At 62.5% G+C, this 50,610-nt stretch carries 54 protein-coding genes and 1 tRNA gene (1 of these 55 only partly in view); 30 read left to right on the top strand and 25 right to left on the bottom strand.

Features of this window, described 5'->3' with window-relative positions:
• Positions 1-207 precede the first annotated feature (207 nt).
• Positions 208-882 (bottom strand): polysaccharide lyase family 7 protein, encoded by a 675-nt coding sequence (locus tag ACIPZC_RS10980; protein WP_400626856.1) that lies wholly within the window; start codon positions 880-882, stop codon positions 208-210.
• Positions 883-1,133: 251 nt separating this feature from the next.
• On the opposite strand from ACIPZC_RS10980, the gene ACIPZC_RS10975 reads away from it, so the two are divergent.
• On the top strand, positions 1,134-1,337 hold the full coding sequence (locus ACIPZC_RS10975; RefSeq protein WP_400626854.1) for a hypothetical protein: 204 nt from the start codon (positions 1,134-1,136) through the stop codon (positions 1,335-1,337).
• A gap of 1 nt (position 1,338) precedes the next feature.
• Here the strand turns inward: ACIPZC_RS10975 and ACIPZC_RS10970 are convergent, their stop codons facing one another.
• Both ACIPZC_RS10970 and ACIPZC_RS10965 read right to left on the bottom strand, forming a co-directional pair.
• Positions 1,339-1,752, bottom strand: coding sequence for a DoxX family protein (locus ACIPZC_RS10970; protein WP_241805345.1), 414 nt, complete (start codon positions 1,750-1,752; stop codon positions 1,339-1,341).
• 176 nt (positions 1,753-1,928) lie between these two features.
• Positions 1,929-2,013: transfer RNA gene (locus ACIPZC_RS10965), tRNA-Leu, on the bottom strand.
• Positions 2,014-2,312: 299 nt separating this feature from the next.
• Here ACIPZC_RS10965 and ACIPZC_RS10960 point away from each other — a divergent pair.
• The 3 genes from ACIPZC_RS10960 to ACIPZC_RS10950 are packed head-to-tail and all read left to right on the top strand — an operon-like array spanning position 2,313 to position 5,288.
• Complete coding sequence (locus tag ACIPZC_RS10960) at positions 2,313-3,473, top strand: nitrogen regulation protein NR(II) (protein WP_400626852.1); 1,161 nt, start codon at positions 2,313-2,315, stop codon at positions 3,471-3,473.
• A gap of 5 nt (positions 3,474-3,478) precedes the next feature.
• Positions 3,479-4,924: an ATPase domain-containing protein gene (locus tag ACIPZC_RS10955; protein WP_400626850.1), complete on the top strand. Its 1,446-nt coding sequence runs from the start codon at positions 3,479-3,481 to the stop codon at positions 4,922-4,924.
• A gap of 10 nt (positions 4,925-4,934) precedes the next feature.
• Complete coding sequence (locus ACIPZC_RS10950) at positions 4,935-5,288, top strand: response regulator (RefSeq protein WP_012315048.1); 354 nt, start codon at positions 4,935-4,937, stop codon at positions 5,286-5,288.
• 62 nt (positions 5,289-5,350) lie between these two features.
• Here the strand turns inward: ACIPZC_RS10950 and csrA are convergent, their stop codons facing one another.
• The 8 genes from csrA to ACIPZC_RS10910 form a co-directional block, all read right to left on the bottom strand.
• Positions 5,351-5,548 carry a carbon storage regulator CsrA gene (gene csrA, locus ACIPZC_RS10945; RefSeq protein ID WP_012315047.1) on the bottom strand — a complete coding sequence of 66 codons (198 nt, stop codon included), beginning with the start codon at positions 5,546-5,548 and terminating at the stop codon, positions 5,351-5,353.
• Between the two features lie 252 nt (positions 5,549-5,800).
• A complete protein-coding gene (locus tag ACIPZC_RS10940) occupies positions 5,801-6,823 on the bottom strand; it encodes a DNA topoisomerase IB (RefSeq protein WP_241805341.1) in 1,023 nt (340 codons plus the stop codon).
• A gap of 57 nt (positions 6,824-6,880) precedes the next feature.
• Positions 6,881-7,972, bottom strand: a complete 1,092-nt coding sequence (gene modC / locus ACIPZC_RS10935) for a molybdenum ABC transporter ATP-binding protein (RefSeq protein WP_400626847.1) — start codon at positions 7,970-7,972, stop codon at positions 6,881-6,883.
• A 1-nt stretch (position 7,973) separates the two neighbouring features.
• Positions 7,974-8,654 carry a molybdate ABC transporter permease subunit gene (gene modB, locus ACIPZC_RS10930; RefSeq protein ID WP_400626845.1) on the bottom strand — a complete coding sequence of 227 codons (681 nt, stop codon included), beginning with the start codon at positions 8,652-8,654 and terminating at the stop codon, positions 7,974-7,976.
• A complete protein-coding gene (gene modA, locus ACIPZC_RS10925; RefSeq protein ID WP_267816945.1) occupies positions 8,654-9,412 on the bottom strand; it encodes a molybdate ABC transporter substrate-binding protein in 759 nt (252 codons plus the stop codon). Before modA ends, modB begins: the two co-directional genes overlap by 1 nt.
• A gap of 137 nt (positions 9,413-9,549) precedes the next feature.
• Complete coding sequence (locus ACIPZC_RS10920) at positions 9,550-10,626, bottom strand: NAD(P)H-dependent flavin oxidoreductase (protein ID WP_400626843.1); 1,077 nt, start codon at positions 10,624-10,626, stop codon at positions 9,550-9,552.
• A 32-nt stretch (positions 10,627-10,658) separates the two neighbouring features.
• Complete coding sequence (locus ACIPZC_RS10915; RefSeq protein WP_241805336.1) at positions 10,659-10,829, bottom strand: hypothetical protein; 171 nt, start codon at positions 10,827-10,829, stop codon at positions 10,659-10,661.
• A gap of 7 nt (positions 10,830-10,836) precedes the next feature.
• Positions 10,837-11,139 carry a DUF1883 domain-containing protein gene (locus ACIPZC_RS10910; protein ID WP_241805335.1) on the bottom strand — a complete coding sequence of 101 codons (303 nt, stop codon included), beginning with the start codon at positions 11,137-11,139 and terminating at the stop codon, positions 10,837-10,839.
• A 160-nt stretch (positions 11,140-11,299) separates the two neighbouring features.
• Between ACIPZC_RS10910 and ACIPZC_RS10905 the strand changes: the two genes are divergently transcribed.
• The 9 genes from ACIPZC_RS10905 (at position 11,300) to ACIPZC_RS10865 (ending at position 20,015) form a co-directional block, all read left to right on the top strand.
• Positions 11,300-11,659, top strand: coding sequence for a hypothetical protein (locus tag ACIPZC_RS10905; protein ID WP_400626841.1), 360 nt, complete (start codon positions 11,300-11,302; stop codon positions 11,657-11,659).
• 145 nt (positions 11,660-11,804) lie between these two features.
• On the top strand, positions 11,805-12,455 hold the full coding sequence (locus ACIPZC_RS10900; RefSeq protein ID WP_400626839.1) for a c-type cytochrome: 651 nt from the start codon (positions 11,805-11,807) through the stop codon (positions 12,453-12,455).
• Positions 12,452-13,375 carry a c-type cytochrome gene (locus ACIPZC_RS10895; protein WP_400626837.1) on the top strand — a complete coding sequence of 308 codons (924 nt, stop codon included), beginning with the start codon at positions 12,452-12,454 and terminating at the stop codon, positions 13,373-13,375. Before ACIPZC_RS10900 ends, ACIPZC_RS10895 begins: the two co-directional genes overlap by 4 nt.
• Positions 13,376-13,475: 100 nt before the next feature.
• Positions 13,476-14,837 (top strand): UDP-glucose dehydrogenase family protein, encoded by a 1,362-nt coding sequence (locus ACIPZC_RS10890; RefSeq protein WP_400626835.1) that lies wholly within the window; start codon positions 13,476-13,478, stop codon positions 14,835-14,837.
• A 47-nt stretch (positions 14,838-14,884) separates the two neighbouring features.
• Complete coding sequence (galU, locus tag ACIPZC_RS10885; RefSeq protein ID WP_012315035.1) at positions 14,885-15,724, top strand: UTP--glucose-1-phosphate uridylyltransferase GalU; 840 nt, start codon at positions 14,885-14,887, stop codon at positions 15,722-15,724.
• A gap of 175 nt (positions 15,725-15,899) precedes the next feature.
• The gene (gene gorA, locus ACIPZC_RS10880; RefSeq protein ID WP_241805330.1) at positions 15,900-17,255 is read left to right on the top strand and encodes a glutathione-disulfide reductase; all 1,356 of its coding nucleotides are present in this window, start codon (positions 15,900-15,902) and stop codon (positions 17,253-17,255) included.
• Between the two features lie 263 nt (positions 17,256-17,518).
• The gene (gene ahpC, locus ACIPZC_RS10875; protein ID WP_012315033.1) at positions 17,519-18,082 is read left to right on the top strand and encodes an alkyl hydroperoxide reductase subunit C; all 564 of its coding nucleotides are present in this window, start codon (positions 17,519-17,521) and stop codon (positions 18,080-18,082) included.
• A 124-nt stretch (positions 18,083-18,206) separates the two neighbouring features.
• A complete protein-coding gene (gene ahpF / locus ACIPZC_RS10870; protein WP_400626832.1) occupies positions 18,207-19,769 on the top strand; it encodes an alkyl hydroperoxide reductase subunit F in 1,563 nt (520 codons plus the stop codon).
• Between the two features lie 57 nt (positions 19,770-19,826).
• On the top strand, positions 19,827-20,015 hold the full coding sequence (locus ACIPZC_RS10865) for a hypothetical protein (RefSeq protein ID WP_012315031.1): 189 nt from the start codon (positions 19,827-19,829) through the stop codon (positions 20,013-20,015).
• A 5-nt stretch (positions 20,016-20,020) separates the two neighbouring features.
• Here ACIPZC_RS10865 and ACIPZC_RS10860 read toward each other — a convergent pair whose 3' ends face one another.
• The 3 genes from ACIPZC_RS10860 to nhaR all read right to left on the bottom strand — a co-directional run bounded on the left by ACIPZC_RS10860 (position 20,021) and on the right by nhaR (position 22,975).
• Positions 20,021-20,668, bottom strand: coding sequence for a DUF480 domain-containing protein (locus tag ACIPZC_RS10860; RefSeq protein WP_349974892.1), 648 nt, complete (start codon positions 20,666-20,668; stop codon positions 20,021-20,023).
• A 125-nt stretch (positions 20,669-20,793) separates the two neighbouring features.
• Positions 20,794-22,005, bottom strand: coding sequence for a serine/threonine transporter SstT (sstT, locus tag ACIPZC_RS10855; protein WP_400626829.1), 1,212 nt, complete (start codon positions 22,003-22,005; stop codon positions 20,794-20,796).
• Between the two features lie 76 nt (positions 22,006-22,081).
• Positions 22,082-22,975, bottom strand: coding sequence for a transcriptional activator NhaR (gene nhaR, locus ACIPZC_RS10850; protein ID WP_400626827.1), 894 nt, complete (start codon positions 22,973-22,975; stop codon positions 22,082-22,084).
• A gap of 134 nt (positions 22,976-23,109) precedes the next feature.
• Here nhaR and ACIPZC_RS10845 point away from each other — a divergent pair, with 134 nt between their 5' ends.
• Both ACIPZC_RS10845 and ACIPZC_RS10840 read left to right on the top strand, forming a co-directional pair.
• Positions 23,110-23,349 (top strand): hypothetical protein, encoded by a 240-nt coding sequence (locus ACIPZC_RS10845; protein WP_400626825.1) that lies wholly within the window; start codon positions 23,110-23,112, stop codon positions 23,347-23,349.
• Between the two features lie 25 nt (positions 23,350-23,374).
• Positions 23,375-24,127 carry a TerC family protein gene (locus ACIPZC_RS10840; protein WP_400626824.1) on the top strand — a complete coding sequence of 251 codons (753 nt, stop codon included), beginning with the start codon at positions 23,375-23,377 and terminating at the stop codon, positions 24,125-24,127.
• A 105-nt stretch (positions 24,128-24,232) separates the two neighbouring features.
• Here ACIPZC_RS10840 and ACIPZC_RS10835 read toward each other — a convergent pair whose 3' ends face one another.
• Positions 24,233-25,531, bottom strand: a complete 1,299-nt coding sequence (locus ACIPZC_RS10835) for an MFS transporter (protein WP_400626822.1) — start codon at positions 25,529-25,531, stop codon at positions 24,233-24,235.
• 262 nt (positions 25,532-25,793) lie between these two features.
• On the opposite strand from ACIPZC_RS10835, the gene ACIPZC_RS10830 reads away from it, so the two are divergent.
• Both ACIPZC_RS10830 and ACIPZC_RS10825 read left to right on the top strand, forming a co-directional pair.
• On the top strand, positions 25,794-26,348 hold the full coding sequence (locus ACIPZC_RS10830) for a chalcone isomerase family protein (RefSeq protein ID WP_400626820.1): 555 nt from the start codon (positions 25,794-25,796) through the stop codon (positions 26,346-26,348).
• Between the two features lie 2 nt (positions 26,349-26,350).
• Positions 26,351-26,887, top strand: coding sequence for a DUF3833 domain-containing protein (locus ACIPZC_RS10825; protein ID WP_400626818.1), 537 nt, complete (start codon positions 26,351-26,353; stop codon positions 26,885-26,887).
• Between the two features lies 1 nt (position 26,888).
• On the opposite strand, the gene ACIPZC_RS10820 is transcribed toward ACIPZC_RS10825, so the two are convergent.
• The 7 genes from ACIPZC_RS10820 to ACIPZC_RS10790 form a co-directional block, all read right to left on the bottom strand.
• On the bottom strand, positions 26,889-27,377 hold the full coding sequence (locus ACIPZC_RS10820) for a DUF2878 domain-containing protein (RefSeq protein WP_400626816.1): 489 nt from the start codon (positions 27,375-27,377) through the stop codon (positions 26,889-26,891).
• Between the two features lie 2 nt (positions 27,378-27,379).
• Positions 27,380-28,639, bottom strand: a complete 1,260-nt coding sequence (locus ACIPZC_RS10815; RefSeq protein ID WP_400626814.1) for a class I SAM-dependent methyltransferase — start codon at positions 28,637-28,639, stop codon at positions 27,380-27,382.
• Positions 28,614-29,426, bottom strand: coding sequence for a DUF1365 domain-containing protein (locus ACIPZC_RS10810; RefSeq protein ID WP_400626812.1), 813 nt, complete (start codon positions 29,424-29,426; stop codon positions 28,614-28,616). Before ACIPZC_RS10810 ends, ACIPZC_RS10815 begins: the two co-directional genes overlap by 26 nt.
• On the bottom strand, positions 29,423-30,670 hold the full coding sequence (locus ACIPZC_RS10805; protein WP_400626810.1) for an NAD(P)/FAD-dependent oxidoreductase: 1,248 nt from the start codon (positions 30,668-30,670) through the stop codon (positions 29,423-29,425). The genes ACIPZC_RS10810 and ACIPZC_RS10805 overlap by 4 nt, the downstream gene beginning before the upstream one ends.
• A 7-nt stretch (positions 30,671-30,677) precedes the next feature.
• On the bottom strand, positions 30,678-31,430 hold the full coding sequence (locus tag ACIPZC_RS10800; RefSeq protein ID WP_241805317.1) for an SDR family oxidoreductase: 753 nt from the start codon (positions 31,428-31,430) through the stop codon (positions 30,678-30,680).
• Complete coding sequence (locus ACIPZC_RS10795) at positions 31,427-31,849, bottom strand: nuclear transport factor 2 family protein (protein WP_241805316.1); 423 nt, start codon at positions 31,847-31,849, stop codon at positions 31,427-31,429. Before ACIPZC_RS10795 ends, ACIPZC_RS10800 begins: the two co-directional genes overlap by 4 nt.
• Before the next feature lie 100 nt (positions 31,850-31,949).
• Positions 31,950-32,396 carry a PAS domain S-box protein gene (locus tag ACIPZC_RS10790; RefSeq protein ID WP_267816899.1) on the bottom strand — a complete coding sequence of 149 codons (447 nt, stop codon included), beginning with the start codon at positions 32,394-32,396 and terminating at the stop codon, positions 31,950-31,952.
• A gap of 96 nt (positions 32,397-32,492) precedes the next feature.
• On the opposite strand from ACIPZC_RS10790, the gene ACIPZC_RS10785 reads away from it, so the two are divergent.
• Complete coding sequence (locus tag ACIPZC_RS10785; RefSeq protein WP_400626807.1) at positions 32,493-33,440, top strand: MerR family transcriptional regulator; 948 nt, start codon at positions 32,493-32,495, stop codon at positions 33,438-33,440.
• On the opposite strand, the gene ACIPZC_RS10780 is transcribed toward ACIPZC_RS10785, so the two are convergent.
• Complete coding sequence (locus tag ACIPZC_RS10780; RefSeq protein WP_400626805.1) at positions 33,437-34,366, bottom strand: LysR family transcriptional regulator; 930 nt, start codon at positions 34,364-34,366, stop codon at positions 33,437-33,439. The genes ACIPZC_RS10785 and ACIPZC_RS10780 overlap by 4 nt on opposite strands.
• 115 nt (positions 34,367-34,481) lie before the next feature.
• Here ACIPZC_RS10780 and ACIPZC_RS10775 point away from each other — a divergent pair, with 115 nt between their 5' ends.
• Positions 34,482-35,726 carry an MFS transporter gene (locus ACIPZC_RS10775; protein WP_267816893.1) on the top strand — a complete coding sequence of 415 codons (1,245 nt, stop codon included), beginning with the start codon at positions 34,482-34,484 and terminating at the stop codon, positions 35,724-35,726.
• Positions 35,727-35,831: 105 nt separating this feature from the next.
• Positions 35,832-37,010, top strand: a complete 1,179-nt coding sequence (gene solA / locus ACIPZC_RS10770) for an N-methyl-L-tryptophan oxidase (RefSeq protein WP_400626803.1) — start codon at positions 35,832-35,834, stop codon at positions 37,008-37,010.
• A gap of 21 nt (positions 37,011-37,031) precedes the next feature.
• Here solA and ACIPZC_RS10765 read toward each other — a convergent pair whose 3' ends face one another.
• Positions 37,032-37,925, bottom strand: a complete 894-nt coding sequence (locus ACIPZC_RS10765; protein ID WP_241805308.1) for a LysR family transcriptional regulator — start codon at positions 37,923-37,925, stop codon at positions 37,032-37,034.
• A gap of 147 nt (positions 37,926-38,072) precedes the next feature.
• Here ACIPZC_RS10765 and ACIPZC_RS10760 point away from each other — a divergent pair, with 147 nt between their 5' ends.
• From ACIPZC_RS10760 to ACIPZC_RS10730, 7 genes are all read left to right on the top strand, one after another.
• Entirely contained in the window at positions 38,073-39,152 is a 1,080-nt protein-coding gene (locus tag ACIPZC_RS10760) for a 4-oxalomesaconate tautomerase (protein WP_400626800.1), read from the top strand.
• Between the two features lie 77 nt (positions 39,153-39,229).
• On the top strand, positions 39,230-40,546 hold the full coding sequence (locus ACIPZC_RS10755) for a dicarboxylate/amino acid:cation symporter (protein WP_400626798.1): 1,317 nt from the start codon (positions 39,230-39,232) through the stop codon (positions 40,544-40,546).
• 125 nt (positions 40,547-40,671) lie between these two features.
• Positions 40,672-41,976, top strand: a complete 1,305-nt coding sequence (locus ACIPZC_RS10750; protein WP_400626796.1) for a CitMHS family transporter — start codon at positions 40,672-40,674, stop codon at positions 41,974-41,976.
• Positions 41,977-42,041: 65 nt separating this feature from the next.
• Positions 42,042-43,298 (top strand): OprD family porin, encoded by a 1,257-nt coding sequence (locus ACIPZC_RS10745; RefSeq protein WP_400626794.1) that lies wholly within the window; start codon positions 42,042-42,044, stop codon positions 43,296-43,298.
• A 166-nt stretch (positions 43,299-43,464) separates the two neighbouring features.
• Positions 43,465-45,012: an AMP-binding protein gene (locus ACIPZC_RS10740; protein WP_400626792.1), complete on the top strand. Its 1,548-nt coding sequence runs from the start codon at positions 43,465-43,467 to the stop codon at positions 45,010-45,012.
• Between the two features lie 14 nt (positions 45,013-45,026).
• Complete coding sequence (locus ACIPZC_RS10735) at positions 45,027-46,190, top strand: acyl-CoA dehydrogenase family protein (RefSeq protein ID WP_400626790.1); 1,164 nt, start codon at positions 45,027-45,029, stop codon at positions 46,188-46,190.
• Between the two features lie 105 nt (positions 46,191-46,295).
• A complete protein-coding gene (locus ACIPZC_RS10730; RefSeq protein ID WP_400626870.1) occupies positions 46,296-47,570 on the top strand; it encodes an MFS transporter in 1,275 nt (424 codons plus the stop codon).
• Here ACIPZC_RS10730 and ACIPZC_RS10725 read toward each other — a convergent pair.
• Positions 47,555-48,517 (bottom strand): LysR family transcriptional regulator, encoded by a 963-nt coding sequence (locus ACIPZC_RS10725; RefSeq protein ID WP_241805301.1) that lies wholly within the window; start codon positions 48,515-48,517, stop codon positions 47,555-47,557. The genes ACIPZC_RS10730 and ACIPZC_RS10725 overlap by 16 nt on opposite strands.
• A 155-nt stretch (positions 48,518-48,672) precedes the next feature.
• On the opposite strand from ACIPZC_RS10725, the gene ACIPZC_RS10720 reads away from it, so the two are divergent.
• The 3 genes in view from ACIPZC_RS10720 to ACIPZC_RS10710 are tightly spaced (at most 28 nt apart) and all read left to right on the top strand, a layout consistent with a single transcriptional unit that may run on beyond the window.
• Entirely contained in the window at positions 48,673-50,010 is a 1,338-nt protein-coding gene (locus tag ACIPZC_RS10720) for a DUF1329 domain-containing protein (RefSeq protein ID WP_400626787.1), read from the top strand.
• Positions 50,011-50,038: 28 nt separating this feature from the next.
• On the top strand, positions 50,039-50,425 hold the full coding sequence (locus ACIPZC_RS10715) for a YidH family protein (protein WP_267816871.1): 387 nt from the start codon (positions 50,039-50,041) through the stop codon (positions 50,423-50,425).
• Positions 50,418-50,610: the 5' portion of a DUF202 domain-containing protein gene (locus ACIPZC_RS10710; RefSeq protein ID WP_400626785.1), read on the top strand. 107 nt of this gene lie beyond the right edge of the window; 193 of the gene's 300 nt are visible here — the first part of the coding sequence; it begins with the start codon at positions 50,418-50,420; the stop codon falls past the right edge of the window. The genes ACIPZC_RS10715 and ACIPZC_RS10710 overlap by 8 nt, the downstream gene beginning before the upstream one ends.

Genomic DNA, 50,610 nt, shown 5'->3' with positions numbered 1-50,610 from the left:
TAATCCACAGGCCAAGCTGTCGGCCGTGATCAACTAAACGGCGAACTCAGCGGCCAGAACCATGATGAGTTACACCACTTCCCGGGACACGATCAAGAAAACCCGCCAACAAGTGGCGGGCCCAAAGAACGTGAGAAGCAGTGTCAGTGTGCCAAGGCGTGTGTCATGAATTCGTGAAGAGCATGTAGACAATCAGTAATGCCTGGCTCACTCATGGCTCAGCTCAAGTGCGCTGATCACACACACCGAAGCATCCTCTGCCGGCGTGTCATCGCTGAAGTCCACTTGATTGTAGACCCCGCCGTGAAAATTAAGCGTCTGCGTTGCCCAGGAAGGCCCCAGTTGCAGCCCGACCGCAGTGCCACTGCGGCCATTGCAGTTCGCGCTGACCTTACAAGCACCGTCTTCGCTAACCTCGATACTCACATCGAAACGCACACCCAGCGGCACTTCGGCCAACACAGTGCTGTTGACAGACGTCGCCTGGTTAAAGTCTGAGCGAAAGCCTACAGTGATTTTGCCTTTGTTCCAGAACACCTTGATTGGCGGGCTGTTGTTATCTTTGACATGCAATTGGGCAATGACCACCTTTTGCGCCAGATTGACCTTCTCAAGGGTCATGGTCTGGTGATTGCGGTGGCGGGCGGCACTGCCCAGTGACCAGTACACGGCTTCCTTCCATTCGCAGCGTGTGCGGTGAGTACTCTTGCTGGCCGCGCCCTTGGTCGGGGCGGTCATGCGTATCGAGCCGTCACTCTGACGGGCAACAACGCTGGTCAGGGTAGCCAAGGCCTGTGCGCCAGTGACCTCCAGGGCAACCGGGTTGGAGGGCGATTTCGGCACCGGGGTGGTGATGATCAGATTGTCGATGTATACGGCCATGAAATTTCTCCTTGAAAATTCCGAGTCCTGCAAGGTTTGCGAGCCTGGCAGGCAGGGGGGAAGTTCCATCGAAGACGTGTTTCACTGATGAGGCGCAGGGAGAAAAAAGCCCGCCATGCTGGCGGGCAAGTCACGTTTGAAGGGAGAGCCTGTAGGATGGGGGCAACCGGTTAAGTCAGTATTAACCCCCCATCCATTGACCATGGCTGCAGATGCGCCTATACAGGCGTGCCATTTTTCCGGGAGCGACCATGCGCGACGAAGACGACCTGCACGAGCCTGAACACGATCACCTGCTCGACCACGAATTTCTCTACGACGGCTTTGAACCTGAGGCGGATGCGCAGGGTGCCGAGGATGAGGTCGAAGAGGATGATGCGCTGCTGGATGACCTCGATGACCTCGATGATGACGAGCGCGACCATCCAGCCTGGCACGATGACCTGGACGACTGACTCAGCGCCCGTCCAGCGAGAATCGCCCGGGGCCGCTCACCGCCAGCAACAGCAAACCGCCAACGATGCTGAGGTTCTTCAGGAACTGGGTCATGTTGGCGGCACGTTCAGGGTCGACCATATTCCAGAACGGGTGCCCCAACAGCGCGGTGCCCAGTACGAACAGGGCGAACAGCAAGGCTAGCGGACGGGTGTAGAAGCCTAGGATCAGGATGATCGCGACGAAGAATTCCATGATCACGGCGACCGCTGCGGCAACCATGGGCGCGGGGGCCCCCAGCGACGTCATGTAGCCGACCGTGCCCTCGAAGCCGGTCAGCTTCGCCCAGCCGGAAATGACGAAGAGGATCATCAACAGCACACGGGCGACCAGGATGATCACGTCGCGTTGACCAGCAAGCAGGGAGTAGCGCATGGCAGCCTTCCAGTGGGTGCAGACAAACTCCACTCTAGCAGCTGCCTGGCGAATTTCCGCCGGGCAGCAAAAAGGCGCCGTATGGCTAATGTCGGTCAGTTGGCGTTATCAGGGCTGCTATGCAGCACATCGCTTGACTGAAGGGCATTACCGTAAGGGCGCCTTTTCGAGGAATATGGTGCGAGTGGCGGGACTCGAACCCGCAAGGCTCACGCCGACAGATTTTAAGTCTGCTGTGTATACCAATTCCACCACACTCGCACGCTTGAAACCGGCACGCCTCTGAGCAGAAGGCGCTGGTAATCAGGCGCGCTTTATAACCCATTGTTATAGTTGCGTCAACCATAGCGCCTATGATCTAAGAAGTGGGTGGCATTTGCACAGGCGATTGACACCTCGCTGTCATTAGGCCACTGTGCCGTTCCTTACTGGATCCAATAAGTGCAGCGTCTGCGTACTTAGCCAGCCATCATCGTGCTAACGGGTGTATCGTCCGCCCATGCCTGAGGCTACGCTGGCCGCACTCATTACCGCCCAACCGCTGTGCCAGTGGAGTTTGCATGGTTTCAGCCGACTGCATCGCCCCACCTGCAATGACCGCCAACCGCTACGAGCAACTGGTGCAGGCTGTGGTGGACTATGCCATCTACATGCTCGACCCTTCTGGCCACGTGGTGTCGTGGAATGCCGGCGCTGAACGGATCAAGGGCTACCGTGCCGACGAGGTGGTAGGCCGGCATTTCTCGCTGTTCTTCACACCCCAAGACCGCGCTGAAGGGCGCCCTGACTATCTGCTCAAGCAAGCCCTCGAGCTGGGCGTGGCGCAAGATGAGGGCTGGCGGGTACGCAAGGACGGTACGCAATTCTGGGCGTTGGCCGCCCTCGATGTGATCCGCGATGATCTGGGACAGATCATTGGCCTGGCCAAGGTCACGCGCGATATTACCGACCGGCGCGAATCGGCACTGCAACTGGACGCCATGCGTGCCCAGCTGTTCCAGGCGCAAAAGCTCGAGGCGCTGGGCCAATTGACCGGCGGATTGGCGCACGACTTCAACAACCTGCTCACCATCATCATGAGTTCGGCCAAGCTGGCACTGAACAGCCCGGACCCCGTGCGTGTGCAGCGTATGCTGGAGCACATCCTGGATGCAGGCCAGCGTGGTACCGAGCTGACGCAGCAACTGCTGACGTTCGCCAGGCATCGGCAGATGGATGTCACGGTGGTGGCGCCCGCTACGGTACTGGCGTCCACGCGCAGTTTGCTGGAGCACGCCTTGCCGAGCGATATCGAACTGCAAGAGCACCTGCAACCTAACCTGCCCGTGATCGAGGTGGATGCCGGGCAGTTGCAGATGGTACTGCTCAATTTGCTGTTCAATGCCCGCGATGCCGTCGGTGAGCGCGGCACAATCTGTATTGCGCTTGATGCTGTCGAGCTCACCGGCGAAGTAGACGGGCTGCACGGCACGTTCGTGTGCTTTGAAGTGCGCGACTCCGGTGCTGGCATCGACTCCCAAGTGCTGCCACGCATCTTCGAGCCATTTTTCACCACCAAGCCTTTTGGCAAGGGTACAGGTCTCGGGCTCAGTCAGGCCTACGGCTTTGCCAAGCAAAACAACGGCGCAATCACTGTGCAAAGTACGGTCGGCAAGGGCACCTGCATGCGCCTTTACCTGCCGGCGTCGGAGCACGCTGCGGCCCCTCAACCCCACAGGTAACTCCCATGGTTCAGGCACTCAAGCGGCTGTTGACGGGGATCGAAGGGCTCGATGCCTTGCTCAAGGGCGGCCTGGTCACAGGCGGCTCCTACATCGTTCAGGGCCCACCTGGCGCGGGCAAGACCATCCTCGCCAACCAGTTGGCATGTGGTCATGTACGCAAGGGTGGACGAGTGTTGGTTGCCACCCTGCTCAGCGAGCCCCATGAACGGCTTTTTCAGTATCTGGCGACCATGGGGTTCTTCGACTCGGCGCTGATCGGTGACCAGATCCAGTTCGTCAGTGCCTTCGATACCCTCGAAAAGGAGGGGCTCGATGCGGTGGTCAAATTGCTCCGCCAGGAAATTGCCCGGCAGCAAGCCAGCCTGCTGATCGTCGACGGCCTGCTCAATGCCAGGGTCCGCGCGGAAACCACACTGGATACCAAGAAGTTCGTTTCTGAACTGCAGGGGCATGCCGCTTTTGCCGGCTGTACCGTGCTGCTGCTGACCAGTGCCCGGCTCGATGAAGGCAGCCCCGAGCACACCATGGTCGATGGCGTGATCGAACTGGGGGAACAGTTGCTGGGTAGCCGCGCCGTGCGCCATGTGCAACTGCGCAAGACGCGGGGTAGCGGGGCACTGTCCGGGCGCCATGAATGCCTGATCGACGAGGACGGGATCCATGTTTACCCGCGCCTGGAAGCGCTGTACAGCCACCCCAGCCAGCTGGGTTCGGCCACGCTGAGCCAGGTGACCTCGGGCGTAACCGCGCTGGATGAAATGTTGGGCGGCGGGCTGGCCAGTGGTTCGGTGAGTTTGTTGATGGGCCCCTCCGGTGCAGGCAAGACGTCGCTGGGCCTGGCCTTTCTTGGCGCAGCAACCGCCGAGAGCCCTGCGCTGCATTTCGGCTTCTATGAAACACCTGCCAGGGTACGCCTGAAGGCCGCTTCCTTGGGTTACGACTTCGACGCGCTGGAGCGGCAAGGTGCTTTGCAACTGAGCTGGCAGCCGACGACCGAGGGCTTGCTCGACCAGGTGGGTGCACGCCTGTTGGAACAAGTCCAGCAGCAGGGTAGCAAGCGTGTGCTGATCGACAGCCTGGGCGCATTCAGCCGCCTGGCAACTGACCCGGCACGGCTCAATGCGTTTTTCCGCGCCTTGACTGGCGAGCTGCGCGCACGCGATGTCAGCGTCATGCTCACCTGGGAGATGCGCGACCTGTTCGGCTCGGAAATCACCGCCCCGGCCCCCGACCTGTCGAGCATCGTCGATAACCTGTTATTGATGCGTTTTGTCGAACTGGATTCGCAACTGCGGCGCATGTTGTCAGTGCTCAAGGTACGTGACAGCCATCATGATCCTGCGCTGCATGAGTTGCATATCGGCCCACAGGGCATTCACCTGCACAAGGCTTTCGAGGGCGCATCCGGTGTGCTCTCGGGTACGCCCGTGCCCCAAGGCAGCGGGTGAAGGGCGGCGGATGAACACTATTCTGATCGTCGATGACGAATACCTGATCGCCGATATCCTGGGCTTTGCCCTGGAGGACGAAGGCTTTCTGGTAGAAAAGGCGAGCAATGGGCGCAAGGCCCTGGAAGCGTTACAGGAAAAACGCGTGGATCTGGTGATCACCGACTACATGATGCCGGTGCTCAACGGCGAAGAGTTGGTGCTGGCCATCCGCAAAGAGCTGCAGTTGCCCGACCTCCCTGTGATCCTGATGAGTGGCGCGCAGGCCAGCCAAGGACGCCCGGAGCTGTTCGCTGCGGCGTTCGACAAACCGTTCGACGTGGACAAGTTGATCGCCAAAGTGCGCGAGCTGCTTGGCGCCTGAGGCTCGGGCTGCGGTAGGTACGCAATCGATCAAGCGCGTCCGTGCGGCTTGAAGTGTCGCAATCAGTGTTGATCGTCGTGCTTTTCCGGCGCCGGGCTACCGGCCTGGATACGCTTGAAGATTTCTTCACGGTGCACCTGGACATCTTTTGGTGCATCAATGCCAATCCTCACCTGCATCCCCTTGACGCCCAGAATGGTGACTTTGATGTCATCGTTGATGACGATGCTTTCGCCAACCTTACGGGTGAGTATCAGCATGTAGTTCTCCTTGGTGGTATCGAAATCCACCCGGCAAGTGCCGCAGTGGTGGGAGCCTGTCCCTCTTCCTTCTCATTAAAGACGCTTTCGGCGGATATTAATTCCCCGTAAAGCAAATTCTGTTGTGTGTCTTTAGTTGCAGGTGCCGTGGTGAAACGCGGGTAAGCGTCCGGCGAAGGTGCTCGGTGGCAAGGATAGGGCGCTTCGGCCTTAATGGGAAATTTCTCTGCATGATTACAGGTATAGGCTCGTTCAATTGGCTTGTGCTTGCTCCAGTGCCTGCAGAAACAACAGCAATGCCACTTCTTCGGGATCAAGGCCCTTGCGCACGCGGCGGCCAGGAAGCTCTGCCAGGCGTCCCAACGCGTAATGCTCCAGCACGGCAGGGTGGATATAGCAGCGCCTGCATACGGCCGGGGTGTTACCCAGGCGCGCGGCCACCTGCTTGACGATGCTCGCAACCTGGCGCTTGGCCTCGCTCTCCGGCTCCCAGGCCAGCGGCCTGAGCAGGCTCAGCGCCAGGCTGCTACCTGCCCAGGTGCGGTAATCCTTTGCAGTGAAATCGGCACCGGTCAGTTGCTGCAGGAACTGGTTGATCTCACTGGACCCAATGCTGTGCCGCTGGCCTTCTTCGTCCAGGTACTGGAACAGCGCTTGGCCCGGCAGCTCCATGCAACGTTTGAGCAGGTTGGCCAGGCGTCGGTCGCGCAGGGTGACATTGTGTTCCACGCCGCGCTTGCCGCGGAACTGGAAGCGGATGGTGCTGCCCTCGACCTTCACATGGCGGTTGCGCAGCGTGGTCAGGCCGTAGGATTTGTTGTCGCGCAAATAGCGCTGGTTGCCAATGCGGATCAGTGTGTGGTCCAGCAGGCTGACCACCAGTGCCATTACCTTCTCCCGGTCCAGCCCCGGGCGCGCCAGGTGCGTCTCCAGCTGTGCGCGAAGCTTGGGCAATGCCTGGGCGAAGGCCAGCATGCGTCCATATTTGTGTTGATCGCGCAGCTCACGCCACTGGGCGTGGTAGCGGTATTGCTTGCGGCCACGCGCATCGCGCCCTGTGGCTTGCAGGTGGCCTTGCGGGTCGGCGCAAATCCACACGTCGGTGTAGGCTGGCGGGATCACCAGGGCGGCGATGCGCGCCAGGGTTTCGCTGTCGCGCACCCGCTGGCCTTGGGCATCGAGGTAGATGAAACGGTCGCGCCAGCGGCGCCGGCTCAGGCCGGGCTGGCTATCGTCAACGTAATGCAGGCTGGCAGGTAAGGTGCAGTCAAGCATGGGCGGCACGCCTCGATCAGGTCACTGATCAATGGACAGCGGCCGCGCGAGTGATGCTCAGCCCAATAGCGCTACCGACTTTATTTGCGCGATCAACGCCTGCCCTGGATGCAGGCCGAGCTGGTCCGCCGAGAAGCGGGTGATGCGCGCCAGCAGGGCATTGCCGCCGGCATCCAGGCTGACCAGCACATGCGCCGGGTTGTCTGCCGGGTGCACGTCACGCACCCGCACGGCCAGCCGGTTGAGGATGCTGGAGGCGCCATCTGGCGATAGCGTCAGGCTGACGTCGCGGGCCTGAATCTTGACCCGCAAGGTGCTGCCCGTTTCGTGCGCCGGGTGGGCAATGCGCAGCAACGGCGCTTCACTGCCAGGCAGGCGCAGGTCGAGCAAGCCGTAATGGGCGTCGTGGTCAACCACCACGCCCTCTAATACCGCGCCGGCATCGTCGCCCTGGGCCAACGACAGGTCCAGGCGCGCGAGCGTTTGCCCAATCGGGCCGCTGGCCGTTGCCCTGCCTTGCTCCAGCAGCACCAGGTGGTCGGCCAGCCGCGCCACTTCGTCCTGGGCATGGCTGACGTAGATCACGGGAACGTCCAGTTCATCGTGCAGGCGCTCCAGGTAGGGCAGGATCTCGCGCTTGCGCGGCCCGTCCAGTGCGGCCAGGGGCTCATCCATCAATAACAGGCGCGGGCTGCTGAGCAGTGCCCGGGCGATACCCACACGCTGAGCCTCGCCGCCCGACAGGGTTGCCGGCCTGCGCTCGAGCAGGTGGCCGATGCCCAGCAGTTGGCAGGCCTGGTCGAGGTTGACCTTGCGCTCGTCTGGTGCAATTCGCCGCCAGCCGAACGCCAGGTTGCCGCGCACCGACAAATGCGGGAACAGGCTGGCCTCCTGAAACACGTAGCCGACCGGCCGCAGGTGGGGCGCCTGGAAGTAGTTGCGCGCACTGTCTTCCCAGACTTCACCATTGACCTCTATATAGGCGCTCGCGGCCCTTTCCAGGCCGGCCAGGCAGCGCAGGCACGAGGTTTTGCCCGAGCCGGAATGGCCGAACAGGGCGCTGATGCCGCGCCCTGGCAGTTGCAGGTCGACATCCAAGGTGAAGTCGTCACGCGCAAGCTTGATGCGCGCCACAATCGATCCGCTCATTTCAGCTCCAGCCAGGCTTGCCTCGGCGCCCCGCGTACAGCAGGAGCAGCACCAGGAACGAGAACACCAGCATGGCACCGGCCAGCCAGTGGGCTTGCATGTATTCCATGGCCTCGACGTGATCGAAGATCTGCACCGAGACCACGCGGGTCTTGTCAGGGATGTTGCCGCCAATCATCAGCACCACACCAAACTCGCCTACGGTGTGGGCAAAACCAAGGATGCTGGCGGTGATGAAACCAGGCCGTGCCAGCGGCAGCACCACATGTACGAAGGTGTCCCACGGGCTGGCGCGCAAGGTCGCGGCGACTTCCAGCGGGCGCTGGCCGATGGCAGCGAAGGCGTTCTGCAGCGGTTGCACCACGAACGGCAGGGAGTACACCGTCGAGCCGATCACCAGGCCAGTGAAACTGAACACCACGCTGCCCAGGCCCAGCGCCTCGGTGGCCTGGCCTATCCAGCCATGCGGGCCGAGGGCGATCAGCAGGTAAAACCCGATCACCGTCGGCGGCAGCACCAGCGGCAGCGCCACCACCGCGCCCACCGGCCCGCGCAGCCAAGAGCGCGTACGCGCCAGCCACCAGGCGATGGGCGTGCCGATGAGCAGCAAGATCAGGGTGGTCAGGCTGGCCAGCTTGACGGTCAGCCAGATGGCACCCAGGTCACTGGCGTCCAGTGGCATCAGCGTTCATAACCATAAGACTTGATGATCGCAGTGGCTTTGGGGCCTTTGAGGTATTCAACCAGTGCCTTGGCCGCCGGGTTGTCCTTGCCCTTGTTGAGAATGACGGCGTCCTGGCGGATAGGGTCGTGCAGTTCGGACGGTACGACCCAGGCCGAACCACGGGTGACTTTGCCGTCCTTGTAGATCTGCGACAGGGCGACGAAACCCAGCTCGGCATTGCCGGTGGAGACGAACTGGAAGGCTTGAGTGATGTTCTGGCCTTCGACGATCTTGCCCTGGGTGGCTTGAGCCAAGCCAAGCTTGGCCAGTACTTGCGTGGCGGCCAGGCCGTAGGGCGCCGTTTTCGGGTTGGCGATGGACAGGTGCTTGTACTGGTTTTTCTTCAATACCTCACCTTGGGCGTCAACGTAGCCGTCCTTGGCCGACCACAGGGCCAACGTACCAATGGCGTAGGTGAAGCGCGAGCCGGGGACGATGTCCTTTTCCTGCTCCAGCTTGGCCGGGGTGCTGTCATCGGCGGCGAGGAACACCTCGAACGGCGCGCCGTTCTTGATCTGTGCGTAGAACTGCCCGGTGGCGCCGTAGGCAGCGATCAGCTTGTGGCCGGTGTCTTTCTCGAAGTCCTTGGCGATGGCCTGGATCGGCGCGGTGAAGTTTGCGGCGACCGCAACCTGCACCTCGTCGGCCCAGGCGCTGTTGACGGATAGGATGCAGGCGAGGGCAGTGGCGGCCAGGAGGGGCAAGCGTGTACGCATGAAAACAGCTCCTTGGGAGTGCAGGTTATCGTTATAGCGGTAACTATATAGCGATAGCCCTGAAGCCGGAAGGTGCTGCCTGGCTTGATAGCTGAAATTGGCGCAATCCCTTCAGGGGCTGCACCCCAGGTCAGTGGCTAACGGCCAATCAGCGTCAACGCCCTCTCTGCAATTTCCCGGGTCAGCTGTTCAGCCGGCATCGCTTTGCCCAGCCGCAACGCTTGCCCTGCCCACAAGTTGCTGAAGTCGCTGTTGCCTTGTGGATCGGTGATTGCCCGCAACGGCATCAGCGCGCCGCCAGCCAGGGGGAAGCGTGGCGCCAGTTCACTCATCGGCCCCAGTTCGCGCATGACGCGGTTGTTGATGCCGCGTGCCGGGCGCCCGGTGAACAGGTTGGTCAGGGCCGTGTCGCTGGCCGAAGCACTGTCCAGCGCGCGCCGGTGGGCCGTAGACACCTTGGCCTGCGGGCAGAACAGGTAGGCCGTGCCGATTTGCACGGCGCTGGCACCCAGGGCCAGCGCGGCAACCAGGCCACGAGGGTCAGCGATGCCGCCAGCGGCGATCACTGGCACCCCGACTGCATCGGCAACCTGTGGCACCAGGGCGAAGGTGCCGATCTGGCTGTTGATGTCTTCACTGAGGAACATGCCGCGATGGCCACCGGCTTCACTGCCCATGGCAATGATCGCGTCGCAACCCTTGGCCTCCAACCACAGTGCTTCTTCCACCGTAGTGGCGCTGGACAGCACCATGGCGCCGGTTGCTTTCACACGCTGCAGCAGCGCAGCGTCGGGCAGGCCGAAGTGGAAGCTCACCACCTCCGGGCGCAGTTGTTCGACCCACTGGCAGCTGTGCTCGTCAAAGGGGGCGCGGTTGGACACCGGGGTGGGAGCCTCGAAGTCCGCGCCCAGTTCGGTGTAGTACGGCTTGAGTGCCAGCTTCCAGCGCTTGTCGCGGTCGACGTCAGGGGCTGGCGGCTGGTGGCAGAAGAAATTCAGGTTCAGCGGGGCGCTCGGGCAAGCGCTGCGAAAGGCTGCGATCTCGTCGCGCACCTGCTCGCCGGTAAGCATGGCGCAGGGCAGGGCGCCCAGGCCCCCGGCGTTGGCCACGGCGATGGCCAGGGCCGAGCCGCTGGCGCCGGCCATGGGCGCCTGGAGAATGGGCAACTCGATGCCCAGCAGATCGAGAATACGACGGTCGGGCCAGTTGCTCATGCAGTTCTCCTAGCGGTTTTCCCCAGCGGTTTTTACAGGGCCTTGCTGACGTGGATCTCGCTGATCTTGTCGGCGTCGTCGCCGTGGATCTTGCGCAGGGCTTCCAGCGCCTGCTCGTGCGAGGCATCGGACATGACGGCGAAGTCCCAGCGGCGTTCGCCGTCGAGCTTGTATTTGATGACGTACTTGATGTTCTGGTTCATGGCGGTCTTATCTGAGTTTGGACGACGAACGACGGATGATCTTGATCTTGTGGGACAAGGTTGGCTTGCGCGTTACCGAGATCGGGCGCGTGGTCACGGTGTCGATGGTGATGTTCCAGAAACCGGTGCTAGGTACCGTGATCTTGGCCGGGAACCGCTCGAAGTGGCCGCCGTGGTAGGTGTGTCGGCCGCCGTTTTTGAAGCTGCGGAAGTTGGCGTCGTTCATCAGGCGGATGTTGCAGCGTTGAGAGCACTCGATGACGACGATGTCGTCCTCGTTGAGATGCTCGCGCTGGTGTACGAATTTCATGGGGTGCTCCGCAAAGTCGGGTTCAGCAAACGCGAACGATACCACGATGTCGGGATTGGCTGGCGCGCCGGATGGCGTGGGGCTAGATAAATCTGCCAAAGCACGGAGCAAAAGTGCCTGGCCGTGGTCTGATGCATTCCTGATAGCTGAGGTATGCCAAATGAAGTGGATGGTGGCGGCGTTGTCCCTGACGCTGGGTGGTTGTGTCAGCGTTTCCGAGCTGGAGCAGTCGCACGAAACGATGGATGTGATCTCTGGCAAGACGCCCCGCGAGTATGCCGACTGTGTCAAGAAGGAGCTGGCGAACACCCGTGATCCGTTGCTCGAAGAGCAGCGCGGCGATGGCCTGCGCTTGATCGTGCCGCAAAAGCTGACGGCCGGCGCCGGGCCAGCGGCACTGGTGGATATCGATGAACGTGGCAGCGGCAGCAGCATCAAGCTGCATGAACGCTTGAACAACTTCCCACTGCGTCTGGGCGATGTGCGCACCGCGGCGACCAAGTGCATCTCTGGCGGTTGATCTGGCTCAAGTAAAACGCGGTTAACAAGGCCAATTGCCATGTGCTGGTCGTGTTGCCGTTGTTGGCAGTTCCCAGGCGGGGCTAGTATCCATTTGCTTATGTGTTTTAAGCCTAAGCTTATAACAAAAGAAATGGAGATTCGTGATGACCCCGTTGAGTCGAGTCCTGATCGGCAGCCTGCTGATCGTGGCCTGGCCCATGGCGCACGCCGCCGATGGCCAGAAGATCTTCACCCAGGGTGGCGCCAACCCCGCCGCCATGGCTTGCCTGGGCTGCCATGGCCCTGACGGCAAGGGCATAGCCGCCGCTGGCTTCCCACGCCTGGCCGGCCTGCCGGCAGGTTACCTGAGCAAACAGTTGCATGACTGGCGTGCCGGCAGCCGCAAACAGGCGGTGATGGAACCGCTGGCCAAGGCCTTGACCGAGGATGAAATCACGGCCGTCAGCAGCTACCTGGCCAGCCTGCCAGGCGAGCAGGCCCCAGGCGTGCGCCGCCAGCAGATCGCTAACGACCCCACCACCCGCCTGGCGCTTTACGGTGACTGGAGCCGTAACATTCCCGGTTGCGTGCAATGCCATGGCCCTGGTGGCAGTGGTGTGGGCGAGCACTTTCCGCCCCTGGCAGGTCAGCCTGCCAGCTACCTGGCGGCGCAACTCAACGGCTGGCGCGATGGCAGCCGCAGCAACGACCCCAATCAGCTGATGGTCGGCGTGGCCAAGGCCCTGAGCGACCAAGAGGTCCAGGCAATCGCAGCATTCTTTGCCACCCCTGCCAGCCAGGAGGTCAAGCCATGAAAGCCAAGAAAGCACTGATGCCAGCGTTGCTGCTGTCGGCCATGGGGCATGCTGTTGCGGCGCCCATCGCCATGGAAGACCAGTCGCAGTTGAACGTTACTGCTACCAAGGGCTCAGCGCAGTTTGCGCCTCCCGCTGAGCGTGAACTGCCTGACAACGCTTTCGGCAACATGGTGCGCGAGGGCCATGCGCTGTTCGTCGACACCCGCCGACTGATGCCTGAGGCGGTGGGTAACGGCATGAACTGCAGCAACTGCCACCTGGACCAAGGCCGCTTGGCGCACTCCGCGCCGATGTGGGGTGCCTACCCTATGTATCCGGCATATCGCAAGAAAAATGACAAGGTCAACACCTTCGCCGAGCGTATCCAGGGCTGCTTCCAGTTCAGCATGAACGGCAAGCCACCGGCCGCCGACAGCCCGCAGATGACCGCGCTGTCGGTCTATGCCTACTGGTTGGCCACCAAAGCCCCTACAGGGGTGGAGATCGCCGGGCGCGGGTACCCTGAAGTACCGCAACCCAAAGGTGGCTATGACTTCAAGCGCGGTCAGCAGGTCTACCGCGAGCAGTGCGCCATCTGCCACGGGGACAACGGCGAAGGGCAGAAGGTGGCCGACGAATACGTGATGCCGCCGTTGTGGGGCAAGGATTCCTACAACTGGGGCGCCGGCATGCACCGGATCAATACGGCGGCTTCCTTCATCAAGCACAACATGCCGCTGGGCCGGCCAGGCAGCCTGAGTGATCAGCAGGCGTGGGATGTGGCAGCCTGGGTCAACCGCCACGAACGGCCGCAGGACCCTCGGCTGGTGGAGGGCTCTATCGAGAAGACCCGGCTGAAGTTCCATGCCAACGACGGCGTCAACCTGTATGGGCAGAAGGTCGACGGGGTGCTGATCGGGCAGGGCACCGGTAGCTGACGCGCTCACCGTTGGCCGCACTGTTCTGTCATCGCGCCGTCACCGCTTTGCAACCCCCGGGCGGTAGCAATGTCCGCTATCTCACTCAAGGAGCGCGGCCATGGACCTCTGTGTGATCGGGGCAGGGTATGTAGGGTTGGTGACGGCAGCCTGTTTCGCCGGGATGGGCAACCGGGTGGTGTGCCTGGAGCGCGACCCGCACCGCCTGGCACAGCTGCGGCAGGGCCAGTGTCCGATCCAAGAACCGGGGTTGCAGGCACTGCTGCAAGCGGGCATGGAGCAAGGGCTGCTGAGCTTCAGCGACCAGTGGCAGCCGTCGCTGGCCAAGGCGCAGGTGGTGTTCATCGCCGTGGGCACGCCCAGCCTGGAAGACGGCTCGGCCGACCTGCAGCACGTCCTGGCCGTGGCCGACAGCCTTGGCCGCCATTTGCCGCGCAGTTGCCTGGTGGTCAACAAGTCGACCGTGCCGGTGGGCACCGCAGAGCGCGTGGCCCGGCAGGTGATGCAGGGCCTGCGCGAGCGCAGCGCCGGCTTTACCGTCGAGGTGGCGAGCAACCCGGAGTTTCTCAAGGAAGGCAGCGCCGTCGACGATTTCATGCGCCCGGACCGCATCATCATAGGCACGGACAACGAGGCCGCACGGCAGTGCTTGCAACGTCTCTACGCGCCCTTTGTGCGCAACCGCGAACGTATCCTGGTGATGTCCCCGCGTGCGGCCGAGTTCAGCAAGTACGCCGCCAACGCCTTCCTGGCCACCAAGATATCGTTCATCAACGAACTGGCCGGGCTGTGCGCCCACCTGGGCGTGGACATCGAGCAGGTGCGCCACGGCATTGGCAGCGACCGGCGCATCGGCAGCCATTTCATCTACGCCGGCTGTGGCTATGGGGGGTCGTGCTTTCCGAAGGACATCCGTGCGTTGCTGCGCACAGCCGAGCAGCAAGGTTATCAGCCTGCCATCCTGCGGGCAGTACAGGCCCGCAACGATCAGCAAAAAAACCTGTTGTTTACCGCCCTGCAGCAGCATTTCGGTGGTTTGCTGCGCGGGCGTACCGTGGCGGTATGGGGGCTGGCGTTCAAACCGGGCACCGATGACCTGCGCGAGGCGCCCAGCCTGGTGCTGCTCGATGCGTTGCTGGCCGCAGGCACACGCGTGCAGGCCTGCGATCCGGTGGCGCTGGCTGGGGTTGCCGAGCGCTATGCGCAGGCGCTGGCCAGTGGTCAACTCAAGCTGACCGAGGACCCTTACGCCTGCGTGGAAGGTGCCGATGCACTGGCCCTGGTGACTGAATGGAAGCAGTTCCGCCAACCGGATTTCAGCCGAGTGCGCGGGCTGATGCGCATGCCAGTGATATTTGATGGCCGTAATATTTACGATCCCCTGGAACTATCTACACTGGGTTATCTCTATCATGGCATCGGTCGGCCCCAGGCGGGGCATTGTAAGGTGACTGCCGCCTGATTAGACTGCGCCAATTCCACAGGCTCCGCCTTTGTTTAAGGACGTTTATGATCAAGAAATGCTTGTTCCCGGCAGCCGGTTACGGCACTCGCTTCCTGCCTGCTACCAAAGCCATGCCCAAGGAAATGCTGCCAGTGGTCAACAAGCCACTGATCCAGTATGGCGTTGAAGAGGCCCTGGACGCTGGCCTGAACGAGATTTCCATTGTCACAGGCCGCGGTAAGCGCGCCCTGGAAGACCACTTCGACATCAGCTACGAGCTGGAAAACCAGATCAAGGGCACCGACAAGGAAAAATACCTGGTCGGCATCCGTCGCCTGCTCAACGAGTGCTCGTTCTCCTACACCCGCCAGACCGAAATGAAAGGCCTGGGCCATGCCATCCTGACCGGCCAGCCGCTGATCGGTGATGAACCGTTTGCCGTGGTGCTGGCCGATGACCTGTGCGTCAACCCGGAAGGTGACGGCGTACTGACCCAGATGGTGAAGCTGTATAACCAGTTCCGCTGCTCGATCATCGCCATCCAGGAAGTCGATCCGCAGGAAACCAACAAGTACGGCGTGATTGCCGGCGACATGATCCGCGACGACATCTTCCGTGTGACCAACATGGTCGAGAAGCCTGCCCCGGAAGACGCTCCGTCGAACCTGGCGATCATCGGCCGCTACATCCTGACCCCGGATATCTTCGATATCATCCGCAACACCCCACCGGGCAAAGGCGGCGAGATCCAGATCACTGACGCACTGATGCAGCAGGCGCAGAACGGCTGCGTGATCGCCTACAAGTTCAAGGGCCAGCGTTTCGACTGCGGCGGCGCCGAAGGTTACATCGACGCGACCAACTTCTGCTTCGAGAACTACTACAAGACCGGCAAGGCTTACTGATAAGCCACCGCAGGTCTACGAGCCACCCTTCTGGGTAATGCACTACAGTCAAGCGATTTGGAGCCGCACAGCGGCCCTGAAAATGGTGACTGCCGTGCATTACCCGGCTGGGTGGCTTTTTTGTTTGTGGCGGCCAACGGCGGTATGCTGAGCGCCAGCCAAGGAGACTGAATACATGGCCTACGATTTTGATCTGTTCGTGATTGGTGCCGGGTCCGGTGGTGTGCGCGCGGCGCGCTTCGCAGCGGGCTTTGGTGCAAAAGTGGCGGTAGCCGAGAGCCGCTACCTGGGTGGTACCTGCGTCAACGTTGGTTGTGTGCCCAAGAAGCTGCTGGTGTATGGCGCCCACGTCGCGGATGAACTGGAGCAGGCTGCCGGCTACGGCTGGACCTTGGAGGAGGGCCACTTCGACTGGGGTACCCTCATCGCCAACAAAAACCGCGAAATCGAACGCCTCAACGGCATCTATCGCAACCTGCTGGTCAACAGCGGCGTGACGCTGCTGCAAGGCCATGCGCGCATCACCGGCGCCAACGAAGTGGAAGTGCAAGGCCAGCGCTACAGCGCCGGGCACATCCTCATCGCGACGGGTGGCTGGCCCCAGGTACCGGACATTCCGGGCAAGGAACTGGCCATCACCTCCAACGAGGCGTTCTACCTCAAAGCGCTGCCACGCCGGGTGTTGGTGGTGGGCGGCGGCTACATTGCGGTCGAGTTCGCCGGCATTTTCCAAGGGCTGGGCGCTGCCACCACGTTGCTCTATCGCGGCGACATGTTCCTGCGCGGTTTCGACGGTTCGGTGCGTACCCATTTGAAGGAAGAGCTGGAAAAACGCGGCATGGACTTACAGTTCAATGCCGATATCCAGCGCATCGAGCAGCTTGAAGACGGCAGCCTCAAGGCCACCCTCAAGGATGGCCGTGAACTGGTCACCGATTGCGTGTTCTACGCCACCGGCCGACGCCCGATGCTCGACAATCTGGGCCTGGAAAACACCGGTGTGGAGCTGGACGGCCGCGGTTACATCCGTGTGGACGAGCAGTACCAGACCACCGCCCCGACGATCCTGGCCATCGGCGATGTGATCGGCCGCGTGCAGCTCACCCCGGTCGCCCTGGCCGAAGGCATGGCCGTGGCACGGCGCCTGTTCAAACCCGAGCAGTACCGCCCGGTGGATTACCAGAACATCCCCACCGCAGTGTTCAGCCAGCCGCCGATCGGTACCGTGGGCCTGACTGAAGAGCAGGCACTGGAAGCCGGGCACAAGGTGCAGGTCTTCGAAAGCCGCTTCCGCGCCATGAAACTGACCCTCACCGACATCCAGGAAAAGACCCTGATGAAACTGGTGGTGGACGCCGAAACCGACAAGGTGCTGGGCTGCCACATGGTCGGCCCTGAGGCTGGCGAGATCATCCAGGGCTTGGGTATTGCCCTGAAGGCTGGCGCTACCAAGCAGCAGTTCGACGAGACCATTGGCGTGCACCCGACGGCGGCGGAAGAGTTCGTCACCATGCGCACCGTTACGCGCTGAACCTCACTCCCCCTGAAACCCGCAAGCCGGCTTCCCGGGTATGCCCAGCCCTGAAGCCGGCGCCTAGCAATGGCAGTCGGCTTGCCGGCGAGGGCCGCACAAGCGGGCGCAATCCTTTGCTCAGCCCAATCCCTTCTATTAATAAACCTCGCTTATAGCCAAAACCAATCGCAAGCATGAGGTTTGCCAATGAGCCTTCATGGCGACCAGCGGTTAGGATTCTCTCCATCAACTGATTCCAACCCCATGAAGGAGCGTCTCTCATGCCAATCATCAACAGCCAGGTCAAACCGTTCAACGCCACCGCCTTCCACAACGGCGAATTCGTTCAGGTAAGCGAAGCCGACCTGAAGGGTAAGTGGTCTGTCGTGTTCTTCTACCCGGCCGATTTCACCTTCGTCTGCCCGACCGAGCTGGGTGACCTTGCTGACAACTACGCCGAGTTCCAGAAGCTGGGCGTGGAAATCTACGGCGTGTCCACCGACACCCACTTTACCCACAAAGCCTGGCACGACACGTCCGACACCATCAGCAAGATCAAGTACCCGCTGATCGGTGACCCGACCCACGTCATTTCGCGCAACTTCGACGTGCTGATCGAAGAAGCCGGCATGGCCGATCGCGGTACCTTCGTGATCAACCCGGAAGGCCAGATCAAGATCGTCGAAATCAACGACGGTGGCGTAGGCCGCGACGCCAGCGAGCTGCTGCGCAAGGTCAAGGCTGCCCAGTACATCGCCGCTCACCCAGGCGAAGTCTGCCCAGCCAAGTGGAAAGAAGGCGAAGCTACCCTCGCGCCATCCCTGGACCTGGTCGGCAAGATCTAAGACCGTGCGCCAGTCGTGGGCGGTGAGCAGCCGCCAAAGCTGAAGTACTCACTGCCCCGCCAAACGCCCGGGCGCTATTGCCTGGGCGTTTTTGTATCCGAAGATTGAAAAAGGAATCGCCCGTATGTTGGACGCCACGCTTAAATCGCAACTGAAAACCTACCTGGAGCGGGTCACCCAGCCGATCGAGATCGTTGCATCCCTCGACGACGGCGCGAAGTCCCGCGAACTGCACGACCTGCTGGTGGAAATTGCCAGTCTGTCGAACCTCATTACCTTGAGCGCGGACGGTACCGATGCCCGTCGCCCGTCGTTCTCGCTCAACCGCCCGGGTGCCGACATCAGCCTGCGTTTTGCCGGCATCCCCATGGGCCACGAATTCACCTCCCTGGTGCTGGCGCTGCTGCAAGTCGGCGGCCACCCCTCCAAGGCCAGTGCCGAAGTGATCGAGCAGATCCAGGCCTTGGAAGGCGAGTTCACCTTCGAGACCTACTTCTCGCTGTCGTGCCAGAACTGCCCCGACGTGGTGCAGGCGCTGAACCTGATGGCGGTGCTCAACCCCAACGTACGCCACGTGGCCATTGACGGCGCGCTGTTCCAGGACGAAGTCGAGTCACGCAAGATCATGGCCGTGCCCAGCATCTACCTGAACGGTGAAGTGTTCGGCCAGGGCCGCATGGGCCTGGAAGAGATCCTCGGCAAGATCGACACCAATGCCGGCGCCCGCCAGGCCGAGAAGATCAACGCCAAGGACGCTTTCGACGTGCTGGTGGTCGGTGGTGGCCCCGCCGGCGCTGCCGCCGCCATCTACGCAGCACGCAAGGGTATCCGTACCGGTGTCGCTGCCGAGCGTTTCGGCGGCCAGGTGCTCGATACCATGGCCATCGAGAACTTCATTTCCGTGCAGGAAACCGAGGGGCCGAAACTGGCGACTGCACTGGAAGAGCACGTCAAGCAGTACGATGTCGACATCATGAACCTGCAGCGCGGTGAAGCGCTCATTCCTGCCACCGACGGTGGCCTGCACGAAGTGCGCCTTGCCGGCGGCGCCTCGCTCAAAGCCAAGACCGTGATCCTCGCCACGGGCGCCCGCTGGCGCGAAATGAACGTGCCGGGTGAGCAACAGTACCGCGCCCGTGGCGTGGCTTACTGCCCGCACTGTGACGGCCCGCTGTTCAAGGGTAAGCGTGTGGCGGTGATCGGCGGCGGCAACTCCGGCGTGGAAGCAGCGATCGACCTGGCAGGTATCGTCGCCCAGGTGACGTTGATCGAGTTCGACAGCCAGCTGCGTGCCGACGCCGTGCTGCAGCGCAAGCTGCACAGCCTGCCGAACGTCAAGGTGATCACCAGCGCGCTGACCACCGAAGTGCTGGGCAATGGCGAGAAGGTGACCGGCCTGCGCTACAAGGACCGCACCAGCGACGAGCTGCATGACCTGGCGCTGGAAGGTATCTTCGTGCAGATCGGCCTGTTGCCCAACACCGATTGGCTCAAGGGGACGGTCGAGCTGTCGCCGCGTGGCGAGATCATTGTCGATGCCAAAGGTGCTACCAGCATCCCGGGCGTCTTCGCTGCCGGGGACGTGACCACCGTGCCGTACAAGCAGATCGTCATTGCAGTGGGCGAGGGTGCCAAGGCCTCGCTGGCGGCCTTCGATCACCTGATCCGCACCTCGGCGCCGGCGTAACGCTGACAACCGGGGGGTGTCTATGCTTAGTGCCGACACCCTCCGGAATTGTTAGCCATGACCCTGATCAGCCGTGAACCCTGGTGGCTGGTGCCACCCCAGCCCGGGCAGCAGGAGCAGGACCTGCACTGGGGTTACCTGGAGATCTACGCAGACGGCCGTACCGTGTTCGTCGACCAGCGCCCCAGTGACCGGGAAATGGCCGAGCGCAAAAGCTGCCGCAACTTCCCCGAACCGGAACACTGAGTGGCTTAGCCTTCAAGCTCGGCCAGGCGCGCCTCCAGCGCGGCAATTCGTGCCTCCAGGGCTTCGATCCTTTCTTCCGACACATTGCCGCCACTGTTGCGCGCCCCGCCTTCCTGCTGGCGAGCCGCAAGAATCGCCTCGATTTCTGCCGGATTCCCCAGCGCATGGGTATAGCGGTCCTCGCGCTGCCCGGCCTGGCGTGGCAGGTGCAGCGCCAAACCACGCGAGATCAGGCGCTCGAGCTGGTGCTGGATCTGCTCGGTGTCGTCGAAGTCGTGCAGGCGGTTGCTGCGCGTCAGCAGTTCGTTGAGCGTTTGCGGCCCACGCAGAAACATCAGGCCCATCAGTATCAACTGGGCCGGTACCAGCTCCAGTGCCTTGTCCACCCGCTGCTCCCAACGGTCTGCGCGGCTACCCATCTGCAGACGGGTCATGCCTTGGCCTTCCAGGGCACGCAGCGCCAAGCCGACCTGGCCCTGGGTCAGGTTCATCACCGGCTCACGGCTGGTCTTCTGGTTGCAGGCCAGCACCAGGGCATTGAGGGTCAGTGGGTAACTTTCAGGGCTGGTGGCCTGTTTTTCGATCAGCGCGCCGAGAATGCGGATCTCGATACTGCTGAAGCGGCCTTCGTCTGCGGTTTGATGTTCTGACATGGCCAACTCTCATTGCGAGGAAAAGGCCACTAGCGTAGGTAAAGCGCTTGGCTTAAGCAATCACTTGGGGGCTGCTATGGGAGCCTGCGTGGCAGCGAAAGGGCCGCCATGCGGCCCCACGTGTCTCAGGCGCTGCGGCGCTCTTGCGCCTGGCAGGCCGCCGCAGTGAACAGCACATCGGTCGAAGAATTCAGTGCAGTCTCGGCCGAGTCCTGCAGCACGCCAATGATGAAGCCCACAGCCACCACCTGCATGGCAATCTCGCTGGGGATGCCGAACAGGCTGCATGCCAGCGGGATCAGCAGCAACGAACCGCCGGCCACGCCAGACGCACCACAGGCGCAGACCGCCGCCACCATGCTCAGCAGCACGGCGGTAGGCAGGTCGACCGGGATGCCCAGCGTGTGCACCGCTGCCAGGGTCAGCACGGTGATCGTGATGGCCGCGCCCGCCATGTTGATGGTCGCACCCAGCGGGATGGATACCGAATAGGTGTCTTCATGCAGCCCCAGGCGCTCGGACAGTGCCATGTTGACCGGAATGTTCGCCGCTGAGCTGCGGGTGAAGAACGCCGTGATCCCACTCTCGCGCAGGCACAGCAGCGTCAATGGGTAAGGATTGCGACGGATCTTCCAGAACACGATCAGCGGGTTCATCACCAGTGCCACGAACAGCATGCAGCCAATCAGCACCGCCAGGAGGTGCAGGTAGCCAAGCAGGGCGTCGAGGCCAGACTGAGCGAGTGTCGAGCTGACCAGGCCGAAGATGCCCAGTGGGGCGAAGCGGATGACCACACGCACGATCAGGGTTACGCCGTTGGACAGGTCCTCGACGACGGATCGGGTAGTTGTCCCGGCATGGCGCAGGGCCACGCCCAAACCAATGGCCCAGGTCAGCACACCAATGAAATTGGCGTTGAGCAGGGCATTGATCGGGTTGTCGACGGCGCTCAATACCAGGTTTTGCAGCACTTCACCAATGCCGCCAGGCGCGCTCAGGGTGACATCGCCGTTGCTTAGCGCAAGCTGCGAAGGGAACAGCATGCTGGCAACAACGGCCACCACTGACGCGGAGAAAGTGCCTAGCACGTACAGCCAGAGAATCGGGCGGATGTGGGTTTCCTGGCCATGGCGATGGTTGGCGATCGAGGCCATCACCAGAATGAACACAAGCACCGGTGCGACTGCTTTCAGGGCGCTGACGAACACCTTGCCGAGAAAGCCCAGGTCGAGGGCGATGGCTGGCGCAAGCAAGGCCAGGACAATACCGGCGATAAGGCCGATGACGATCTGGGTCACCAGGCTGGTGCGGTTGAGGAGGCTGAGGAAGGGGGACATGTGCTGCGCTATCTCGGTATCTTGAAAGGGCGTGACTTTACCATAGACCTTGGTAGGGACGTCCCGGCCTCTTCGCTCACCAGTGGAATAGCTCCCGGCGCGCCCCCTCGGTAATGGCCACGATGCCGGGGTGCTTGACCTTGCGCTCGACTGAAATAGCGTAGAACGACTCGTGCACCGCTTCGGTCTGCCCGATCAGTTCCACCCCGTACTGGCGGCACACTTCCTCGGTAATCACACTGGGCGCCACGAAGATACCGCTGCCGGACTGGCCGAACGCCTGCATCAAGGCGCTGTCGTCGAATTCGCCGATTATCCGCGGCTGCACCTGCTGCTCGCCAAGCCAGCGCAGCAGCCGGCTGCGCACCACTGTCTCCTGGCCCGGGATCAGCAAGGGTGCATCGTGCAGGCAGCCAGGAAAGACGCCAGCGTGGCGTTGGGCCAACGCTTTTGTAGCGAAGAAGCTCAAGCCGCACTCCCCGAGCTTCTGGCTGTAACCCTTGATATCCAGGTGGCTGGGCATCGGGCTGTCAGAGATCACCAGGTCCAGGCGCTGGATCGCCAGGTCGGCCAGCAAACGTTCGAGTTTGTCCTCACGGCAGTTGATGCGCAGCACGTCGTCCAGCTCCATGGTGGGCGCGAGCAGGCGATAGACGATGGACTTGGGCACCACGTCAGCCACCCCCACACGGAACAGGATCTGCTCCTGCGGGCCCGCTCGCAACATCGCCTCCAGCTCACTGCCGATCTGGAACATCTGTTCGGCGTAGACCAAGGTCTGGCGACCGGTTTCGGTCAGTTCCAGCTGCCGCCCAACCCGCTGGAACAGTTCAAGGCCATAGGTTTGCTCGAACAGGCTGATCTGACCGCTGATGGTCTGCGGGGTCAGGTTCAGTTGCTCACTGGCGCGGGCGATGCTGCCGGTCTTGGCCACGGCCCAGAAATAGTGAAGCTGTCGATAGTTGAGCATCACTGGACTCTCGATTCGTTAAAACCGAAGTATACCCGGTGAAAATACGAATTTTCCTGATGTATCGTCATCTTTAGAATTCGACGCCATCAGGCGTATTGCGCGCCGCCGGTATATCGACAAGCGAGGACCCCATGCTGCAATTCAAATCCATTGGCACACCCTTGGTGCTAGCCTTGGCACTGATGAGCCTGGCAGGCTGCGACCAAGCCGAGAAATCTGCCCAGCAGATGCTCGACCAGGCCGCCAAGTCGGCCAAGCAGGCCATCGATGACACCAACGAAGCGGCGCAGCAGGCGCTGAGCGACGCTATCGGCACCGAAGGGCAGCAGCCCAAGGACGCTGACCAGCAAGACAAAACCCAGGACATCTGACCCAGAAACGTTGCAGGACTGAAAAATGGAATATTTGCTGGAACTCGCTGCAAGCCCCACCGCCTGGGTAGCACTTGCCACGCTGGTGGCGATGGAAGTGGTACTGGGCATCGATAACCTGATCTTCATCTCGATCCTGACCAACAAGTTGCCGGTCGAATACCGCTCCAAGGCACGCCGGATCGGTATCAGCATGGCCTTGGTCATGCGCTTGGCGCTGCTCAGCACGGTGGCGTGGATCGTTCAGTTGACCGACCCGGTGTTCGAAGTGTTCGGTAATGCCTTCTCCTGGAAGGACGTGATCCTGATTGCCGGTGGCCTGTTCCTGCTGTGGAAAGCGACCAAGGAAATCCATGAGAACGTCGACCCGCACGGCGCCAAGGAAGAAGCCAAGGTGTCCTCCACAGTCATCCTGGGCTTCGCTGCCGCGATCTTCCAGATCCTGTTGCTGGACATCGTGTTCTCGGTTGACAGCATCATCACCGCTGTGGGCATGACCGAGCACCTGCCCATCATGATCATTGCCGTGGTCACTGCCGTGATCGTGATGATGGTGGCCGCTGACCCGTTGGCGAACTTCATCAACGACAACCCGACCGTCGTCATGTTGGCCTTGGGCTTCCTGATCATGATCGGCATGACCTTGATCGCTGAAGGTTTCGGTGCCCATGTGCCCAAAGGGTATGTGTACGCGGCAATGGCCTTCTCGACGGCGATCGAAGTGCTCAACATCCTGGCCCGCCGCGCACGCATGAAGCGTGAAGCGACCGAAGGCTGATTCAAGGCGGGGGCGCGATGCGCCCCATTCGCCGGCAGCCCGGCCCCCAGTCGCTTGACTGACGGTCTCTGCCGGCAGGCCCTGCCAGAAGAACGCAACTGCCCCTTACGCCGCTTCCACCTTGCGCGGTGCCATGAAGTACAACCACACCAGTGCAATGAAGTACATCGCCGGGATCATGGTGAACAGCACGGCGTAGTTGTTATTGGTAACAGTCAGCACCGTGCCGACGATCTGCGTCATGAACATGCCGCCGATGGCCGCACACATGCTGCCAAAGCCGAACACCGTGCTTATCAGGTGCTTGGGCGTGTAATCCATCAGCAGGCTCCAGATGTTCGCCGTCCAGGCCTGGTGCGCGCCGACCGCCACGGCAATGGCGAGCACCGCTACCCACAGGCCACTGGCGTTGGCGGCGAAGGTCACGCTGATCATGGTGCAGGCGAAGATCAGCATCGATATCAGGCGGGCCCGTATGGCGCGTACGCCACGGCCTATGAGCCAGGATGAAAGGATGCCGCCGCCAATGCTGCCGAAGTCGGCCGTTAGCCAGATCAGGATCAGCGGGATGCCCATCTGGGTCACGCTGATGCCCAGGTTGTACTGCTGGTTGAGAAAAGGTGGCAGCCAGTACAGGTAGAACCAGAACACCGGTGCGGTGATCGCGAACGCCACGGCAAAGGCCCAGGTACCGCGCATGCGCATGATACGGCTGAAGGGCACACGTACCGCCTCAGGCTCGGCCTCGCGCTGAATGTACTCCAGCTCGCTCTGGCGCACGGTGGGGTGCTCTTCGGGGTTGAAGTATTTCAAGCCCCAGAACACCACCCAGACCAGCCCCAGGCAGCCCATGGCGATAAAGGCCGCCTGCCAGCCCCAGGCAGCCAGGATCACTGGCAGCAGCGCCGGGGTGACCATCGCGCCAACGTTGGTGCCGGCGTTGAACAGCCCGGTGGCGATGGCTCTTTCACCTGCGGGGAACCACAGCCGGGTGGTCTTCACACAGGCCGGGTAGTTGGCGGCCTCGGTCAGGCCGAGGATGAAGCGGCAGACCATGAAGCCAGCGGCCGATGTGGCCAAGCCATGGGCTCCGGTGGCCAGGCTCCAGAGCAGTACCGCCATGAAGAATGCGCGTTTTACGCCGATTTTGTCGATCAGCCGGCCCTGCAGCAAAAAGCCGATGGCGTAACCCACCTGGAACCAGAAGTTGATGTTGGCGTAGTCCATCGCCGTCCAGCTCATGTCCTTGGCCAGCATGGGCTGCATGATGCCGAGGGCGGCGCGGTCGATGTAGTTCAGTGTGGTGGCGAAGAACACCAGGGCAAGCATGCCCCAGCGCGTCTTGCCGACAGCGAAGGCGTCGCGAATCTTGCTGCCCATGGAAGCAGGGGGAATAGGAGGCATGGCCGATGTACCTGTTTCTTGAAATTGTAATGAGTTGCTGGAGGCTTCTAGCCTGCGGGTTTGGCTCAAGGCAGGAGCACTCGCAAAGCCGGGGCATGGTGAGCAGTGAAACAAGGACCGTCAATGCCAGCCCAAGCGCTAGCGTTCGATAACCGAACGGTTGCCGTCCGTCATTATTTTGCGTGTAAGAACCGATATCTCTACATAAAGTTGTACATGAAAATATACTTGTACAATATTTAGGTATCACGGTCTTCAACGTATGGCCATGCGCAGCTCTATCTCAGCCCTGAATCTGTTCGTGCTTACCGTGGCGCTTACCGCCTTGCCACCCGCCGTGGCGGACTGGCGGCCAGCGGTGCCCGACGCACGCACCGTGGGCAGCGGTGAGTTCACCTGGTTCGGCCTGCGTGTCTATACCGCCCGTTTGTGGAGCGCCGGCTCACCGCAGGGTTGGAATGAGCCGTTTGCCCTGGAGCTTCGCTACCACCGGGAGCTGTCACGCGACACGCTGGTGCAGGCCAGCCTCGATGAAATGCGTCGCCTCAGCGACCGTCCCCTGGCCGAGGCCACCCTTGAGCGTTGGGCACAGGCGATGAACGGGGCGTTCGTCGATGTGCGCCCAGGCACGCGCATCACCGGGGTGTACCTGCCGGGACAGGGCAGTCGGTTCTATGTCGATGGCCAACTGCGTCGCGAAATCGCCGACCCGGTATTTGCCCGGGCATTTTTTGCTATCTGGCTGGACCCGCGTGCCCGTGACCCCCAATTGCGCCAGCGCCTGCTCGGCCTGGCCGGTAATGAACCAGGAGATTGAACATGCGAAGAATCTTGCTACTGGTCGGCTGCCTGCTGCTGGCCAGCTGCGGCAATGTCGAAGTCGACCATTACGCCCGTGAAAAACCCGTGCTGGACCTGGTGACATTCTTTTCCGTGCCGGTGCAGGCTTGGGGCATCTTCCAGAATCGCTCGGGGGAAGTGGTCAAACGCTTCGATGTGCGCATCGACAGCCGCCGCGAAGGGGACCGGCTGATTCTTGACGAGCACTTCGTGTACAGCGACGGTACGCGTCAGCAACGCACCTGGACCCTGACCCCGGACGGCCCCGGGCGCTGGCGCGGGCGTGCGGGCGACGTGATCGGCGAAGCCCGCGGCGAGGTTGCGGGCAATGCTCTGCACTGGCGCTACCGCCTGGACCTGCCGGTCGACGGCCGGCATTGGGAAATGGACATCGATGACTGGATGTACCTGATGGACGAGGACACCCTGATCAACCGCTCGAGCATGCGCAAGCTGGGTGTGGAGGTTGGGCAGATCACCTTGTTCTTCCGCCGCCTGCCAACGGCTGTGCCGTGACTCAGGTTGCTCTTGCCAGGCGTAGCATCAACGGAAATGCCACCGCCCAGACCCCTGCCAGCAGCAGGGCGGTAGGCATGGGCCCCATCGGCAGTTCCACACCGGCTATCCGCGCCCCGGCCAGGTAGGCCAACGGCCCACCGAACAGTCCCAGCAGCGCCCCAAGCCAGAGCGGGTGGGTAGCCCAAGCCAGGCTGTGGCGTAAACCGCTGGCCAATACCAGCCACATCAGGGCCAGCCAGCCGGGCAAGGGCCACTGGGCAAACGCGAATACCCCCAGCGCCCCCAGGATGCTGTCCAGCAGGCAACCTGCAAACCCTACCGCCAGCAGCGCACGCACTTCTGCCCGACGCTCATGGCAATAACCCAAGTGCAGCGCCAGGCCCAACGGTACCAGCGCAAGCAGCCAGGGCGTGTGGGCGCCGAGTACACACACCCACCAGCCAGCCTGCAACCATAGGGCGTTGGCGATAAGCCAGGTACGGGACATGTTCAGGCACCTGACAAAGGCGCCCGACGGGCCTTTGGCGCGGCCCACAACAACTGCGCCACGCCGATGGCACGCTCCTCGAAACCGCCCTGGCAGTAACACAGGTAGAACTCCCACAGGCGCTGGAAGGTTTCGTCGTAACCCAGCTCCTTGAGTGCCGTGCGCGCCTGGCGCAGGTTATCGCGCCAGTGGCGCAAGGTGCGGGCATAGTCCTGGCCAAAGTCCTCCATATGCACCAGGTTCAATCCGGTCTTGCGGCTGGCGGTGTCCAGCAGCACGCTCAAGGATGGCAGCGCACCGCCCGGGAATATGTAGCGCTGAATGAAGTCCACCGAGCGCCGCGCCTGGGCGTATCGTTGGTCGCGAATGGTGATGGCCTGCAGCAGCATCAGGCCATCCTCTTTGAGCAGGGCGGCACACTGGCGGAAGTAGGTGGGCAGGTACCGGTGGCCGACGGCTTCTATCATCTCGATCGAAACCAGCTTGTCGAAGCGCCCGCTCAGGTCGCGGTAGTCCTCGCGCAGTACCGTGACCTGTTGCGTGAGGCCCAGCGCTTGCACCCGCTGCTGGGTATGGGCGTACTGCGCCTCGGACAGCGTCGTGGTGGTGACGCGGCAGCCATACTGGGTGGCAGCATGGATGGCCAGGCTGCCCCAGCCGGTACCGATTTCCAGCAGGTGTTCGTGAGGTTTGAGTTCGAGCTTCTGGCAGATGCGTTCAAGCTTGTTCAGTTGCGCCTGCTCCAGGGTTTGCTCGGCGCTCTCGAACTGCGCCGCCGAGTACATCATGGTTGGGTCGAGCAGGCGTTCGAACAAGGCGTTGCCCAGGTCGTAATGGGCCAGGATGTTGCGCCGCGCACCGCGTCGGCTGTTGCGGTTGAGCCGGTGCAGCAGGTGCAGGGCCGGGCGTGCCAGGCGTGCCAGCCCGCCCTCCATGGCATCGAGCACCTCAAGGTTGGCGACGAACAAACGGGTGACTGCGGCCAGGTCGGGGGTGCGCCAGTAGCCATGGATATAGCCTTCCCCAGCGCCGATCGAGCCGTTACTGGCGACCAGGCTCCAGGCGGCCTCGTCAACGATCTCGACCTCGGCTTGCAGGGCGCTGCCGGCTTCACCGAAGGTCCACTGACGATCATTGCAGATGACCCGCAAACTGCCGTGGGCCAAGCCGCGCAACTGGGCCAGCACGGCGGTCCTGGCCAGGTTGCCAAGCAGCGGTGTCAGGCCGGTGGACTTGCTAACGCTCAGGGTGGGCTCGGTCATCATCTAACTCCTTGGAGGCGGCTTGGCCCAGGCTCAGGTTGCCCAGGCTGGCGCTATGGTCGTGGACGGGCGTGCGCTTGAGCAGTAGCTGCAAGGCCTGCCAGTAGATGGCCGCTACGGTACGCAGGCTCATCCAGGGGAAACTCAGGATGTGGCGGTGCAGGGCGGTGCGATCCAGCGGCCCGCGCTGCAGCGCCAGGTCGGCATCGAACACCTTTTGCCCTTCGCGCCAGTTCTCCATGTGCACGTGCACGCGCCGCGCATCGAGCAAGAAACGCAGGCGGTACTCCATGTCCAGGGGCATGAACGGCGACACATGAAACGCCTTGGCCACGGAAAACCCGGTAGACAGGCCGTCCTGCACCGGCAACACGTAATGAAAGCGCTCGCGCCATGGCGTGTTGCGCACCTCCAGCAGGATGGCTTGCAACTGGCCCGCCTGGTCGTGGCAGAAGTAGACACTCACCGGGTTGAACGAAAGGCCCCAGCAGCGCGGCTGGGTCAGCAGGTGTACGGCGCCTTCCGGCGTTTGCCCGGTCGCCTGGCCAACCAATTGCCGAGCGGCCTGGGCCAGTGGCGTGCCATTGCCCGTCAGCGCTGGCAGGTAATCGCTTTCGCGCCAGCTCAGCGGCGCCAGTCGCGACCGCCCCAGCCAGCGGCTGAGGCTGAGCAGGTGGGTTTGCTCATCCAGGTCCAGGTAGAACATGCCGATCCGATAGCGAAAGGCATGCTGGCGCGGGGTCAGGCGCCGATGGCTGACCCAACCGTGGCACAGGCTGCTGATCACAACACTTCCCCAAAACACTCAGCCACTTTCAAGGCGCTAACTACACCGTCCTCGTGGAAGCCGTTGGCCCAGTAGGCGCCGCAGAAGTAGCAGTGCTGGCGGCCCTGCAACTCAGCCTGCCGGGCCTGGGCGGCGAGGGCGACAAGGCTGTACTGCGGGTGCGCGTAGTTGAAGCGAGCGAGGATCTGCGTCGGGTCCACCAGCGCGGTCTGGTTCAGGCTCACGCAGAAGGTCACCGGCGCTTCGATACCTTGCAGGATGTTCATCGCGTAGGTCAGCGCAGCCGGTGCCTGTTGCGGCCCGCCAAGGCGGTAGTTCCAGCTGGCCCAGGCTTTGCGTCGGGTGGGCAGCAGTCGGGTGTCGGTATGCAGCACAACATCGTTGCTGGCATAGGTGATGGCGCCGAGCACTGCACGCTCATCGGCACTCGGCGCCTCCAGCAAGGCCAACGCCTGATCGCTGTGGCAGGCGAACACCACGTTGTCGAAACGTTCGCTACCGGCCGTGCTGAACACGGTCACGCCACCTGCGTCACGGCTGACGCGGCCAACAGGGCAGTTGAGGCGGATGCGCTCGGCAAAGGGTTTGCACAACGGCGCCAGGTAGCTGCGCGAGCCGCCTTCGATCACCCGCCACTGCGGGCGGTTGCTCACCGAGAGAAGGCCGTGGTTACGGCAAAAACGCACGAAGAACTGCAGCGGAAAACTGAGCATGTCAGCGCGTGACATCGACCAGATCGCCGAGCCCATTGGCACGATGTAGTGGTCGATGAAACGCTGGCCATAGCCCTGCGTCTGCAGGTAGCCGCCCAGGGTGGTGGCCTCGTCGATACGTTGGCTGTCCAGGTCGGCAATGGCCTTGCGGTTGAAGCGCAGGATATCGCGCAGCATCCCCCAGAAGCCTGGCGATAGCAGGTTGCTGCGCTGGGCGAACAGCGTGTTCAGGTCATGGCCGTTGTATTCGAAGCCGCTGCGCGGGTCATGCACCGAAAAGCTCATTTCAGTGGGCCTGGAGGCAACCTTGAGCTGGTCGAGCAGGCGGATGAAATGCGGGTAGGTCCAGTCGTTGAACACGATAAAACCGGTGTCCACCGCGTATTGCCGGCCACCCCATTGGACATCGACGGTATGGGTGTGGCCACCGATCCAGTCGGCGGCCTCGAATACAGTGACTTCATGCCGCCGAGACAGCAGATAGGCACAGGTGAGGCCGGCAATACCGCTGCCGATGATTGCGATGCGCATGTCTGTTTCAGTCCTGTTGCTTACGTGCCAGGCGCTGGCCTAGCTTCAGTCGCCAGCGCACCGGCATTGCGCCCAGCAGGCGCAGTACCACAGTGAAGACACCGGGGAAGTTGATTTCCAGCGGGCGCTTGGGTATGCGCTCGGCAATGTGCCTGGCGGCGCGCTCTGCACTCCAGATCTGGGGCATGGGGAAGTCATTGCGGCGGGTCAATGGCGTATCGACAAAGCCAGGGCTGACCAGCGTGACATCGATGCCCTCGTTGACCAGATCGATGCGCAGGGACTCGATCAGGTAGCGCACGGCCGCTTTGGAGGCGCCATAGGCCCCGGCACGGGGCAGCGCCAGCCAGGATACCGAGCTGCCGATCACCACCAAGTGCGGGCGTCGACCGCGGCGCAGCAGGGGCAGGGCAGCCTGCAGGCAGTGACTGACGCCGAGCAGGTTGGTGCGCACCACGCGCTCGACCAGCTCTGGGTCGAAATGGCCTGGCTCCAGGTACTCGCAGGTGCCTGCATTGAGGATTACCAGGTCGAGCGCGCCCCAGTTGCGCTCGATGTGCGCGGCAACATCAGCGACCTGTCGAGGGTCACTGATATCGCCGATGGCCTGCAGCGTCTGCTGAGGGTACTGGGCGGCCAACGGCGCCAGTTTTTCAGCTTGCCGGCCACCCAGCGCCACCTGATGCCCCTGCTCAAGCAGCTGTTGCGCCAGCGCAGCGCCGATGCCGCTGCTGGCGCCCGTCAGCCAACAGCGGCTCATGCCAGCCGCCCCTTGAGCCAACGCACAGCGCTGCCCATCACCGGTACATGCTCATAAAGCAGTGCACCGGCGTCGAAGTAGTCTTGATGAAAGTGCACGCGTTCATGCCAGCGCAGGTGGCTGCAACCCTGCAAACTGATCAGGCGCCCGTTGGCCAGGCGTGGGTGGCGGAAGTTCAGCGTCCAGCGAATGTAGCCGTGGCCGGGTTGGACTTCGTCGGTACCCTCGAAGGTGTAGTGCACCTCCTGGGTATTGGCGTAGAGCTCTGCAAAATACGCGCGCAGGTCGCTCAGCCCGTCGATCTTGTGCAAGGGGTCGCGGAAGGTGACATCCTCGCTGTACAAGTCACCCAAGCGGTCGAGGTTGTTCGCATCGAGGCTGGCAAAGCGTTCGGCGAAGGTTTGCAGGTAGCTTGACATGCGCGGCCCTGTACAAAAATGGTTTCTTGTACAGGTATAGTCGATCCCGCTGCATAAAGCTATACAGGGTCATATTTTTGTACAGTTTTGCATGGGCGTGTCAGCTGTCCCTTTCATCCAGTTGCCGGCGCAATTGGGCCACCTCTGCTTCCAGCTCTCGTACCCTTTCCTCGGCAAACACCTGGGCCGTGACATCACGCTGTATGCCAATGTAATACGTCAACTGATCGGCCTCGTTGCGTATTGGCGAAATCGACAGTTCATTCCAGAACAGGCTGCCATCCTTGCGGTAATTGCGCAGCACCTGGCAGCACGGGCGCCCGTCCCGGATGGCCTGGCGAATGGCGTCCAGCGCCTCCTGATCATGGTCCTGCCCCTGCAGGAAGCGGCAATCCTGGTAGAGAATGTCATCGGCAGCGTAGCCGGTCAGGCGCTCGAAGGCGGGGTTGACGTAGATGAGGATGCTGTCGTTTCCTTCCTGCTCGGCAATGACGATGCCGTCGTTGGACGCCTCGACCATCAATTGCAGGAGTTTTGCGTCGATCATGGGGCCTCCTTGAAGTGGTTGCGTATGCTTATGCGCAGCTTAGCCTGCATGCAGCTATAGGTTTAGTATGTGTAACCGCCCTGATGATCCGCCGCAATGAACGAAGCGACCTTCACCGACCTGTTGCCAATGCGTGACGTTGTCAGCCTGACCGGGGTCAACCCGGTGACCTTGCGTGCCTGGGAGCGCCGTCATGGCCTGATCCAGCCGCAGCGTACCGAGGGTGGTCACCGGCTGTACACCGCACAGGATGTGCAGCACATCCGCGACATACTGCGCTGGACCGCCAGCGGGCTGCCGATCAGCAAAGTCAGCGAAATGCTGGCCAGGCGGCGAGACGCCTATGAGCAAACGGTTGAACCGGCTGCCGATGGCTATGCCACGTGGCGCGCTGCGGTGCTCCGGGCAACCCTGGCGTTCGATGGCCAGGCGCTAGAAGCCATTCATGGCCAGCTGTTCACACTGTTTCCCAAATCCACGGTGCTGCTCGACATACTGATGCCTGTGTGGCGCACATTACAGTCAGGCAGCACATACGGCCAGCGTAGCCAGTGGCTGTTTCTCGATGCCTTTCTGCGCGCCCGTTTGCTGCTACGTCTGCAGTTGAACCAGGCCGCCGCCCCTCGCGTGCTGTTGGCCGGCACCGGTGGCAGCGCTGAGTTTGAACTGCTGTGCCACGGCTTGCTGATGAGCGGTGAGCAGCAGCGGATCGAGGTGCTCAGCAGCGACCAACCACTGGAGGAGTTGCCCCTGTTGTGTGCGGCCATTGCGCCTGCCGCGCTGGTGCTGCTGGTGCAGCCCCCTGTGAGCCGTGGCCTGGCAGATCGTCTGCGCGCCTTGCAGATGGATATTGCCTGCCCATTGGCGCTGCTCGGCGATGGCCTGGCCGAATCGGCGACTGCGCTCAAGGGTATTCCACTGCGCCTGCTGGAGGGGCAGGGTGGTGATGCCGGCGCGATGCTCAATGCCTTGCTCAGGGGGGCGTTGGAGCTTTCGACCACCCAGCCTGCACCAAGGAAGCAAAGCGCTGAGCAATCCCGCTAGCCGGCGTTGGCTGTTGCTTGCTCGCTCAGCCTGGTGCACATGGCATCGACCAATGCGGCTACTTTGGGAAGCGACTGCCGGCTTTTCAGCCATGCGACGTTGATTGGCAGGCCGGTGGTGCTCAGCTGCGGCAGGATTTGGACCAGCGAGCCCGCATCAAGATGCTCCTGCACCAGCCAGGAGGGCAACTGGGCCACCCCCAGCCCGGCCAGCACCATGGCAAGCTGGCCTTCTGCGTTGCCGATGGCAATACGGCCCGAGACCACGCGCTGCTCGCTGTCGCTGGCATGGGCGCCTGGGAAGTGCAGCGGATACACACCGCCGTCGGTCCGGCCATAAAGCACGCAGCCGTGCTCATGGAGGTCCCGCTCCGTTTCAGGCACGCCCCGGCGTTGCAGATAACCCGGTGCGGCGCAAAAGATGTGCTGCTGCACGCCAATCAGCCGCCGCTCTACACCTTGGGGCCAGATGTGCGGCCCGCCAATGCGGACCAGGATGTCGATGTCATGCTCGATGGGATCGAGGAAGCGGTCCGTGAGCGTGATATGTGGCATCAGCAGCTCATGCTCGGCCATCAGCTCGATGAGCAAGGGCAGTACCCGCAGTTTGCCGTAAGAAGCAGGCAAGTCGATGCGCACCCGGCCACAGGGCTCGACCTGGGCACTGTGCATCTGCATTTCGGCCTCTTCAAGGCTGGCCAGGATCTGCTTGCAGGTCTGATAGTAATTGGCTCCCGCATCGGTCAGCGCCAAGCGCCGTGTGGTGCGTGCGAAGAGCTTCATGTTCAGGCGTTGCTCCAGCCGGGTCACGCTTTTGCTGACGGCGGAGGTGGTCAGGCTCATGCGTTCGGCCGCAGCAGTGAAGCTTCCGGCCTCTGCCACGCAAATGAAGACCGCAATGCCCTTCAAGCGTTGTTCATTGAGCAATGACGCCTCCGATTGTTGAATGAATTTCTCAAATGACCTTTCTTAAATACCAAAGACGATAATTTTATTCCAGGATACCCTCCTGCTCCAATTTCCTGTTCTGGAGTAGTCGCTCATGCATGCCAACCCTGCGTCCCTGTCGGGGGCAGCAGATGCCCGTGCAGGCACCAGCATTCTGATCCTTACGATGGCGGCGTTCGCTGTGCTGACCACCGAATTCATCATTCTCGGCATCTTGCCCGGGCTCGCCCGTGATCTGGGTATTTCAGTGCCGAAAGCGGGCCAGTTGGTCACCGTTTTCGCCTTTACCGTGATGCTGGTCGGGCCGTTTCTCACCGCTGCCATATCCCACTGGGACCGCAAAAAGGTGTTTCTCGGGGTGCTGATCATCTTCGCCGCATCCAATGCGCTGTCGGCGGTCGCTACGGATTTCTGGACCATGGCCTTGTCGCGCATCCTGGCTGCTGCCACGCTTCCGGTGTTTTGGGGCACCGCCAGTGAATCGGCAGGCCAGCTGGCGGGTAAAGGCAATGAAGGCAAGGCCGTAGCGCGGGTCTATCTGGGCATCACGGCGGCGTTCGTGTTCGGCATTCCGCTGGGCACACTGGCAGCCGATGCGCTCGGCTGGCGGGGCACCTTCTGGCTGATCTCGGGCCTTTGCCTGGTCATCGCGCTGCTGATGTGGGTGTGCCTGCCGCAGCTGCCGGAGGCGCCCAAAAGGGCGGGCGGCGAGCGGCAGACGATCATCCTGCGGGACCCGAAATTCATCTTTCATGTCGCGCTCTCTGTGGTGGTGTTCACTGCGATGTTCAGCGCCTACACCTACCTGGCCGACATCCTCGAGCGCCTTGCCCACGTGCCCAGCGCGCAGGTCGGCTGGTGGCTGATGGGCTTCGGTGCGGTGGGCATGATCGGCAACGCCATCGGCGGGCGGCTGGTCGACCGCAGCCCGCTTGGCGCGACCATCGTGCTGCTGACGGTGCTGGGCGCCGGCATGGCAGGCGCACCGCCTGCGGTCGATACGCGGTGGTTACTGGTGGTGGCCTTGGCCGCGTGGGGTATTGCGTATACCGCGTTGTTCCCTGTTTGCCAGGTACGCGTGATGATCGCAGGCGCCAAAGCGCAGGCCCTGGCCGGCACATTGAATGTCTCGGCGGCGAACGCGGGCATCGGGTTGGGCGCTGTGATTGGCGGCTTCACCATCGAGCAACTGGGGCTGGCTGCGCTGGGCTGGGTGGGCGCGCTGATTGCAGTGCTGGCGGTGGGCTTCTCACTGCTGCTGTGGGTGGCAAGCGATCGGGCCGGCAAGGCTGCTCACCGCGCCCGCCCAGCGGCATCCGCGCCAGTGAAGCAAGGCTGATGATGAACACGGCCTGCGCAAGGGCATATCGATATACCCTTTAATTCTTTGTTTCCTGGGCCCGCCTGCTTTCAACTACCGCCTTTTTTGAGCGAGCGATAGTCAGTGGAGCATTGCGAAGTAGTCGTCATCGGGCTTGGTGCAATGGGGGCCGCCACCGCTTATCAACTGGCCAAGGCGGGCGTCGATGTGGTGGGGGTCGATCGCTACCACCCACCGCATACCCTCGGCTCGAGCCACGGTGATACGCGCATTACGCGTCTTTCCGTCGGCGAGGGTGCCCAGTACGTGCCGATCGTGAAGAGGGCTCAGCAGATCTGGCGTGAACTTGAGGCGCTGTCTGGCGAATCGTTGTTCGAACAGTCCGGTCTGCTTGCACTGACCTCCAGCCCCGACTTCGATCCGCACGATAAAAGCGATTTCACCCTGCGCACCCTAGGCCTGGCCCAGGCCTATGGAATCGAGCACGAAGTGCTTGGCGCTGCACAGATCCGTCAACGCTTCCCGCAATTTGCCAATGTGCGCGACGATGCGATCGGCTACTTCGAGCCCGGTGGCGGCTTCGTGCGCCCCGAGCGGTGCATCGACGTGCAGCTGCGCCTGGCAGTGCAACACGGGGCGACGCTGCACACAGGAGAAACGGTCACTCAGATCAGCTCGGATGACTGCGGTGTCACGGTCTGCACCAACCTGCGCACATTAAAGGCGCGCAAGCTGGTGTTCAGCGCCGGCAACTGGGCGGGCGGTTTGTTGGGCGAGCCGTTCGACCGTTTGCTGGGGGTCTACCGGCAGAAGCTGTTCTGGTTCGAGCTCGAAGCCGAGGCGGGCCTTGAGGGTGCATCGCCAACATTCATCCTCACCCATGGGCGCGGGGACGACAAAATCAACTATGGTTTCCCAGCGCTGCCCGGGGAGGGCAGCATGAAAATCGCCACGGCCCAATACCACACGGCATCGCTGCCCGACCTGCTGGACCGGACCGTGAGCGCAGAAGAACAGCGGCAGATGTATGAGTCGCAAGTACAAGGCCGTATCGCCGGGGTGACCGACAGGGTCGTCAAGTCGGCTGTTTGCGCCTACACCGTCACTGCCGATCGCCACTTCATCATTGATGAACACCCTTCGCTGAAGCACACCCTGGTGGTGTCAGCGTGCTCTGGCCATGGTTTCAAGCACTCCGCCGCCTTGGGCGAGGCATTCGCCCAGTGGTGCATCCGGGGCTGGACCGACCTCGATCTTTCATCATTCACCCTGCAACGATTCCAAGGACAACGCTCAACTTGATGCGTGGCTGGCCACGACCGATCAACGGTTCGGCCATTTCTCCAGCAGAATGGAAACGAACTTTTCTGCCGCAGGTGAGAGCGAGGCCCCACGCCGATACACCAGCCCGAGTGTACGCGTCACCTCGGGCTCCATCAGCGGAACGCTCACCAACGTCGGATGGTCGGCAGCCGGCATGGCCAGGCTTGGCATGGCCGACACCCCCAGCCCCGCTTCGACCATGCCCAACGAGGTGGAAAGGTGCTGCACCTCATAGAACCACTTCGGCCGCCAGCTGAGGCCGGACAGCGCATGGTCCAGCAACATGCGATTGCCGCTCAGGCGCCCGACGCCGATGAGCCTGTAATCGGCAAGCTCTGTCCAGGTGACCGACGCGCGATCGGCCAGCTCGTGATCGCGCCGGCACGCCAGCACGAAACGCTCCTGCACCAGCGACACGAACTCGATATCCGGATGCTGGCCGCTCATCATGTTGATACCGAAATCGGCTTCACCGCGCAGCACCGCCTCCAGCCCCTCGTTGGCACTGAGGTCCAGCAGCCGGATACGGATTTTCGGGTACTGCTCGTTGTAGTCCCGAATCACCGAGGGCAGGAAGTAAAACGCAGCGGTCGGGATGCAGGCCAGGGTCACTTGGCCGGTCTGGCGCTCGGCAAGTTCGCGAATGCTCAGGATCGAATCTTCGAAATCGTCCAGCAGGCGCCTGGCCTTGGGCAGAAAGTCGCGGCCGACCGTGGTCAGGCTCACGCGCCGGGTGGTCCGTTCGAGCAGGGGCGTTCCCAGGCCCTCTTCGAGCTTTTTTATCCGCCGGCTCAACGCCGGTTGTGACAGGTGCAGCACCTCAGCCGCCTCGTGGAAGCTGCCAAGTTCGGCGATTTTCACGAAAGATCTGATGTCTTGCAGCTCATATTCCATGACGTTTTCCTAAAGGAATTCACCGCTTTATTGTTTTGTAAAACGCAACAATGTCTACGATATTTGCATTGGATCGATTTATCAAACTTTGTCACTCTTGTGTCCAGAACATCAATTTCCCCAATTGATCAACAAGAGTCAGTAGTCATGCAACGAATTCCTTGTGTGCTCATGCGCGGCGGTACCTCCAAAGGCCCGTTCTTTCATGCGTGGGATCTGCCAGCCAATGTGGTCGAGCGCGACGAGCTGCTGATCAACCTGATGGGCTCCGGTCACGAGCTGGAGATCGACGGCATTGGCGGTGGCAGCCCGCAGACCAGCAAGGTGGCCATCATCAGCCCTTCGCTGCATGCCGACGCCGACGTCGACTACCTGTTCGTGCAAGTGATGGTTGCCCAGCGCCGCGTCGATACCGCCCCCAACTGCGGCAATATGCTGTGTGCCGTGGGCCCTTTCGCCATCGAGCAAGGGCTGGTCAAGGGCAATGACGGCAAGACCCTGGTGCGTATCCGCAACCTCAATACCAACACGTTCGTCAATTCGCTGGTGGAGACTCCCGGCGGCATCGTGCGCTACGAAGGGCGTACGGCGATCGACGGCGTGCCGGGGACTGCCGCCCCGGTTCACCTGACATTCCTCGATGCCGTGGGTAGCAAGACGGGCAAGCTGTTCCCTACCGGGCAGGCCAAGGATGTGATCGACGGTATCCCTGTCACCTGCATCGACATGGCCATGCCCATGATGATCGTCGATGCCGCGCAAATGGGCGTGACAGGTTCGGAAACCCCCGCGCAACTGGATGCGAACACGCACCTGCTGCAGCGCCTTGAAGCCCTGCGCCTGAAAGCGGGCAAGGCCATGGGCCTGGGCGACGTCAGCAACATGGTGATCCCCAAGCCCGTGCTGATCTCTGCGCCGCGCTATGACGGTACGCTGCAGGTAAGGTATTTCATGCCGCACAACTGCCACCGGGCGCTGGCCATCACAGGATCCATCGGGCTGGCAACTGCCTGCGTCAGCCCAGGCACCGTCGTGATGGACATGCTCGGTGATGCTGCCCAAGCACTCACCGAAGTACGCCTGGAACATCCCAGCGGCGGTATCGATGTCGCGCTTTCGCGCGGTGGCCCGGATGGCCAGACCATTCAGGCCTCGGTGGTTCGAACCGCCCGCCGGCTGTTCTCCGGATTTGTATACGCCCCTGGTTTTCAGCGCATGGCGGGTTGAAGCCTGCCAAGCGTCAAACCGTGATGACCCAGGCAACACAAGCGCATCCGCACAATTTCAACAATGGGTGATGCCTCATGAAGATCGCAAAATCACTGTACTTCCAGATTCTCTGCGCCGTCCTGCTGGGCGTGGTGGTCGGGCATTTCTGGGCGCAACAGGCGGTTGCGCTCAAACCGCTGGGCGATGCCTTCATCAAGCTGATCAAGATGATGATCGCGCCTGTGGTGTTCTGCACCATCGTCACCGGGATCGCCGGCATGACGGACAAGCGTTCGCTGGGGCGCTTGATGAGCAAGACGTTGCTGCTGTTCCTGGGCTTGACCGTGGTCAGCCTGATCATCGGCCTTGCGGCGGTCTACCTCTTTCGGCCTGGCGAGGGCATGAACATCGACCCCGCCACCCTCAGCACCGAGGGGCTGAGCCAGTATGCTGCGTCTGCGGCGAAACTGAGTGTGGTCGACTTTTTCATGCACATCATTCCCGATACCTTCATCGGCGCATTCAACAAAGGCGAAGTGCTGCCAGTGCTGTTCATCGCGGTACTCAGCGGTTTTGCCTTGTCGTCGATGGGTGAAAAGGGCAAGCCGGTGCTGGATGTGCTCGAATCCGCTTCGACCATGGTGTTTCGCATTTTCGGCTACCTGATGCGCTTCGCGCCGATCGGTGCGTTCGGTGCACTGGCCTTTACCGTAGGCCAGTACGGAATCAGCTCGCTTGGCGCCCTGGCGAAGCTGGTCGGCACCTTGTACATCGCCTGCGCCTTCTTCGTCATCGTCGTGTTGGGTGGCATCTGCCGTGCGCACGGTTTCAGCCTGTGGAAACTGCTGCGTTATTTCCGTGAGGAATTTCTGGTGGTGCTGGGTACTTCTTCCACCGAGCCGGTGTTGCCGCGCATGTTGGAGAAACTGGAAGCACTGGGCTGCAAAAAAGGTGTGGTGGGGCTGGTGCTGCCCACCGGTTACTCCTTCAACCTGGACGGCACGGCGATCTACCTGTCGCTGGCGGCCATCTTCATCGCCCAGGCGTGCAACATCGATCTGACCTTGGGCCAGACCATCACCATGCTCGCCATCATGCTGCTGTCTTCCAAGGGCGCTGCCGGTGTCACCGGGAGTGGCTTCGTGGCCCTGGCCTCGACCCTGACCGTCATCCACGACATCCCCTTGGCTGGCTTGGCGCTGCTGATCGGCGTCGATCGTTTCATGTCCGAGGCGCGTGCCCTGACCAGCCTGGCCAGCAATGCCGTTGCCACCGTGGTGGTCTCGCTTTCGGAAAATGCCTGTGAGCGGGAGACCTTGATGCGCACCCTGAACGGTGAGCCTGAGGCGCTCGCCGAGCAGGGTGCGCCAACGGTGTCCAGCTGGCCTGCAGAGCCCCGTCGTCACGGCTGATCGTCACCCTTAACCCCCTTCGTTGACTTGGACTCCGCTCAGCATCACTGTGATGCCGAGTGGGGCAGGGGGCCGTCTGCGCGCCAGATGGCCACGCCTTAGAATAAAAACAAGAGAACCCAATCATGCTTGCATTGCTTGGCTTGATCATGGTGGTGACATTCACCTACCTCATCATGAGCAAACGCCTGTCGCCGATCGTTGCGCTCACCGTAGTCCCCATCGTTTTCGCCGTGATCGGCGGTTTTGCGCCGACCACCGGCAAGATGATGCTCGACGGCCTGAAGATGGTTGCCCCGTCGGCTGCCTTGTTGCTGTTCGCCATTCTGTTCTTTGGCCTGATGATCGACGCAGGGCTGTTCGATCCGCTGATCCGCAAGATTCTCAAGCGCGTCAATGGCGACCCGATCAAGATCGCCATCGGCACTGCACTGCTTTCGCTGCTGGTGGCGCTCGATGGTGATGGCACCACCACCTACATGATCACCTGCGCAGCCATGTTGCCGCTGTACAAGCGCATCGGCATGAACCCGATGATCCTGGCAACGGTGGCGATGCTTTCACTGAGCATCATGAGTGGCCTGAGCCCTTGGGGCGGCCCGGCGACGCGGGCCATCGCGGCGCTGGGGCTCGATGCGACCGAGTACTTCATCCCGATGTTGCCCACCATGATCGGTGGGGCTGCCTGGGTGGTCTTCACTGCGTTTCTGCTGGGCCGTGCCGAACGCAAACGCATCGGCAACATCAAGCTCGAGTCTGGTGGCGGTAATTGCTACATCAAGGCGATTCTCGAAGACACGCCGCACAAGCGTCCGCGGCTTGCCTACGTGAACCTGCTGCTGGTGGTAGCGGTTATGGTCGCGCTGGTCCTGGGCGTGATGCACGCAGCGATTCTGTTCATGATCGGTTTCGTTGCTGCCTTGATGATCAACTACCCGCAACTGGAGGTGCAGAAAGAGCGCATCCTGGCCCACTCCGGCAACGCCATGGCGGTCGTGCTGCTGGTGTTTGCCGCAGGGATTTTCGCCGGCATCTTCTCCGGCACGAAAATGGTCGATGCGCTGGCGCAGACACTGGTGGCCTGGATTCCGCAGTCCTGGGGCCACTGGTTCCCGCTGGTGGTGGCGATCACCAGCATGCCGCTGACGTTCGTGCTGTCCAATGATGCCTACTACTTTGGCGTGGTGCCGATCCTGGCCAACGCGGCGGCTGCCTACGGCATCGACCCGGTAGAGATCGCCCGCGCTTCGGTGCTCGGCCAGCCTGTGCACCTGATGAGCCCGCTGGTGGCCTCGACCCTGCTGCTGGTGGGTATGGTCGACCGCGATATCGGTGATTTCCAGAAGGCCACCGTCAAATGGGCGGTGCTCACCTCCCTGGTGATCACCGCCCTGGCCCTGGCCACCGGGGCCTTGTCCTTCTTCGTCTGAGCCGCCGAGGGCGCCGCCGGGCGCCCGCTTTCAACTCATTCAAAAACAACAACAGAGTACCGAACATGTCCCCAACTGCTCTGCGTGCGGCGGCCGCCTGTGGCCTGCTCTGCGGCGGCCTGCCTGTTGCCGGCGCTGCTGGATTCGTCGATGACGGCAAGCTCAAACTGCAACTGCGCAACGTTTACTTCAACGAAAATTTCCGCGACGAGCAGGGCATGAGCGCCCGCGCCGCCGCCACCGCCAAAAGCGAGCGAACCGAGTGGGCGCAGGGTTTTCTGCTCGACTATCAGTCAGGCTTTACCCAAGGCACGCTGGGCCTGGGGCTCGACGCCATGGGGCTGTTGGGAGTCAGGCTGGACTCCGGCCGTGGCCGCAGCGGTACGGGCCTGTTGCCGGTGCATGACGACGGTCGCGCTGCCCAGGAGTTCGCCAGTGCCGGGGTGACGGCCAAGGCTCGCCTGGGCCGTACGGTGGTCAAGCACGGTACCTTGCTGCCCAAGACGCCGGTATTGGTCTACAACGATGCCCGAGTACTGCCGCAGACCTACCAGGGCACACAGCTGACCAGCACTGACATCGAGCGGCTGACACTCACTGCCGGGCATCTGGACCGGTTCAAACAACGCGACTCCTCCGACAGTACCGGCTTGTACCTGGACGGTTATGGCGGCGCCGAGTCGGGCGATTTCAACTTCGCCGGCGCCGACTACGCGCTCAGCAAGCACGTGCGCTTGAGCTACTTCCACGGTCAGCTCGAACACTTCTACCGCCAGGACTTCGCCGGCCTGGTGCATGACCTTGCGCTGGCCGGCGGGGTGCTGACCACCGACCTGCGGTATTTCGCCAGCCGTGACAGCGGCGCCGCATACGGCGGCAGCATCGACAACGACCTGTTCAGTGCGCAAGTGTCCTACGCCCATTCAGGGCACACCTTCGGCGCGGGGTACCAGGTGCTGGACGGTGAAGCCGGGCTGCCGTACATCAGTGGCGCAACGGTGTATTCGTTCAGCAACGTTGGCATCGGCAAGTTCATCGAGGAAGAAGAAAAGACCTGGATGGCAAGCTATGCCTACAACTTTGCCGCCGCAGGGGTGCCCGGGCTGACCTTCATGACGCGCTACCTGAGCGGGGACAACGGCCGCTCCGGGGCGCAGGGCCTGAGTGAGTGGGAGCGTGACGCCGAGCTTGCGTATGTGGTGCAGGGCGGGGCGCTCAAAGGGCTTGGGATTCGGCTGCGCAACTATGTCTACAGGTCTGACTTTTCCCGCGGTCGGGACAGCAACCGCCTGTACCTGACCTATGACATCGCCATCTGGTGAATCTGGCCTGTAGCCCGTCAGTGCAGGGTGCATTGCGCCGACGGTTGCAGGCAGCTGTATGACCCCAGCCAAATTCGTTATGGCCGGCATCGGAAACTGGTATTACATCCGCCAACGCATGGGTGTTTAGCATCGTCGATGTCTTCCTGTCGACGAGAACAACAACGTGAACCTTGGAAAGATCATTACCCGCAGTGCCCGCTACTGGCCGGACCACACTGCCGTGGCGGACAGCCAGACGCGCCTGACCTATGCCCAACTGGAACGGCGCAGCAACCGCCTGGCCTCGGGGCTGGGCGCACTGGGCGTGGCCAGCGGTGAACATGTGGCGATCCTCGCTGCCAACCGCGTGGAACTGGTAGAGGCAGAGGTGGCGCTGTACAAGGCAGCGATGGTCAAGGTGCCGATCAACGCGCGGTTGTCGCTGGATGAAGTGGTACGGGTACTGGAAGACTCCTGCAGCGTTGCGCTGATCACCGATGCCACCTTCGCCCAGGCGCTGGCCGAACGACGCGAGGCTTTGCCGATGTTGCGCCAGGTGATCGCGCTGGAGGGCGAGGGCGGTGACCTGGGTTACGCCGCGCTGCTTGAGCGCGGCAGCGAGGCACCGTGCAGCCTTGACCCTGCCGACGAGGCCCTGGCAGTGCTGCATTACACCTCCGGTAGCTCCGGGGTACTCAAGGCGGCCATGTTGTCGTTTGGCAACCGCAAGGCGCTGGTCCGCAAGAGCATCGCCAGCCCCACGCGGCGCTCTGGCCCTGATGATGTGATGGCCCATGTGGGGCCGATCACCCATGCCAGCGGCATGCAGATCATGCCGCTGCTGGCGGTAGGCGCCTGCAACCTGCTGCTCGACCGCTACGACGATCGCCTGTTGCTGGAGACCATCGAACGTGAGCGGGTGACGCGGCTGTTCCTGGTGCCGGCCATGATCAACCGCCTGGTCAATTACCCCGACGTCGAGCGCTTCGACCTGTCCAGCCTCAGGCTGGTCATGTATGGCGCTGCGCCCATGGCGCCGGCCCTGGTGAAGAAGGCCATCGAACTGTTCGGGCCGATTCTGGTGCAAGGTTATGGCGCCGGCGAAACCTGCTCGCTGGTCACGGTACTGACCGAGCAGGACCACCTGGTCGAGGACGGCAACTACCAACGCCTGGCCTCTTGCGGGCGCTGCTATTTCGAGACCGACCTGCGTGTGGTGAACGACGCATTCGACGATGTGGCGCCGGGCGAGATCGGCGAAATCGTGGTCAAGGGCCCGGACATCATGCAGGGCTACTGGCGCGCGCCCGCGCTCACCGCCGAAGTCATGCGCGACGGCTATTACCTGACCGGCGACCTGGCCACGGTCGATGCGCAGGGTTACGTGTTCATCGTCGACCGCAAGAAGGAAATGATCATTTCCGGGGGCTTCAATGTATACCCCAGCGAAGTGGAGCAGGTGATCTACGGCTTTCCCGAAGTGTTCGAGGCGGCAGTGGTCGGTGTGCCGGACGAGCAGTGGGGTGAAGCGGTGCGTGCTGTGGTGGTGCTCAAGCCTGGCGCGCAGCTTGACGCCGCCGAGCTCATCGAGCGCTGCGGCCGTGCACTGGCCGGTTTCAAGAAGCCGCGAGGCGTGGATTTCGTCACCGAACTGCCGAAGAACCCCAATGGCAAGGTGGTCCGCCGCCTGGTCCGGGAAGCCTACTGGCAACACAGCGATCGTCGTATCTGACAGGGAGCATGACCATGTATCAACCAAGTGCAAAAGCTGCGCAGATCATTGAAGCCATCGAAGGGTTCGTCCGCGACCAGGTTCGCCCGCTGGAGCAGCAGATGCAGCTGAATTGGGCGCGCCCGCATCCTCAGGCGGTCTTGCGGGAAGTATGGAAGCGCTCCAGCGAGCAGGGCCTTTACACCCTCATGCTGCCCGAAGCCATGGGGGGGGCAGGTTTGAGCGTGGCCGACCTGTGCGCCGTGAAAGAAGCCACGGTGCTGACCGGTTCGATGCTCGCCCCGCACGTATTGGGCGAGCTGTCCGGGCCGCCGCGGGTGGGCCACCTGCTCAAAGTGGCCAGCCCCTATCAGGTGGAGCATTTCCTGCAGCCAGTGTGCCGTGCCGAGAAAGCCGTGTGCTTCGCCCTGACCGAGGCCGAGGCGGGTTCAGACGCCACTGCCATCCGTACCCAGGCGCGCCGCGACGGTGATCACTACGTGCTGAGCGGCAGCAAGCGCTACATCTCGGGTGCCACGTACGCGGACCTGGCAGTGTTGCTGGCCGTGACCGGGCCTGGGCAGGGCGCGCAGGGTATTTCGGCGTTCTTCGTCGACCTCAAGGCCCCGGGCGTGCGTGTCGAAAGCGACTATGCAGTGATGTCCGGTGGCGGGGCCCACGGCGACATCGTGCTGGATGACGTGCGCGTGCCAGCGGCCAACCTGATTGGCGAGCAGGGCCAGGGCTTCAAGCTGGCCATGGGGCGCATTACCCTCAACCGGCTGCTGCATTGCCCGACCTTGCTGGGCATGGCCGGCCTGGCCCTGAACCTGTCGATCGAGCATGCCCGTAGCCGCAAGCAGTTCGGCCAGCCGATCGCCATGTTCCAGGCGGTCAACCACATGATCGCTGACATGGCTACCGAGCTGCATGCAGCACGCAGCATGGTCTACGCCACGGCGCAGGTGAACGATGCCGGCGGCGATATCCGGACCCAGGCGCCGATGTGCAAGCTGTTCGTCTCGGAGGCTGCATTCCGCATTGCCGACAAGGCCGTGCAGGTGCATGGCGGTGCCGGGTTGATGCAGGGCCACCCGGTGGAATGGATTTTCCGTGCCACCCGAATGATGCGCATCCTGACCGGGACCAGTGAAATTCAGCGCAACACCATCGCCAAAGGCGTGCTGATGCCCGCGTGACCCTCAGGCCGCCACCAAGGCGGCCTTTTGTCACATTCCACAACAATAACAAGAGTAATCGCCATGACTGTGGATGCTTCCCTGCCCAACCCACGGACCGCCTGGATGGTGGCCGTACTGCTGGCCATGCTGATGCTGGTCAATTTTCTCGACAAGGTGGTGATTGGCCTGGTTGCGGTGCCGATGAGCGCCGAGCTGGGCCTGACCGCGACCGAGTTCGGGCTGATTGGCGGCGCTTTGCATTGGTTCTTCGCCTTGTCCGCCGTGGTGGGCGGCTTCATGGCCAACCGGCGCCCCACCCGCACGCTGCTATTGGGCATGGGCCTGTTCTGGGCGGTGATCCAGTTGCCGATGCTGTTCGCCACTTCACTGTGGACCATCGTTGCCTGCCGCGTGTTGCTGGGCATCGGAGAGGGCCCGGCATCGCCGGTCGCCACCCATGCGCTGTACAAGTGGTTTCCCAATGACCGTCGCAACCTGCCCGTGGCGTTGCTGCACACCGGTAGCGCCATGGGGCTGCTGGTGGCCGGCGCGATGATCCCCTGGGTCAGCCTGCACTATGGCTGGCGCACCAACTTCATCGTCCTTTCATTGATCGGCCTGGTGTGGTGCCTGCTGTGGTGGCGGCTGGGGCAGGAGGGCACCCTTGAGCGCCTGCGTGCCAGCCAGCTCAAGAGCGATGAGCCGGCAATACCGTACCGCAAGCTGCTGGGCGACCCCAGCGTGATGGGCAACTACCTTTGCCACTTCGCCGCCAACTGGTCACTGGCCCTGACGCTGACCTGGGTGCCCAGTTATCTGCAGGTCGGCCTGGGCATAGACCCGTTGCAGACCGGGCGGATCTTTGTGATGTTCGTGGTGGTGACCACGCCGTTGAGCCTGTTCATGGCCTGGTTGTCCCAACGCCTGATGCGCCGTGGCGTATCTTCGCGCGTGGCGCGCGGCGTGTTCGTCTCGCTGTGCCTGGTGCTTTCCGGGCTGCTGTCTGCGTCGCTGATGCTGCCAGGCCTGAGCACCGCCGTGCGGGTTGGCGCACTGACCTTCAGCGGTGGCCTGGCGCTGGTGATGTACTCCGTAGGGCCGGCCATGCTCGCCGAGTTCACCCCGACGGCCCAGCGCGGCGGGGTGCTTGCCATCGGTAACGGTATCGCTTCGCTGGCCGGCCTGGCTGCGCCGGTGGTAACCGGGTTGCTGGTGCAGGGCACAGGTGCCGCGCATCCCACAGGGTATGCCCAGGGCTTTCTGGTGTGTGGCGCAGTATTGGTCGTGGCGGGGCTGGTGGGCCTGGTGAGCCTGAACCCGCAGCGCACCCTGAAGCGCTTGGCTGAACCGCGTGCGGTGGCGCATGGGGTGCCGGCGCGCTCTCAGACAGCCAGCTGAACCCCCGGCACCGACCCGAGCGGCGCATCATCGCCGCCGATCAGCTCACCACGCCAGCGGCCGCCGAGTACCAGCTCGATCAGCAGCCCGCGCACCAGGTCGTGCAAGCAACCGGCGGCAAACGACAGGGGCTTGTGCCGTGAGTGCGCCAAGGCAATGGTGCGGCTGATGCGTGGCTCGACGATGAGCCGCGCCTGGGTCGGTTCGAGCAGCTCGCACAGCGGCGGCCAGTTGCTGATGGTCGCCGCCAGTCCTGCGCGGACCAGGCTGGCGATGCCGGGTGCCGACTGCTGCTCGTAGGCGGCCGCCAATGGCACGCCGGCTTCCATGGCCGCCTGTTCGATGCGCCGGCGCAGGTGCAGTGCCCTTGGTGGCAGCACCAGCCGCGTGGCGGCGGCTTCGGCCAGGGTGATGGTATCGGCGACGCCAGCGGCTGAAGGGCCGACCCAGTACAGCGCCTCGGTGAAGATCGGCTCGGCCTCGACATGCTCCAGCTCCTCGGCATTGGGCACCACGCCGAAGTCGACCTTGCCCAGTTCGATGGCTTGGCCGCCGTTGCGGCTCAGGCCGTCCCACACGGTCAGGGTCACGCCGGGAAAGCGCTGCTCGGCACGCTTGATGATTTCTGGCAGCAGCATGTCTGCCGCTGTGGCGGGGATGGAAATGGCGACGTGGCCCTTGGGGTCACCGCGGCTTGATTTGAGCTCGTCCTTCACCGAATCGAGCTTCTGCACCACCTGGCGGGCCACCTCGTAAAGCTGCCGACCGGCGTCGGTCAGGACGATGCCGTCGTGCTGGCGGTCGAGCAGCTGCATTTCCAGTTCACTCTCCAGCAGGCCGATCTGCCTGCTCAGCGCCGGCTGGGCGATGTAGGCACGACGCGCGGCCGAGGAAAAGCTGCCGGCTTCGACGATTGCGATCAGGTAGCGGAGCTGTTTGAGGGTCATCGCAGCGGTTCCAAGGGTATGCCGAACTGATATGGCACGTATCCGAACACGTTATTTGTGGGGTTCGAAGCGTGGCTCCTAGTATCACCCGGAAGGGGCGTGCCAAAGCAAGCCCGCACGGCCAGGTCAGCCAACAACAACAAGAGGCCAACCCCATGAAAGCTGTCGCCCTGCTGCGAAGTATCCTGCTCGTCAATGCCAGCCTGCTGGCCCTCCACCTTGGCGCTACGCCACTGCCCCCGCAACTGACACCCGTGGGTGCCGAGCGTGCCCCCAGCAGTGATGGCCGCATACCGGCCTGGAACGGGGGGCTGCAACCGGGGCAGGTCTCACTCGCGGTCAACGGCACGCCGCTTGACCCCTACGCCGATGAGCAGCCGCTGTACACCATCACCGCGCAGAACTACCGGCGCTATCGCGAGCAGCTCACGACAGGCCAGGTGGCGCTGCTCGAGCGTTTTCCCGACTCTTTTCGCCTGCCGGTATACCCCTCGCACCGCAGTGTCGCGGTGCCGGCTCGGGTCAGCGAGTGGGCCCGGCACAACGCCGCCAGCGCCCATCTGGTCAATGACGGCAATGGCGTGCAGGGCTTTGCCGGGGTACTGGCGTTTCCGCTACCACGCAATGGCCTGCAGGTACTGTGGAACCACCTGACGCGGCCACGCAACGGTAGTTACAGCCTGGCGTCGGACAGCATCACCCCGCGTCGTGATGGTCGCTTCGTCATGTTCAGCGCGCAGCAAACCTTCGCCCGGCCCGATGTGCTGCCAGGCGGCCAGGCAAACAACGTACTGTATTACCTGAGCTACCGCATGACCGCGCCATCGCGCCTGGCAGGCGACGCCTTGGTGCTGCACGAAACCCTCGACCAGGTCGCCCAGCCACGCCTGTCGTGGTTGTACAGCAGCAGCCAGCGACGCGTACGGCGCGCGCCTGCCGTGGCCTATGACAGCATCACCCCAGGGACTGCCGGGCTGCGCACCGCCGACAGCCGCGACATGTTCAACGGTGCCCCGGACCTTTACCACTGGACCCTGATCGGCAAGAAAACCCTGCACGTACCCTACAACAGTTATCGCCTGGCTTCGCCACAGCTGAGCTACACCGCGCTGGTCGGCCCGGGCCACGTCAACCCGCAGCCAACCCGCTACGAATTGCACCGGGTATGGGAGCTGGTCGGTACCCTCAAGCCCGGGGCCGAGCATATCTATGCCAGCCGCCGCTATTACCTGGACGAGGACAGCTGGGCCATCGTCGAAGCCGACTTCTTCGACCACCAGGGGCGGCTGTGGCGCACGGCCCAGGCGCACAGTTACTACCACGTCACCGGGCAGGCACTGGTCAACGCCATGGAGGTGATCTACGACCTGCGCAACGGGCGTTACCAGCTGTCGGGCCTGACCAACGAGCAACCCAAACCCTTCACCTTCGACCTGCGCACCAGCGCTTCGTACTTCTCGCCCGGGGCACTGCGCAGCCAAGGGCTGCGTTGAGCGCCCAGGGCCACACACAGGACAGCCGATGAGTTCCGATCACCATTACAGCGCCTGGGAGCGCTGGTTGCTGGGGCCTGGCAAGCCACCTGACCCGCGCTTCACCCTGGCCAATGAACGCACCTTTCTGGCCTGGCTGCGCACCGCCCTGGCATTGCTGGGCGGTGCCATTGCCCTGGAAACCTTTGCCGCGCATGCCTGGCCGCAATCCGGGCGCCTGGCGATGGAGTTCGCGTTGCTGCTGGCGAGCCTGCTGGTCAGCCTGGGGGCTGGTTGGCGCTGGCTGGTGGTGGAACGCGCCCTGCGCCGCGCTGCGCCATTGCCGCTGCCACGCTTGGTACCGCTGCTGAGCGTGGCCTGTGCGCTGGGCTGCGCGGCACTGATACCGCTGTTATGGGGGCGTTGGCATGGCTGACGGCCCGGTCGATACCGGGCTGCAGGCCGAGCGTACGGTGTTGGCCTGGCGGCGAACCCAGTTGGCTTTACTGGTACTGGCTTGCCTGGCCTGGCGCGGCGGCCTGGTGGCTGTGGCCGGCGCGGCACTGTCGTTGGCGCTACTGGGCAGGGTCCGCGAACGCGCCATCTACCGCCGGGGCCTGG

It is taken from the genome of Pseudomonas sp. NPDC089743 (assembly GCF_044748785.1).
Classification (GTDB): domain Bacteria; phylum Pseudomonadota; class Gammaproteobacteria; order Pseudomonadales; family Pseudomonadaceae; genus Aquipseudomonas; species Aquipseudomonas putida_X.
Note: the sequence above shows the minus strand (reverse complement) of the source record. Positions and strands in the feature narration are given on the sequence as shown.

What these genes read in the sequence shown, in the direction of transcription:
- ACIPZC_RS10980 (WP_400626856.1), bottom strand. Translation starts at nt 882, where the DNA reads ATGGCCGTATACATCGACAATCTGATCATCACCACCCCGGTGCCGAAA.
- ACIPZC_RS10975 (WP_400626854.1), top strand. Translation starts at nt 1,134, where the DNA reads ATGCGCGACGAAGACGACCTGCACGAGCCTGAACACGATCACCTGCTC.
- ACIPZC_RS10970 (WP_241805345.1), bottom strand. Translation starts at nt 1,752, where the DNA reads ATGCGCTACTCCCTGCTTGCTGGTCAACGCGACGTGATCATCCTGGTC.
- ACIPZC_RS10960 (WP_400626852.1), top strand. Translation starts at nt 2,313, where the DNA reads ATGGTTTCAGCCGACTGCATCGCCCCACCTGCAATGACCGCCAACCGC.
- ACIPZC_RS10955 (WP_400626850.1), top strand. Translation starts at nt 3,479, where the DNA reads ATGGTTCAGGCACTCAAGCGGCTGTTGACGGGGATCGAAGGGCTCGAT.
- ACIPZC_RS10950 (WP_012315048.1), top strand. Translation starts at nt 4,935, where the DNA reads ATGAACACTATTCTGATCGTCGATGACGAATACCTGATCGCCGATATC.
- csrA (WP_012315047.1), bottom strand. Translation starts at nt 5,548, where the DNA reads ATGCTGATACTCACCCGTAAGGTTGGCGAAAGCATCGTCATCAACGAT.
- ACIPZC_RS10940 (WP_241805341.1), bottom strand. Translation starts at nt 6,823, where the DNA reads ATGCTTGACTGCACCTTACCTGCCAGCCTGCATTACGTTGACGATAGC.
- modC (WP_400626847.1), bottom strand. Translation starts at nt 7,972, where the DNA reads ATGAGCGGATCGATTGTGGCGCGCATCAAGCTTGCGCGTGACGACTTC.
- modB (WP_400626845.1), bottom strand. Translation starts at nt 8,654, where the DNA reads ATGCCACTGGACGCCAGTGACCTGGGTGCCATCTGGCTGACCGTCAAG.
- modA (WP_267816945.1), bottom strand. Translation starts at nt 9,412, where the DNA reads ATGCGTACACGCTTGCCCCTCCTGGCCGCCACTGCCCTCGCCTGCATC.
- ACIPZC_RS10920 (WP_400626843.1), bottom strand. Translation starts at nt 10,626, where the DNA reads ATGAGCAACTGGCCCGACCGTCGTATTCTCGATCTGCTGGGCATCGAG.
- ACIPZC_RS10915 (WP_241805336.1), bottom strand. Translation starts at nt 10,829, where the DNA reads ATGAACCAGAACATCAAGTACGTCATCAAATACAAGCTCGACGGCGAA.
- ACIPZC_RS10910 (WP_241805335.1), bottom strand. Translation starts at nt 11,139, where the DNA reads ATGAAATTCGTACACCAGCGCGAGCATCTCAACGAGGACGACATCGTC.
- ACIPZC_RS10905 (WP_400626841.1), top strand. Translation starts at nt 11,300, where the DNA reads ATGAAGTGGATGGTGGCGGCGTTGTCCCTGACGCTGGGTGGTTGTGTC.
- ACIPZC_RS10900 (WP_400626839.1), top strand. Translation starts at nt 11,805, where the DNA reads ATGACCCCGTTGAGTCGAGTCCTGATCGGCAGCCTGCTGATCGTGGCC.
- ACIPZC_RS10895 (WP_400626837.1), top strand. Translation starts at nt 12,452, where the DNA reads ATGAAAGCCAAGAAAGCACTGATGCCAGCGTTGCTGCTGTCGGCCATG.
- ACIPZC_RS10890 (WP_400626835.1), top strand. Translation starts at nt 13,476, where the DNA reads ATGGACCTCTGTGTGATCGGGGCAGGGTATGTAGGGTTGGTGACGGCA.
- galU (WP_012315035.1), top strand. Translation starts at nt 14,885, where the DNA reads ATGATCAAGAAATGCTTGTTCCCGGCAGCCGGTTACGGCACTCGCTTC.
- gorA (WP_241805330.1), top strand. Translation starts at nt 15,900, where the DNA reads ATGGCCTACGATTTTGATCTGTTCGTGATTGGTGCCGGGTCCGGTGGT.
- ahpC (WP_012315033.1), top strand. Translation starts at nt 17,519, where the DNA reads ATGCCAATCATCAACAGCCAGGTCAAACCGTTCAACGCCACCGCCTTC.
- ahpF (WP_400626832.1), top strand. Translation starts at nt 18,207, where the DNA reads ATGTTGGACGCCACGCTTAAATCGCAACTGAAAACCTACCTGGAGCGG.
- ACIPZC_RS10865 (WP_012315031.1), top strand. Translation starts at nt 19,827, where the DNA reads ATGACCCTGATCAGCCGTGAACCCTGGTGGCTGGTGCCACCCCAGCCC.
- ACIPZC_RS10860 (WP_349974892.1), bottom strand. Translation starts at nt 20,668, where the DNA reads ATGTCAGAACATCAAACCGCAGACGAAGGCCGCTTCAGCAGTATCGAG.
- sstT (WP_400626829.1), bottom strand. Translation starts at nt 22,005, where the DNA reads ATGTCCCCCTTCCTCAGCCTCCTCAACCGCACCAGCCTGGTGACCCAG.
- nhaR (WP_400626827.1), bottom strand. Translation starts at nt 22,975, where the DNA reads ATGCTCAACTATCGACAGCTTCACTATTTCTGGGCCGTGGCCAAGACC.
- ACIPZC_RS10845 (WP_400626825.1), top strand. Translation starts at nt 23,110, where the DNA reads ATGCTGCAATTCAAATCCATTGGCACACCCTTGGTGCTAGCCTTGGCA.
- ACIPZC_RS10840 (WP_400626824.1), top strand. Translation starts at nt 23,375, where the DNA reads ATGGAATATTTGCTGGAACTCGCTGCAAGCCCCACCGCCTGGGTAGCA.
- ACIPZC_RS10835 (WP_400626822.1), bottom strand. Translation starts at nt 25,531, where the DNA reads ATGCCTCCTATTCCCCCTGCTTCCATGGGCAGCAAGATTCGCGACGCC.
- ACIPZC_RS10830 (WP_400626820.1), top strand. Translation starts at nt 25,794, where the DNA reads ATGGCCATGCGCAGCTCTATCTCAGCCCTGAATCTGTTCGTGCTTACC.
- ACIPZC_RS10825 (WP_400626818.1), top strand. Translation starts at nt 26,351, where the DNA reads ATGCGAAGAATCTTGCTACTGGTCGGCTGCCTGCTGCTGGCCAGCTGC.
- ACIPZC_RS10820 (WP_400626816.1), bottom strand. Translation starts at nt 27,377, where the DNA reads ATGTCCCGTACCTGGCTTATCGCCAACGCCCTATGGTTGCAGGCTGGC.
- ACIPZC_RS10815 (WP_400626814.1), bottom strand. Translation starts at nt 28,639, where the DNA reads ATGACCGAGCCCACCCTGAGCGTTAGCAAGTCCACCGGCCTGACACCG.
- ACIPZC_RS10805 (WP_400626810.1), bottom strand. Translation starts at nt 30,670, where the DNA reads ATGCGCATCGCAATCATCGGCAGCGGTATTGCCGGCCTCACCTGTGCC.
- ACIPZC_RS10800 (WP_241805317.1), bottom strand. Translation starts at nt 31,430, where the DNA reads ATGAGCCGCTGTTGGCTGACGGGCGCCAGCAGCGGCATCGGCGCTGCG.
- ACIPZC_RS10795 (WP_241805316.1), bottom strand. Translation starts at nt 31,849, where the DNA reads ATGTCAAGCTACCTGCAAACCTTCGCCGAACGCTTTGCCAGCCTCGAT.
- ACIPZC_RS10790 (WP_267816899.1), bottom strand. Translation starts at nt 32,396, where the DNA reads ATGATCGACGCAAAACTCCTGCAATTGATGGTCGAGGCGTCCAACGAC.
- ACIPZC_RS10785 (WP_400626807.1), top strand. Translation starts at nt 32,493, where the DNA reads ATGAACGAAGCGACCTTCACCGACCTGTTGCCAATGCGTGACGTTGTC.
- ACIPZC_RS10775 (WP_267816893.1), top strand. Translation starts at nt 34,482, where the DNA reads ATGCATGCCAACCCTGCGTCCCTGTCGGGGGCAGCAGATGCCCGTGCA.
- ACIPZC_RS10765 (WP_241805308.1), bottom strand. Translation starts at nt 37,925, where the DNA reads ATGGAATATGAGCTGCAAGACATCAGATCTTTCGTGAAAATCGCCGAA.
- ACIPZC_RS10760 (WP_400626800.1), top strand. Translation starts at nt 38,073, where the DNA reads ATGCAACGAATTCCTTGTGTGCTCATGCGCGGCGGTACCTCCAAAGGC.
- ACIPZC_RS10755 (WP_400626798.1), top strand. Translation starts at nt 39,230, where the DNA reads ATGAAGATCGCAAAATCACTGTACTTCCAGATTCTCTGCGCCGTCCTG.
- ACIPZC_RS10750 (WP_400626796.1), top strand. Translation starts at nt 40,672, where the DNA reads ATGCTTGCATTGCTTGGCTTGATCATGGTGGTGACATTCACCTACCTC.
- ACIPZC_RS10745 (WP_400626794.1), top strand. Translation starts at nt 42,042, where the DNA reads ATGTCCCCAACTGCTCTGCGTGCGGCGGCCGCCTGTGGCCTGCTCTGC.
- ACIPZC_RS10735 (WP_400626790.1), top strand. Translation starts at nt 45,027, where the DNA reads ATGTATCAACCAAGTGCAAAAGCTGCGCAGATCATTGAAGCCATCGAA.
- ACIPZC_RS10730 (WP_400626870.1), top strand. Translation starts at nt 46,296, where the DNA reads ATGGTGGCCGTACTGCTGGCCATGCTGATGCTGGTCAATTTTCTCGAC.
- ACIPZC_RS10725 (WP_241805301.1), bottom strand. Translation starts at nt 48,517, where the DNA reads ATGACCCTCAAACAGCTCCGCTACCTGATCGCAATCGTCGAAGCCGGC.
- ACIPZC_RS10720 (WP_400626787.1), top strand. Translation starts at nt 48,673, where the DNA reads ATGAAAGCTGTCGCCCTGCTGCGAAGTATCCTGCTCGTCAATGCCAGC.
- ACIPZC_RS10715 (WP_267816871.1), top strand. Translation starts at nt 50,039, where the DNA reads ATGAGTTCCGATCACCATTACAGCGCCTGGGAGCGCTGGTTGCTGGGG.